This window comes from Streptomyces sp. SID14478, from assembly GCF_010548525.1.
Classification (GTDB): Bacteria; Actinomycetota; Actinomycetes; order Streptomycetales; family Streptomycetaceae; genus Streptomyces.
On sequence record NZ_JAAGMG010000100.1, the window covers coordinates 1 to 57,671 of the forward strand.

The window sequence follows — 57,671 nt, forward strand, 5'->3', positions numbered from 1 at the left end:
CCTTGACCTCGTCGATCGACTTCGCACCGAAGTTGCGTACGTCGAGCAGGTCCGCCTCGGAGCGGGCGATGAGCTCACCCACGGAGTGGATGCCCTCGCGCTTGAGGCAGTTGTACGACCGAACGGTGAGCTCGAGCTCCTCGATCGGCAGGGCGAGATCAGCGGCAAGAGCGGCGTCCGTCGGGGACGGGCCCATGTCGATGCCCTCGGCGTCGATGTTCAGCTCGCGGGCGAGACCGAACAGCTCGACCAGGGTCTTGCCGGCCGACGCCATGGCGTCACGCGGACGCATGGCCTGCTTCGTCTCGACGTCGACGATCAGCTTGTCGAAGTCGGTGCGCTGCTCGACACGCGTCGCCTCGACCTTGTACGTCACCTTGAGGACCGGCGAGTAGATCGAGTCGACCGGGATGCGCCCGATCTCCTGACCGACCTGCTTGTTCTGCACGGCGGAGACGTAGCCGCGACCGCGCTCGACGGTCAGCTCCATCTCCAGCTTGCCCTTGCCGTTGAGCGTGGCGAGGACGAGGTCGGGGTTGTGCACCTCGACACCGGCCGGGGGCGCGATGTCGGCGGCGGTGACCAGACCCGGGCCCTGCTTGCGCAGGTACATCACGACCGGCTCGTCCTGCTCCGAGGAGACGACCAGCTGCTTGATGTTGAGGATCAGATCGGTGACGTCTTCCTTGACGCCCGGCACGGTGGTGAACTCGTGCAGGACACCGTCGACACGGATCGACGTGACCGCCGCACCCGGGATCGACGACAGAAGCGTGCGACGCAGGGAGTTGCCGAGGGTGTAACCGAAGCCCGGCTCCAGCGGCTCGATCACGAACCGGGAGCGGAACTCGTCGACGACCTCTTCGGTCAACGAGGGACGCTGAGCAATCAGCATGTTGTATTGCCTCCAGTGTTCGGCGCCCGCTATGTGACGCCGTAGACCCTGCAAAGGGTACGGGCGAAAGCGTTGGATCTTGACCACCTTGGTCACCAAACGCTCTTTCGGATGCCGCTCAGGGCTCTGGGGCGGGCCGGTAACCAGGGCGCACCTGTCAGTGCCGTCGGCTTCATGCCGAAGCGGTGGGCTGAGAACTTGCGTCAGCACCGTGGCGATGGCGAAGAAGTCGCGCTGTGGAGCGCAGCGTCGATCCCCGTCATCGCAAGCGCGGCCGGTGACACAACCGCGGCCCTGACTGCACACGGTGAGGGAGTTCACGACGGTGTCCTTCCTCTGCGTCCGGCAGGAGAAGCGGCATCTCACGGTCGAAGGGTCGACACGCGGCCCAGCTGCCTGGCCGTGCTCCGGGACTGAAAGCGGGCTCGAATGCGATCAGCCAGGCCAGGATTTCACCGTAAGTGACCGGTGGCCCGGGAAGCCGAATTCGATCTGTCCCGTGCGCCGGGTTCGCGCGCCTTCGTGTGCCGACTGCGAGCTTCGGGTTGGTCCATGTGGGCGGTTTACCGCATCAGGTGGGACGGGCGGGAGAGGCGCAATGTCACAAGAGCAGGGGATTGCTGCTGGTAGGGCTACGTCTTTCCGGCGGCCGCTGCCCCCAAGTGCGCAGATGAAGGGAAGTGGCATCGTGGAGAAGGGCTGGTGCAGGGGACAGTCGTCCATTTCAACCGGTACCAGGGTTATGGGTTCGTGGTTCAGCACGGGCACCGGGATCAGATTCTTCTGCGGCGCGAGAGCGTCGAGTGGCCGACGGACGTGCTGTCGGTGGAACAAGGCGGGTCCTTCACGCTGGCTCTGCAGGCTGACCGGTGGGAGGCAGCTCATGGGCGGGTGTGACAGGCCGCGCGCCAAGGCGCGATGGGCGTGGCACGGGGTGGTGTCGTATGAACGATGCAGCTGATCCTGCCATTCTGATTGCTGATGTCCTCAGGCCACGCGAGAAGTACGTCAACGGGGACGAAGTGACCCTGGTGGTGCCGGTGGTCCTGGGGGACGGCTGTCTCGCGGATCTCGTTATGTCGGAACTGGTCGCTGCTCGCCTGTGGGGTGCGATCGACGGACGCGACCCCACTGTTCTCGATCCGCCTCCCGGCAGCTCCACGGCCGGACCCTGAGCACATTTGGTGCATTCCATTCCACAGCTGTGGGATCGCCACATGCATAACCCGGCGCAGCTCGACGTTGCGCGCGGTGGCAACCTGCAGTTTTCAGATCTGCCCAGCAGCTACGGAACCCCCGCGGACCCGACGCATTCCGTAGACGAGGGAATCTCGCCGACGCAGGCGCCGGACGGCCCGTGGGCGGCCACGTCGACGGGCGAGACCGCTTCCAGCGACGCCAGTGGTCGCCATGCTCCGGTCGGACGGCACCGTCGGTCGCATTCTCGCCGCGTACGGAGGCGTCCTCGTCGCAGGGTCGATCGCGGCAGTTGACGGACCTGTGTTTCGCACTGCGCGTCGTGACCGTGGCGACAACGGCCGCCGAGGCGGATGTCTCGCATTCGTCGAGCTGTCGGGCGAGTTCCAGGGCGGTCGTGATCAGGCCGGGGCGATCGTCGGGATGCCGAGCGCCTCGATCTCCGCATGGGTGGACCCGTCGGCCATGACGTCCTCCTCAACGTGGTTGTGAGGTAGGTCACGCCAATTGCCCTGGGAAACCCGCGTCATAGTTCGCGGTGACCCGTCTCTCTTCCCATAGCCACACGGCACATGACGGAGAGGTGTAGGGGATGGACATGCGGGCGGCTTTGTTACTCCTGGCCGGAGCTGGAGCTACGTACGTTGCGTTTCTGCACCCGGCGTTCGGTACCGCCCTGTTGGTCGGGATCGCCGTGGTGACGGTGCTCCACTTGTTGCTGCGGGACCGTTGAGCGGAGGGGCTCATCGACGCGAGTGTCGCCCCTGTCGAGGGTGTTCTCGGAGGCGCCGAGGCGGCCCCCCGGGGCGCTGATCGCCGGGCTGCGCGAGGGCCGCCCGCCCTGGTCGGCCGAGCCCGGGAGATGAGGGCCGACGGGCGATCTCCCAACCTCCGCTGCCCGTCCGAAGAGTGCGCCTGGCCTGCCCGGCTGAGCCGCAGTGGGCGCTCAGCAACTGCGCCCGCCCGGGCGCCCTGCGCATTCCGAGGCCGGGCGGTGACCAGCCGGAGCACAGCGGACCTGCCACGTGCACCGCACGTCGGAGCCCACTGTTCTCGCCGGGTCTGGTCATCCTGACCATCGTGCAACGCCGAGCCAGTCTCGGGCCCGGGCGCAGCGGTTGGTCATCCGCCTTGGCCGGCGCTGCCGATCGGGCCGACGCGTACGGCGCTGGAGGTGTCGGAGGCGGGCAGTGAGGCGGCGCCGGGCCAGTTGACATGGGCCGGCTTCGTTTCGCCGGGCGGGGTGACGAGCATCCCCGTGATGCGGACGCCTGAGCCGCCAGTCTTGTTGAGGGGGTAGGTGAGGCCGAAGTCGATCTCCTTACCGACCCGCAGGGTGACCGGTGTTGCGGGTTGCCCCTCGCGCGCGGCAGAGATGGGACCCCCGTTGGTCGTCAGGTCCACGCCTGCGAATCCGGAGAGTATGCAGGGTGTGCTGCCGTGGTTCGTCAGCCCGAGGGCGACGAAGCCGTTGTCCTCGTCGCCGCCGCCGGCGCTGTCGACGGCCGTGAACGTCAAGTTGTCGGTACGGCACTTGCCTGTACCGCCGCTCTGGGCCGGAGGCTTACCCGCGCTGGCCTCCTGCCCGCCGGATCCTGTCCCGTCATCCTGGGGCGAACCGCTCGTGGGGTCAGAGGCGTTCGATGACGCGGAGGAATCGGAGGGGGCGGAGCTCGCGGGCGGCTGGCTGTCCTGGGCGCTGTCGCTGTCGTTGTTCTGGCAGGCGGAGAGCGAGATGCCCGCTGCGAGGGCCAGTGCGGCGAAGGTCAGCTGCTGGACGCGCATCGTTGTTTCCTCGGTGTCGGTCGGATGACTCGCTCAGTCCGTGCGGGTCTGTGCGGGCCTTGCTGACGATGAGGACCCGCTCGGGCCGCCGAACCGTTCCGGTCAACTCCCCTCTAATACCTGCCTGTTACAGGAAGCTAAAGGGAATCTCGGACAAACAGCCTGCACATGCGGCCGCTCCCGACCCATGCACCTTTCACGGTCAGGCCCCGCCCCAGCCGTGGCCCGTGGGGGATTCCCGGGCTCGTACGTGCCGTAAGCGGGGCTCTGGACCGCACCGCGGCGCCGGTTTGCGAGACCGCCCGCCCCTGGAACGAACCCGTGACCTAGAGGATCTTGACCGACGCGGACTGGGCAACGCCGGACCGGCCCCAACTGCCGCCGCTGTATGAGCGAAACGCTCCGATCTCGCGGCGCGAGGGCGGCGCGGAGGCGTGCTGCTGACGGGATTCATTCGTGCCTTGTCAGCACTATCGCTCACAGGACCGGGCTGCATGTGGTGAACCCTGCCGCAGCCGACCCCGCAATCCGCGCGGGCCACCTACTTGTCGATGCCGGTATCCGACAGGCCTGGCCTTACGTCACTTTCGCCAGAACGCGGGAAGCACTGGGAACTGCCTCGGTGCGAAGTCGACAGCGCAGCCCGGTTCTTCGCCCGGCACCTTGGCGGCGCGGTGACCGCGTCGTCCTGGCCGGAGGGGTAGCGGCGCCTGGCTCGCCTGCCTGGTGCCGCTACCCCTCATCGCGCCTGTCTGCCCCTCAGCCGTCCCCTTCGCTGCGGATGACTTCCTTCATCTTGGCCACCGCGAAGCCCCAGCCCTGTTCGACGGTGGGCTTCGCGGGGACGGAGATCTCGTCCGGGTTGGTGAGGACGTCGAGCAGGACCGGGCCGGGTGTGTCGAAGGCGCGGCGTACGGAGTCCTCCAGGTCGTCCGGGTCCGTCACGCGGATGCCGGTGAGGCCCAGAGCTGTGGCGACGGCGGCGAAGTCGGGGTTGTCCAGTACCGTGCCGAACTCCGGGAGGCCGCCCTGCTCCTGTTCCAGCTTCACCATGCCGAGGCGGCGGTTGTCGAAGACGACGAGCTTGACGGGGAGCCGGTTGGTCTTCAGCGTCATGAGGTCGCCGAGGAGCATGCTCAGGCCGCCGTCCCCGCAGAACGCCACGACCTGGCGATCCCGGTCCAGACTCTGGGCGCCGAGCGCCTGCGGCATCGCGTTCGCCATCGAACCGAGGTTGTACGAGCCGAGCAGCTGCCGGCCGCCCCGCATCTCGACGAACCGTGACAGCCACACCGTGGCCATCCCCGTGTCGGAGGTGAACACGGCGTTCTCATCGGCGATGCGGTCCACCGCGGCGGCCAGGGCCTCGGGGCGGATCTCGTGCGAGCGGTTGTCCAGCTTGGAGCGGATCCGGCCGATCAGGCCCTTGTCGTGCGCCGGGTCGGCCAGCCGGGCCTGCCCCTCCTGCCATTGCGTGAACTTCTTGCGCGCGTGCTCCAGGTGCGAGCGGTCGCGCGCACCGTCAGCGCCAGGAGGCGCGACGTCCAGGTGCCGGAGCAGGTCCCGTACGGTGGCGCCCGTGTCGCCCACGAGGCCGACCTCCACCGGGACACGGCGGCCGATGTGGGCGCCTTCTGTGTCCACCTGGATGACTGTCTTGCCGCTCGGATACCAGTCCCGGTACGGGAAGTCGGTGCCGAGGAGCAGCAGCGTGTCCGCCTCCTGAAGGGCCGAGGCCGCCGCGGGGTTGCCGATCAGGCCGGTCTGACCGATCTGGAAGGGGTTGGTCTTGCCCTCGAAGCCTTCCTTGGCCTTCAGGGTGAGCACCATCGGAGCGGCCAGGCGGTCGGCGAGGGCAAGCACGTCCTCGCGGGCCGCGCGGGCGCCCCGGCCCACGAGCAGCGTCACGCGCTCGGCCTGGTCGAGCAGTTCCGCGGCGTGGCGCACGGCGGACTCTTCCGGTCGGCTCACCGGTGTACTGAGCGGGAACCGGGCCGGCCGGTCCGTCGTGAGCTGCTGGCCGCCGAGGTCACCGGGAACGCTGAGTACGGCGACTCCCTTGCGGCCGACGGCGTTGCGTACGGCCGTCTCCAGCATCTGCGGCAGCTGGTCGGGAGAGGTGACCGTGGCCCGGTAGACCGCGACGTCGCTGAAGAGGGCGTCGTTGTCGACCTCCTGGAAATAGTCGCTGCCGAGTTCCGCGAGCGGCACCTGTCCGGCGATCGCGAGGACCGGGGTGCGGCTCTTGGCCGCGTCGTAGAGGCCGTTGAGCAGGTGGACGGAGCCCGGGCCGACGGTGCCCATGCACACGCCGAGGACGCCGGTGAGCTGTGACTGGGCGCTCGCGGCGAACGCCGCCGCCTCCTCGTGCCGGCACCCCACCCACTCGACGTCGTCGGTGGTGCGAATTGCGTCGGTCAGGGGGTTCAGGGCGTCGCCGACGACGCCGAAGACCTGGCGCACGCCAAGCTCGCTCAGCGCGTCCACGATGACGCGGGCCACGGTTCGTGCCACAAGATCCTCCAGGTCGGACGGTGAAGAACAGATACAGATAGGGAAGAGCAGACGGGACGGTGTGTGAGTGATGGGTGATGAGGTGGTGAGACGGGGGGAGCGGACGAGGGGGATCAGACCGTGAAGTTGTCAGGGTCTGCCGCGTGCCAGTCGGCCGCCCAGGACAGGGGAGGCCGGTCGACCAGCTCTCCTGGTTCCAGCCATTCGTAGAGCTCCGCGAAGGAGCGTTCGGTGTTCGGGTCGATGCGCCGGTGGAGCATGTGCGGCCGCAGCTGGGTGGGATCGGTGACGCCCATGGAGGCCATGATCTGCATCGCGCTGGAGATGGTTGCCTTCTGCAGCCGTTCGACGCGCAGCGTCTTGTCACCGACGTCGAGGGCGCGGGCCCGGCGAGGGTCTTGGGTGGTGACGCCGGTGGGGCAGGTGTTCGTGTGGCAGCGCTGCGCCTGGATGCACCCGACGGCGAACATCATCGCCCGGGCGGCGTTGCCGTAGTCGGCGCCCTGGAGCAGGCGTTTGACCAGATCGCTCCCGGTGGCGATCTTGCCGCTCGCCCCGACCTTGACGCGGTCGCGCAGACCCGCACCGACGAGGGCGTTGTGCACGGTGAGCAGCCCTTCGGTGAGGGGGGTCCCGACATGGTCGGCGAACTCCAGGGGCGCCGCGCCGGTGCCGCCCTCGGCGCCGTCCACGATGATGAAGTCCGGCGCCGTGCCCTCCTCCAGCATCGCCTTGCACACGGCGAGGAACTGCCGGCGCGAGCCCAGGCAGAGTTTGAAGCCGGTCGGCTTGCCGCCGGACAGCTCTCGCATCCGGGCGATGAAGCGAATGAGTTCGCGCGGGGTCGAGAAGACCCGGTGATACGGCGGCGAGATCACCGTCTGGCCCTGGGGCACGCCCCGTACCTGTGCGATCTCGGCGTTGACCTTCGCGCCGGGCAGCACACCGCCGATGCCGGGCTTCGCTCCCTGCGAGAGCTTGAGCGACACGCACTTCACCTGCTCGTGGGAGGCCTTGTCCTTGAACTGGGCGGGGTCGAAATCGCCGTCCTCGGTCCGGCAGCCGAAGTAGCCGGTGCCGATCTCCCACACCAGATCGCCGCCGGGCCGCAGGTGGTACTCGGACAGGCCGCCCTCACCGGTGTCATGGGCGAAACCCCCGGCTGCGGCACCGCCGTTGAGGGCGAGGATCGCGTTGGTCGACAGGGAGCCGAAGCTCATGGCCGAGACGTTCAGCAGAGCCATGTCGTACGGACGGCTGCAGTCGGGCCCGCCGATCCGCACCCGCGGCGGCGTCTCGGGCACCGGGCGGGGCGCCATCGAGGGGATCAGGAACTCGTACCCCGGCTGGTAGACGTCCTGCTCGGTGCCGTACGGCTCCTCCGCGTCGGTGCCCTTGGCCCGCTCGTAGACGATGCTGCGCACGTCCCGGTCGAAGGGGCGGCCGTCGAAGTTCCGCTCGATGAAGTACTGCTGGAGTTCCGGACGGATCTTCTCCAGCAGGAACCGGGCGTGCCCGAGGACGGGGTAGTTGCGCAGCACTGAGTGGCGGCGCTGCAGCAGGTCCCACGCGCCGAGCAGACCGATCGCAACGAGCGGGGCAGCGGCCAGCCACCACCACGGCGAGATCCACAGCGCGGCGACGCACGAGGCGACCGCGGCGATGAGGGCGAGGACGACCAATCCGATACGTATCACTCCGCGCTCATAACCCGGGAGCCTCTTTCCATGTCCACCGACGTCCCGCTATTTCGTCAAGACACTGCCAAGGCCCGGCCCGGACCTGCGTAAATGCTAGGGCGGGCCCGTACCGACGGCCACAGGAACTGAGGCCGCGGACCTGCGGTCTCGGCCGGCTGAGCGGCGCTTCACCCGGCGGCGCACTCACGCCGGGGAACCTCACTGGAGCCACAGCCGCCGCCCGGGACCCAGCGGCTGGCAGCCGGCGCCGTCCGGAGTTGATCGGCCCATCCACCCACAGGGGTGCCGCGGCGACGTCCGCCCGCGGTTCTCGTTGGGCAGCACCTCACCCCCGGCGACATGACCCGGCGCTCCATTGCCCGCCCGCCTACCGCAGCCCCTCCGCAGTCCGCGTCGCCTTCCAGCACGTCCTGACAGGACCGCCGCCGGTCAGCACGTACGCCACCGGGTGGCAGTCGCTCCCGCTCTGCGAGGCGGGCATCGTCGGATCCCTTGGTGGAGCGGCTCTCGGCGGGCTGGGACGCGACCCGCGCGCCCCGCGGTGGGGGTTTGTATCCGCCGCGTATCAGCCCGCGCTCGACCCGCCATCGGACACGGGCGAGGGAGCGGCACGAACTCCGCGGCGGCCAAGCCGTGCCATATCGTTCCTTTCAGGTCGCCGTCCGGGCGTCACCACCGTACGAACAGGAGTGAGCCGCCCGTGTCCTCGTCCTCCCCGCCGGCCCCGCAGCCCGTTCAGGTACTGCTGGTGGAGGACGACGAGCTGATGCGCCGGTCCTTCGCCGTGGCCCTGGAGCGCTACGGCTACCGGGTACGGACCGCCGCCGACGGTCTCGCGGGGCTCGAGCTCTTCCGCGAGGAGAGCTTCGATCTGCTGATCCTGGACGTCATGCTGCCCGGCCTGGACGGGATCGGCCTGTGCCGCAGGGTCCGCGAGACCAGCCTGGTGCCCGTGCTGATGATGTCGGCCCGCGGCGACGGACTCGACGTCGTCGCCGGTCTGGAGGCCGGCGCTGACGACTACGTGGTCAAGCCCGTGGACACGTACGTCCTCGTGGCACGCATCCGTTCGCTGCTGCGCCGGGCGACCTACGCGCCCGCCCCCGCGGCCGGGCAGGCCGCAGCCGAAGAGCAGCCGCCCGGGGAGGAACTGCTGGTCTTCGGCGACCTGACCGTCGACACCGGCGGTCTGGAGGTGTCCGTGGCCGGCAACCCGGTGGCGTTGACCCCGACGGAACTCAAACTGCTGCTGGAATTCGCCGCTCACCCCGGCATCGTGCTGGAGCGGCACACCCTCCTGCGCAACGTCTGGGACTACGGCTGGGACGGTGACAGCCGGGTCGTGGACCTGTGCGTGCAGCGGCTGCGCGGCAAGGTGGGACGGGACCGGATCGAGACGGTCCGCGGCTTCGGCTACAAGCTCAGGCGATGACGGCGATGCGTCGGATCCGCCGGCCGCGCAAGGGGCGGGTGCCCCTGCGCTGGAAGATCGCCGCGCTGGCCGCGAGCACCGCGTGCCTGGTCGTGGCCGCGGTCGGCGTTCTGGTGCACTTCTGGACGGCGCAGGACATCCGGCAGCGGGCGGAGGCGGACGCCCGGAACACCCTGTACGCGGCCATGGACGTCTACCGGCGCACCGGCACTCTCACCGACGGCGCGGAACTCGATCCGTCCGAACTGCCCGACCGGCTGAGGCAGTTGCCCGACGGGGACCGGCACTCGGCCTATGACGGGCGCGTCGACGCGAACGTGGGGCCGAGCGTCTGGGCCGCCCAGCGGGTCGGCGGCCCCGGCAGCCCGGTGCTGGCCTACCAGGTCAACATGAGCACGCGACTCCACGATCTGGACCAGCTCGACGTGACCATGGCGGTGGCTTCGCTGATCGCGCTCGCGGCGGCCACGCCCCTGACGGTCTACGGAGCCGGACTGCTCGGACGGCGGCTGGACCGGGTCTCCGAGACCGCGGGACGGATCTCCGCAGGGGACCTGGACGCCCGGACCGGGCCCACCAAGGGCCGCGACGAAGTGGCCGAGATCGCCGCCACCGTCGACCTGATGGCCGACAGTCTCGGTCAACGGCTGCGCACCGAGCGCCAGTTCACCGCGGACGTGGCCCACGAGCTGCGCACCCCCGTCGGTGGTCTGCTGGCCGCCGCCGACCTGCTGCCCGCAGGTGAGACGGAGGACCTGCTCCGGGCGCGCGTGCGCGACCTGCGCGGTCTGGTCGAGGACCTCCTGGAGATCTCCCGACTCGACGCGGGCGCCGAACAACCGGTCAGCGCCCGCGTGCCGCTCGGCGCGGTCGTCTCCGAGGCCGTCGTCCGCACCGGTTTCGACACCGAGGTCACCGTCGCCGAGGCGCCGGGCGGTGCGGCGGACGGGACCGTGGAGACCGACCCGCGCCGCCTCGAACGGATCGTCGCGAACCTCGTCGTCAACGCCCACCGGCACGGGAGCGGCCCGGTGCAGGTCACTGTCGAGGGCCGTACGGTCGTCGTGCGCGACCACGGCCCCGGCTTCCCCCGGGAGCTGATGCTCCACGGCCCCCGCCGCTTCCACACGGGCGCGAAGGAGCGCGGCTCGGGCCACGGTCTGGGCCTGACCATCGCCTTCGGCCAGGCCCGGCTCCTCGGCGCCGAACTAAGCCTGGACAACGCCCCCGGCGGCGGCGCCGTCGCCACCCTGCGGCTGCCTGGTCCGCCGTCCGCGCCTGCGCCGCACAACTGATACGCACCGGCGCAAACGCCGATACACGGCGGCCGGGGCCCCGATACGTCTCCCCGACACCCTTCGAGTGCACGTTTCCGCACGCGAAGAGGAGTCCTTGTGACCGCCGAGCCCCTTGCCCCGCACACGCTGTACCCGACGGCCGGGGGCATCGCGGCCGCCACCAGTGACCTGTCGAAGGCGTACGGCAGCGGAGACACCCGCGTCGTCGCCCTGGACGGCGTCGGCATCACGTTCCGCGAGGGCGAGTTCACCGCGATCATGGGGCCCTCCGGCTCCGGCAAGTCGACCCTGATGCACTGCGCCGCCGGGCTGGACTCGTTCGACTCCGGGTCCGTACGCATCGGCACGACCGAGCTGAGCACGCTCAACGACCGGCAGCTCACCCAGCTGCGCCGCGACCGGATCGGCTTCGTGTTCCAGGCGTTCAACCTGCTGCCGACCCTCAGCGCCCTGGAGAACATCACCCTGCCGATGACCCTCGCGGGCCGCCGTCCCGACCAGCAGTGGCTGGACCGGGTCGTCGCCATGGTCGGCCTTGGCGACCGCCTCGGCCACCGCCCCGCCCAGCTGTCCGGCGGGCAGCAGCAGCGGGTCGCGGTGGCCCGCGCGCTGGCCTCCCGGCCGGCGATCGTCTTCGCCGACGAGCCGACCGGCAACCTCGACTCCCGGGCCGGGGCCGAAGTCCTCGGCTTCCTGCGGGACTCGGCGCGCGAACTCGGTCAGAGCGTCGTCATGGTCACCCACGATCCGGTCGCCGCGGGCTATGCCGACCGCGCGGTCTTCCTCGCCGACGGGCGCCTGGTCGACGAGATGGCACGGCCGACCCCGGAGCGGGTCCTGGACCTGATGAAGGGCTTCGACGCCCGTCCGCGCACCAGCTGACACCCCGCCCCTGCGCTGCCCCTCCCGTACCGCACCAGCCGTCCGCTCGCGCCCGTCGAGCCCGCCTCCCAGGAATCGCCTCCCCATGTTCCGTACCGCCCTGCGCAACGTCCTCGCGCACAAGGCCCGTCTGGTCATGACCGTCCTCGCGGTCTGCCTGGGTGTCTCCTTCATCAGCGGCACCCTCGTCTTCGCCGACTCGTCCGCCGCGGCCTACCGCGCCGCCGCCTCACAGAACTTCTCGGACGTCGCGGTCAGCGTGACCCCGAAGGACCCGCCTGCGGGGACCGCCGCAGGCTCGGCCCCGCCCGCCCTCGACGACGCTCTCGTCAGGAAACTGGCCGGGGTAGCGGGCGTCGCCTCCGTACATCCGTCGGCCGACGGCGCTGCCGTCCTGAACGCGTCCGACGGAACGCCGCTTCGAGCCGACAGAACGTGGGCGAACCTGGGCGGCGCCTACGTACCGGGCCACGACGGCAAGGACAGCCGCCACCCGCTGACCGAAGGCCGTGCACCGCACAACAGCCGGGAGATCGCCGTGGACAGCGGCACCGCGGACGCCGGCGGACTCCGTGTCGGCGACACGGTCACGGTGGCCACCGACGGCCCGGTCATGACCGAGCGGCTCGTGGGCATCGTCTCCACCAAGGACAGCAGAGTGAATGCCGGAGGTACGCTCACGCTGTTCGACAAGGCAACCGCCCAGCGGCTGTACGCGTCCCCCGGCCACTACACCGGCATCGACCTGTCCGCCGCGCCCGGCACCGATCAGTACGAGCTCTCCGAGCGTGTCACCGGCCTGCTCCCGGCCGATAGGGCCGAGGCGACCACCGGAACCGCCCAGGCCGACCAGCAGGCCATCAACGTCGACGCCAGTAACAGCGGCTACGAGAAGATGCCGATGATCTTCGCCGGGGTCGCCCTGTTCATCGGCTCTTTCCTCGTCGTGAACACCTTCACCATGCTCGTCACCCGGCGCACCCGCGAGATCGCTCTGCTGCGCGCGATCGGCGCCGATCGCCGGCAGGTGGTCCGCTCCGTCCTCCTGGAGGCGCTGCTCATCGGGCTCGTCGCCTCGGCGGCCGGCTTCCTGCTGGGACTCGGCATCGCCTCCGTACTGCCGGACATCCTGGGCACCACCGGGGACGCACTGCCCAAGGGTCCTCTGGTGATCGGCGCACGGCCGGTCGTGGCGGCGCTCGGCGTGGGTGTGGGAGTCACGGTGCTCGCCGCATGGCTGCCGTCGCGCAGGGCGGCGAGGATCGCGCCCGTCGAGGCGATGCGCTCCGCGCAACAGCCGGCGTCCGCCGTCGCCTCCCGTCGGCGCGGCGTGGTGGGGCTCGTGCTGCTGGTCCTCGGCGTACCGCGGCCACAGCCGCGACCCTCATGATCAGCACCGCGCTGGTGGCCGGGCTCGCCGTCATCGGCAATTCGACCGGTCACGCTCTCGACCGCCAGACCGCGGACGGTCTCGGCGCCGACTACGTGCTCAGTACCCGGACCAACATGAGCGGGGTCGACCCGGCCGCCGTGCAGCGTGTCGCCGATGTGTCCGGGATCAGGACCGCGGCCGCCGTCAGTGACTCCACTTTGTTCGTCGGTGGCGGTGTCCGGGAAATCTCCGGCGTCGACCCCGCCGCCGTGGACGCCGCCATGAAGCTCGACTTCGTCAGCGGCTCCCTCAACGACCTCGGCCCCGGCCGGATCGCCCTCTCGCGCACCCTCGCGGAGCAACAGGGCGTGAGCGCGGGCGGCAAGGTCGTCGCGAGCATGGGCCGCAACCAGGACACCCAGCCGTACACGGTCGTGGGTGTCTACAAGGACAACCCCACTGCCAAGGACGCGCTGGGCGCCCGCAGCGAGGTGCAGAAGAACAGCTTCAACCCCGGCTCCGTGCAGCGGATCCTGGTCCGTACCGACGGCGGTGCGACCTCGCACACCACCGAGCAGCGGCTGCGCGCCGCGGTGGGCAACAGCCCGCTGCTGAAGGTGCAGGACCGCAAGGAACTCGTCCACGAAGGGGCCGGCGCCCTGGGCGAGCTGCTGACTCTGATGTACGGGCTGCTGGCGATCGGCGTCGTGATCTCCGGACTCGGCATCGTGAACACCATGGCCATGTCGGTCGCGGACCGCACCCGCGAGATCGGTGTCCTGCGCGCCCTCGGCATGGACCGCGCCGGAATCCGGCGGATGATCCGGCTGGAGGCGGTGACCGTCGCCGCGTTCGGCACGCTTCTCGGGCTGACGGGTGGCCTGTTCGGGGCCTGGGCGGTCGGCGCGTTGGCCAACGGCGCGATGGAGCAGTACCGGCTGATCCTGCCCTGGGGCACGCTGGCTCTCGTCTGTCTCGCGTCCCTTGTCATCGGCGCGCTCGCGGCTGCGCTGCCGGCCCGCCGGGCGGCCGCACTGGGCCCGCTGGAGGCCGTCGCGCAGGCGTGACGGCCTGAGTACCTGAGTGCGGGAGCGGGTGGGACTCGGTCCCGCACTCAGCGCAGTTCGGTGTGGGGATCGAACGGTCATGGTCAGGATGTCGCCCGACCTGCCGAGCCGTTCAGGCCCGTCCGACGCGGCGGCGACAGCAGGGGTGCGAGCGGTACGACGACGACGGTGGCGGCCGCGGTGGCGAACAGGCGCGTGGGGGGCCGTCCTGGAGAATCCGAGGGCCGGGCGCTTTTCGTGTCGGGCATGACGACCCCTCATCGGACGACACACAATCCGCGTCCCTTCAAAAGGGACCGTTGCGCCATGCCCGTCCCCGTCGGCGAGTTGCGCGCGTACCGTGGCGGTAAGCCCCGCCCTGGAGGACACGATGAGCGCGCAGCCCGACCACGCACCCGCCACCGTCCACGCACCTGCGCCCGGGGCGCCGGCCGAGCTTCTTGCCCAGCTGCGCGCCGACAAGCGCGCCGACTCCTGGGTGCCGGCATTTGAACGCGAGTACGCGGCTGCCCTCGAGGAATCGCTGCGCACCTTCTCTCTCACCTCCTTGTACGAGGTCGTTCAGGACTGGCAGGGCCGCATTGCGCACGCTCCGGCCGTCGACGCGTTCATCGCTTCCGGTTACGACGACAGCGACGCTATCGATCTCACGGAGCTCCGCCGGCGGCGCAGGTGAGTCTGTCGCCGTACGCGGTCCGCGTGTCCGCCCCGGCCGCGAAGGTCCTCGATGCACTGCCCGAACACGCTGAAGACATCGTGTGGGACATCCTCGCCGCGGCCGCGGCCGATCCCTGGGGCTTTCGGCGGTTCGACACCGATGACGAGGAGGGAGAGGACGTGCGCTACGCGGCTGTCGGCCAGCTCTCCCTCACCTATTGGATCAACCGGCCTCTGCAGAGCATGACGGTCCTGAACATCGTCTGGCTCGGGTAGCCCCCCCCCGTGATGACGGCTGACCCGTTCCTGAACGGGGCCACTGCTCATCCGTGAAGCCGGTTAACGCGGGCGTGCCGATGCCGCGCTGCGTACGAGACCGCGGGGGATGGCATGCGAACAGTGCGAGTTATCCACCCCACGTGTCGCATCCGTAAAGCCCCTCTACGCTCGGTGGTCGGCACGGCGGCCGCCGTGACCGGACGAGGGGGAGTCGTGGTGGGTGCGCGCTGGCGCAGGCTGTGGCAGACGGTGGCCGTGGGCGGGCTGGGGCTGAGCCTGTACGCGGGCTGGCTGACGATCGACGACGTCCGTGACCGGGCTGCCAGCGAGCGCGACATCGCTGCGGCCTGCGACCACCTGATTTCCGGGGCGCAGGTGATGAACCTGCAGGGCGGTATGGTCCGCGCGCAGTCCGACGGCTATGACGAATACCGGCTCGATGCACGGCATCTCCCGAGCGCCTGCACCCTCTACAAGGTGACCGGAGCACACCGGACGAGCGACTTGTTGCGGCTGATCGTCGAGAGCAGCGACGGCGATCAGCCGGTGAACATGACCGGACGCCAGGGCTCCCCGTTCCTCACGACGACGGACGGCCATGAGTACAAGCGTGACGTCACCGCGATAGCCGACCGCATGCCTGAACCGTGGCCGCTGGGCGACGGAACGCTGGGCTCGTACACGAACACCAGCACCACCATCCGGGCCGAGTGCGGGCCAGGCAGCGGCGCCGCCGCGCCGAAACTGCTGAACGTCACCGCCGTGGCGCGCTATCAGAACGTATCCGCAGGGGACCGGGAGCGATTGGCCCGTATCGCCCGGGCGGCTACACAGAAGCTGACCCGGCGGATCGACTGCAAGGCCCAATTGCCGGCCCTGCCTGCGCAGTTGGCTGAGCTTCCCGTGAAGCTTCGTCCGGTCGCCTCGGCCACCGGCTCCTGCCGGTGGGCCGGCCGGCTGGTCAAGGAGCAAGGCCAGGGCCGGCTGCCCGACCGTGCCTTGGCGGTGCCGGTCCGTGATGTGGCCCCCGTCGAAGGCTGCCTGCTGGCGGTCGGACCCCACCAGGTCCGGGACATTTCCGACGGCCTCGACTTCGACCAGCGCGACTACGCCGAGTCCGCACTCACCTCCTCACCCTGGTGGCTGCGCACCGTGTCCTACGTCGGTGCCGAGGCACAGTCGGTGGCTAATGAGGAGGTCGGTGCCGGCGAGGACGTGCGGCTCAGGCCCGGGACGGCCGGCGGCAGGAACGGCACCTGGTGGGCGTCTTCGACCTGCGACGGGAAACCGGCCCTGCACACCCTCACCGTCGACCACCTCTACGACGACATCCTCGGCCCCCGGGCACTCGACTCCCTGTTCCGCGCCTACGTCGACGACATCACCACCCGACGCGGCTGCACCCACGTGACCTTCCCGGACGCCAAGGACTTCCACACCCTCTGACCTGTGCCGCCACGACGGGCACCGGCACCTCGCTCCCGGGAACGCGGTGCGGGGAGCGCCCGAATCCCGCCCCGATCACGCCCGTCGCTGTTCCCGTACCCGGGCGGGCGACCGTCATCCGGTGCAGCCTCACCTCGGTACCCCCCCTTGAACCCTGGCGTGCGGGCCCACAGATGGACGTCCCCGTGGCTGCCTGTGGCGGGCAGGACCGGCACCGCGTCGACGTCCAGGCGAGGCTCGCACCGCTCACCGCTGCGGGCAGGCGAGTCCCGCGACCCGGCGGACATTCCCTGGCCCACGCCGGCAGCTATCCGAGATCGGTTCCTTCGCTCATCTCGGCCTCAGAGCTGTGGAGCCATTTGGATGGTGGCCGCATGTTTTCCTCGTGTGTCACCGGAGTTGACGCGTGGGCGCGTGCGTACGGTGGCGGCCCTCGCAGGGCACGGGGAATTGACGCAGGGAGTGTGCAGATGGGTTGCAAGGCTGTGTTGCTGGCTGGTGTGACGGCCGTTTCCGTGGCCGTGGGGCCGGCTGTGGGTGTGGCCGTGGCGGCGCCGCAGCAGAGTCAGGATGCCGCGTCTGCCGCTGTGAGGCCGACGTTGACGGCCAGGGCCACGGCCAGCAGTGTCAAGCTGTGGCAGGAGTTTCGGATCTACGGGCAGTCCGCGCACATGAGGGTCGGCACGCGGGTCACGTTGCAGCAGAAGCAGGGCAACGTGTGGAAGTACTTGCCGGTGTCGATGAACACCACCCGTACTGGCGCTTACAACCTGCGGGTCAAGCTCGGGCTCAGGGGCGTGAACCAGCTGCGTATGGTGGGCGGTTCGGCGATCTCGCCTATCGTGAAAGTCAACGTGCAAGCGCCGCCGACTCCGAAGGCGACGTTGACGGCCAGGGCCACGGCCAGCAGTGTCAAGCTGTGGCAGGAGTTTCGGATCTACGGGCAGTCCGCGCACATGAGGGTCGGCACGCGGGTCACGTTGCAGCAGAAGCAGGGCAACGTGTGGAAGTACTTGCCGGTGTCGATGAACACCACCCGTACCGGCGCTTACAACCTGCGGGTCAAGCTCGGGCTCAGGGGCGTGAACCAGCTGCGCATGGTGGGCGGTACGGCGATCTCGCCCATTGTGAAGGTCACCGTGCGCTGAAGTAGCACGCGTCTTTGGTCCGACGGTTACCGGGGCACCGGCAGATGGCTCCGTGTCCTGCGCACGGGTCAGCGCTCGCTCCCTTGGATGGCTGAGCACGGGTGACTCGGTGGGAGATCAAGGGTTGGATTCGCGATGAACATCTTGAAACGGCCCGTGGAGGCCCCAGCGCGTCCGGCTGTTCCTGAGATTCGGCGCCCTGCAGCTTTGCCCGCCCGGTGCGGTCGGTGGGCCGTGCCTTCGGGGTCTGTCGCGTGGGCGAACGGGGCGCTGGCTTGCGCAGTCGCTGCCGCCATGGTCGTCCTGGCCTGGCTGCACCGCTGGTCCGGAGACGACTCGTTGATCTACACCCGTGCCGTGCGCCAGATCCTGGCGGGCAACGGCCCGGTACTCACCGCGGGCGAGCGGGTGGAGACCTCGACGGGAACCCTGTGGCAGTGGCTGGTAGCAGGGCTGACCCTGCTCAGCGGGGCCGATCCGCTCACTGTGGCCGTGTACCTGGGGTTGCCCTGCACGGCGGCGGCCATGGTGTTCGCGCTGCGTGGCGCCGCCAGGCTGCACCCGGGCGGAGGCTGGCTGTTGCCCTTCGGGGCGATGGTCCCGCTGTGCGTGGAGGCGTTCTGGGACTACGGGACCTCGGGCTTGGAGACCTCGCTCGTGTTCGCCTGGATCGCCGCCTCCTGGTGGTTGCTGGTCACCTGCGCCCGCATGCAGTCAGCACGTCGCCATCTGACGGCGTGTGTGGTGATCGGGCTCGGGCCGCTTGTCCGACCGGACATGGCGCTCGTCTCGGCCGTTCTGGGCGCCGCGCTGTGGTGGGTGATCAGGCCAGGTGCGCGTGCCGTCGCGAGCGGCGCCGCGGCAGGACTGGCTCTGCCGGTGGCCTTCGAGGTGTTCCGGGCCGGCTACTACGGTCTGCTGGTGCCGATGCCCGCCGTGGCGAAGGAAGCCGGGCAGCCGATGTGGGAGCGCGGCTGGGCGTATCTGCTCGACTTCGTCGGCCCGTACTGGCTCTGGGTCCCCCTCTTCCTCGTCATCGTCACTGCCGTCACGCTGTGGCGCCCCGGCCGGCCGGTCGACCAGGGCATGGTCGTCGTGGTGGCGGCTCCGGTGGTCGCGGGGCTGGCCTCCTGGACGTATGTGGTGCGCGTCGGCGGCGACTTCATGCACGCCAGGATGCTGCTGCCCGGCCTGTTCCTGATGCTGCTGCCCGTCTTCGTCCTGCCGGCCCGGCGCACCACCACAGTGGCGACGCTCGCCCTGCTGTGCTGGGGAGTGCCGTGTGCCGCCACGCTGCAGGCCCCCGTCCGAGGTGCAAACACCGACTACATCGTCTACAACCAGCGCCTCAGCTACATGCACCACACCGGCCAGGCACATCCCGTGGACCAGGCCGCGCATGCCGGACGCATCCGGGTGCTCACCCGACATCTGCGCGCCGCCCAGGCATCCGGGCAGCGCTCCTTGGTCCTCGAGTACGTGTACGGAAAGAAGTACGCCACGCTGCCGCTGCGCAAGGACCTGCCGGGCAGTGTCGCGCTGAGCGCGGTGAGTCTGGGTCATGCGGGTGTGGTCGCCCCGCTGGACGGCCGTCTCGTCGACATCATGGGGATCGGCCATCCCTTCGGCGGCCACATCCGCCCCTACTGGTTCGGCAAGGCAGGACACGAAAAGGCACTCGACCCGGCCTGGGCCGTCGCAGACTTGACACCACCAGGCACCGCGGTACCTCCCGCAATCGGCGCGCAGAAGGTGACAGCAGCCAGGCATGCACTCACCTGCCCCGCGATGGCCGACCTTGTGGCGTCAACCCGGGCGCCACTCACGGCCGCACGCTTCTGGCACAACCTCACCGGCGCCTGGGCCCGCGGTTCCGTACGCTTCGACAACGACCCGCGCCGGGCCGAACGGGAACTGTGCGTCTGATCTCACCGGGGCGGCACGGGCCCTCGACGGCCGCCTCGCCCTCGGCGAGCTCGGGCACGGCGTGCTCGGCGAGGGCCTCCATGGTGACGGCCGTTCCGGCTACGCCTCTCGTCATCATCGAAGCGAACCACGCAGTCAACCGCGGGGTGGCGTCCGGGGGCCCAGCGACTGTCGTCGGCTGGAAAATCGGTGGCAGACCCGGCCGGTCAGTAGTGAAGATCGCACCATGCTCAATCTTCTGGAGACCGAGCGTCTTGTGCTGCGTGCGTTCACGACGGCCGACACCGATGACTTGCTCGCCCTGGACAATGACTCCGAGGTCATGCGCTTCCTCAACGGAGGTCGCCCCACCACCCGTGAGGAGATCGAGACGCGGATTCTGCCGCGGCTCCTGCACGACTACCCGTGTTGGGGAAGCCGCGGTTACTGGGCCGCGCAGGAGAAGAACACCGGCGCCTTCCTGGGCTGGTTCGAGTTTCGGCCGCTGGAGGATCACAGCCCGGCCGTGGTCGAACTCGGCTACCGGTTGAACCAGGCGGCATGGGGACTCGGCTACGCCACCGAAGGCGCCCGAGCTCTGATCCACAAGGGGTTCACGGATCTGGAGGTCGAGCGGGTCACAGCGAACACGATGGCCGTCAACACACGGTCCCGCCGGGTCATGGAGAAGTCGGGCCTGTCCTTCCTCAGGCACTTCACCGGGGACTGGCCGGAGGCGATCGAGGGCTCCGAGCACGGCGAGGTCGAGTACGAACTCACCCGGACCGAGTGGGAACAGCGGTAGACGGGGGCGCCCCAGGCCACCACCCTTGACGATTGTTCCCTCAGCAGTAGGTCTTGCGGAGCCGTGTGCCGGTGGTCGGTGCCACGTTCGCCTGGGAATTATAAGACCGTCATATTGTCGGCGGTAGGGGCCGCTAGTCAAGCGTGTGGGGGCCGGCTGCAGTGTGCTCGGCGACGAGAGCAACGGCTCCAGGACTGAGGTATACTCAACAGCCAGCTCCAACCGGGGCTGACTGTGGGGATCGGCCTGCCGATCGGCGAGTGTTGCCAACCTCTTGAGACTCCCTCCTCCTCGCTGCCGGGGACGGAGGACAGGTGTCCGAGAACGTATCCACGCTCTGAGCCGGACGGATGACTCGCTGGCATGCGGGGCCGGGCGTCGAGGTAGCCGCGCGTGACGCGGGATGGCCCCTTGCGGCGCTCGCGCTGGTTTTACGTCCCGACAGCCCGAACTCGCCATAGCCCCCGCTCCACCGCCCAACACCCCATCTGTATGGCATGGTTGAGTTACTCTCCTTTCTCGTGGAGGAGTCCATCGCCGAAGACCCGCCCCACATAGGTCCCTACCGCCTCATCGTCCGCCTGGGTGCCGGCGGTATGGGCCGGGTCTACCTCGCCCGCTCCGAAGGTGGCCGTACGGTGGCGGTCAAGGTCGTGCAGGCCGAGTTCGCCCAACACGCCGAATTACGCTCGCGGTTCGCACGCGAGGTGACCGCGGCGCGGCGGGTAGGTGGGGCCTGGACCGCGGCCGTGCTCGACGCGGACACGGACGCGGAGACGCCCTGGGTCGCGACGCAATACGTTCCCGGGCCTGATCTGCATGCCGTCGTGGCCGAGCAGTACGGGCCGTTGCCCGAGCATTCGGTCCAGGTCCTGGCCAACCGGCTTGCGCTCGGCTGCAGGCCGTCCACGGGGCGGGCCACCGTGACCTCAAACCGTCCAACGTCCTGGCCACTGTGGACGGGCCACGTCTCATCGACTTCGGCATCGCCCAGGCGCTGGACAGTATCAGCCGGGACAGTCTGCAGACCCGCACGGGCATGGTGATCGGGTCGTCCGGCTTCATGTCGCCGGAGCAGGTGCGGGGCTGGCACGTCACCGCCGCCTCCGACGTGTTCTGCCTGGGCTCGGTCCTCGCCTACGCCGCCACAGGGCGCCAGCCCTTCGGCTCGGCCGGCAACGGGCTGCATGCCCAGTTGTTCCGGGTCGCCGAGGAAGAGCCGGACCTGGACGGGGTGCCGCAGGCCCTCCTCGGACTCGTACGGGAATGCCTGCAGAAGGACCCGGCACAACGCCCCTCCCCGGAAAGGGTCGCCGCTCGCACCTCGACAGAAGGGGAGCGGCACGAGGCGGGGGCTGCCGGGCCCGCCGGTGATCTCGATCTCGCCCTGGCCCGGATGCGGGAACTGCTCGCACGGCGGGCCACTCTCCTCGGGCGCCCCGACCAACTGACAGCGCCCGTGACGGAGTCCGCGCTCCTCGAAGCCGAACGCCGCATCGGGCGGCCGCTGCCCGCCGACCTGCGTGCGCTGTACAGGCAGGTCGCCGACAGGGGCGGGGACGCCGGTGTGTTCCAGCACGGCGCCCGGCTGCCGATCGAGGGGCTCGTCGCCGAGTTCATGGAGGGCGTGTGGGAGGGAGAACGCCCATGGTTCGGCTGGGACATGGGGTGGAACGCGATCGTTCTCGACGCCGTGCCCCGGACACCGTGCGCCGCTGCGGGCAGCATCGCGGCTGGCTGCCCTTCCTGACCCGCTACGACGGCAACTTCGTCTCCGCCCGTCCCCGCCCGCGACGGCCGCCCCGGCCAGCTCATCGGCACCGGCCGGGACCACGTCGGAGGGGCCGCCTATATCGCCGACTCGGTCACCTCGCTGCTCGGGCACTATCTGGACACCCTCGACCAGGGCGCGTACGAGCACGGGGGCCGGTGCGGGCGGCACTGGCGGGGGGTTGATGATGGCCCTCGGAGGCGTCCTCGCACGGCCGGCCGCACCGTAAGGCGCATCGAGTCGTTGATGGCTGACGTCGGTGCAGTCGTTGACTCGTTACGCATTCCGGTAAAGAAGCGTCACTACTTGGCGTTTGGCGACAAGCGTCGTGTGCGAGGGCCCGTTGATGCTGAGATGTGTCATGGAACCGGGTGAACGCAGGGCACAACCTCCCACCATCTCCGTTTCGGAGGAGCCGTTTCGCGCGTTGTTGGAGGCGGCCCCCGACGCGATGGTGATCGTCGACGACGCTGGAGTGATCCGTCTGGTCAATGCCCAGACAGAGACGCTGTTCGGCTACCCCCGCAGCGAGTTGCTCGGCCGTCCCATCGAGATCCTGGTCCCGGAGCGGTTCCGGGGTCAGCACCCGGGGCACCGTATGGGGTACTCCGCGAACCAGCAGATCCGCCCGATGGGCGCCGACCTCGAGCTGCACGGACTGCGCCGGGACGGAGCCGAGTTCCCCGTCGAGATCAGCCTCAGCCCGTTGCAGACTCCGGACGGGCTGCTGATCTCCGCCGCTGTACGCGATGTCAGCGAACGCAAGGCCGCCGAGGCTCGCTTCCGTGCCCTGCTGGAGGCCGCCCCGGACGCCATTGTGATCGTGGATGGCGCAGGCATCATTCAGCTCGTCAACGCCCAGACACAAGCCCTCTTCGGGTACGGGCGCGAAGAGCTCCTGGGACACCGGGTGGAGATCTTGGTGCCTGAGCGGTTCCACGGCCATCACCCCACGCACCGCCACGGCTACGTCGACAACCATCGTGTACGCCCCATGGGAGCCGGCCTGGACCTGTACGGGCTGCGCAAGGACGGCGTCGAGTTTCCCGTCGAGATCAGTCTCAGCCCCCTGCAGACTCCGGAAGGCACCCTGGTCTCCGCAGCCATCCGTGATGTCAGCGCGCGCAAGGCTGCCGAGGCGCAACTCGCCGAACTCTACGAACAGCAGCGCCACGTGGCCCTGACACTGCAGCGCAGCCTGATGGGCTCACCAGCTCCGCTGCCGGGTATGGACACGTCCAGCCGCTATTTTCCCGCCCGTCAGGGGCCGGGTGTGGGAGGAGACTGGTTCGATCTGATCGCACTCGGCGGCGGGCGGGTGGGAGTGCTGATCGGTGATGTCATGGGGAGGGGGTTGGAGGCCGCAGCCGTCATGGGGCAGCTCCGCTCGGCCTCGCACGCCCTGGCCAAGACCGGAATGCCGCCCTGGCAGCTGATGCGGGCCCTGGACGCGGTCGTCAGTGAACTGCCCGATCAGCTGGTCACTTGCTGCTACCTGATCCTGGACCCCGATGACAGCGCTGTGACCGTGTGCTCCGCAGGACATCTGCCGGTCCTGCTGGTGGACTCCACCGGACAGGTCCGCCGCCTGCCAGTACCCGTCAGCGTCCCTCTGGGCGTTGGCGACATTCCCCACCAGGAGACCCGGCTCAGCGTGCCGCCGGCCTCGGTGCTCGCCCTGTACACCGATGGCCTGGTGGAGACTCCCACCAGCGACATCGAGGAGCAGATCGATGCCCTCGCCATAGCCCTGGAAAAGGCGACCGCAGGAACTCCCTGCCTCGAAGCGGCCGCCGACTCCGTACTCGCCACTCTGCTGCCAGGTCCCCAGGACTACGCCGATGATGTGACGCTCCTGCTCGCCCGCATCCCGCCCACCCCGGTGACCGCCGTCACCGCGGAGCTCCCGGCTCAGCCCGTCAGCGTGGGCGAGGGGCGCCGCTTCCTGCGCCGCACCCTCCAGGACTGGGACTGCGACGAACTGACCGACACCGCCTGCCTCCTGGCCTCGGAGCTCCTGTCGAACGCCGTGCGTCACGCATGCGACCCGCTTCGCCTCCGGTTGCGGCGTACCAGGGACGAACTCCACATCGAAGTTAGCGACGGCAGCCCTGTTCTGCCTCGCGCCAGGACTGCGGGCCTCGTGGAGGAGTCGGGCCGCGGACTGGCCCTGCTCAACCACCTGGCCGCCACGTGGGGGACCCTACTCACCCGGGAAGGCAAGGCCGTATGGTTCGCGCTGCCCCTCCCGGACACTGCGGACGGAGAGTGACTCGCTGTCTGACCGGCGTCCGCACGCACGATGAACAACGGCTTCCAGAGCCGGACCGGGCATCTCTTCCCCCAGGTGAGCCAAGGAGGCGCGTGGGAAAGGACGGCGCTGACCACGCCCGGTCGACCCGCTGTCGCCTCAGCTCGACCAGAGAGACCTCGGGCCGCGGACGTCGGAGTCGACGGAGGTGTTGACGGCGGCGCCGGCCAGGCCGGGGATCAGGAACAGCACGACGAGAGCCTTCGTCGTGAGGTCGAGATTAGGCGACGTGTGCCGGACGGGAGGGTCTCCTTGGTGGAGGCCTCGCCGAACAGCGGCTTGGGGGAGGCCGGGGGAGGAGGCAGGCGTAGGCGTTCAGGCGCAGTGCGTATTGGGGTGACTGCGGCCGTCGCCGCGTAGGGCAGGGTGAGGGCAGTCGCCCCAGGGCGAGGATGATGAGCCAGAACCTCCAGCTGACCGCTGCCCAGCCGCTCTGCAGGAGGCTGCTGATGATCGCCGTGGGGTCACCAGGACCAGTCGGAAGAACACTGCGAGACGGTTCAGCTAAGTGTGCGCACCACGATCTGCACCGGGTGGTCGGGAGCCGCCGACGAGAACGGTGGATAGGCGCTGACCAGCAGCGCGGCCCAGGCGTGGACCCCGGGTCGTGTAGGCGTGTGCGGAACGGCGCGGCCTCCTCATCGGCTGGCGCTTCCGCCGCTTGCCGCGCCGAGCGCTGCCCGCCCTGCCGCCAGCCGCACTGCCGGAACTCGGAACGGTGAGCAGGACACGTAGTCGAGGCCCGCACGGTGGAAGAAGTGCACGGAGGCCGGGTCGCCACCGTGCTCCCCACAGATGCCGGCGGCAAGACGGGGGTTGGCCTTGTGGCCGCCTGCCAGAGCATGTGTGATCAGTCGGCCGACGCCCTCCTCGTCGATGCTGTCGAAGGGGGAGACGGGGAAGACGGCGCGGTCCAGGTAGACAGGGAAGAAGGAGGCTTCCGCGTCGTCCCGGGACATCCCCCACACGGTCTGGGTGAGGTCGTTGGTGCCGAAGGAGAAGAAGTCGGCGTGGCGAGCGAGACGGTCTGCCGTCAGAGCGGCTCGGGGGAGTTCGACCATGGTACCGATCGGGCAGTCGATGCGGCGGCCCGCCGTGCCGGACACGTCCGCGAGTACCTGTTGCACCTCGGCACGGGCCAAGCGCAGCTCCTCGGCCGTAGCGACGAGCGGGATCATGATTTCGGCGTGCGGATCTCCGCCCTCGCGCAGCCGCTGCTCGACCGCCTCGGCGATCGCCCGGGTCTGCATGGCGAACAGACCGGGCACGACCAGGCCCAGGCGCACTCCGCGCAGCCCGAGCATGGGGTTCTGTTCGTGCAACCGCTGCACTGCGTCCAGGAGTTCGCGATCTCGGCGAGCGGGGTTCTCCATTGTGGCCAGGCGTACGGACAGTTCTGTGAGGTCGGGCAGGAACTCGTGCAGGGGCGGGTCGAGGAGCCGGATGGTGACCGGCAGGCCGTCCATGGCTTTGAGGATCCCGACGAAGTCGAGGCGTTGCAGCGGCAGGAGAGCATCCAGCGCGCTGCGCCGGGCGTCGTCGTCGGTGGCGAGGATCATGTCCTCGATCAGCGAGCGGCGATCTCCCAGGAACATGTGCTCGGTGCGGCACAGGCCGATCCCCCGGGCGCCGAGCCGTCGGGCGAGGGCGGCGTCGGCTGGCGTGTCGGCGTTGGCCCGTACTTCGAGGCGGGCCACGGAGTCGGCGTGTGCCACGGAACGCAGAACCGCGTTACTGAGGGCGCCGGTGCTCGTCCCTGACTCGACGGCGGTGCGTACGTCGGAGTCGATCAGGGGCAGCGCTCCCAGGTGCACGGTTCCGGTGGTTCCGTCGACGGAGACGGTGTCACCCTCGTGCACGACCACACCCGAGCGGGTGGTAAGGCGTCGTGCGGTCTCGTCGACGGTGAGCGTCTCGGCACCGCACACGCAGACCTTGCCCATACCGCGTGCTACGACGGCGGCATGGCTGGTCTTGCCGCCGCGGCTGGTGAGCACGGCCTCCGCCGCGATCATGCCCGGCAGGTCCTCCGGAGTCGTCTCGCGCCGCACCAGGACGGTCCGTCGGCCCGCGCGGGCCTCGCGCACCGCGGCGCGCGAGTCGAAGACGACGACCCCCACCGCGGCGCCGGGCGATGCCGCCACGCCGCCGGCGAGGGGTACGTCGCAGGGCCGTTGTGCGAAGCGCGGGAACATGAGTCGGTTCAGCTGCTCTCCCTCGACGCGCCGCAGCGCCTCGTCCCGTGAGATCCGGTGCTCGGCCGCGAGATCGTCGGCTATGCGGAACGCCGCCTCGGCGGTGCGCTTGCCGACGCGGGTCTGCAGGATCCACAGCGTGCCACGTTCCACGGTGAACTCGACGTCGCACAGGTCGCGATAGTGGTGCTCCAGCGTCCGCAGGTGACCGGCGAGTTCGTCGTGGACGTCAGGGCTGGCTGTTCGGAGGCTGTCCAGGGACGCGGCGTCACGAGCACCGGAGACGACGTCTTCGCCCTGGGCGCCGGGCAGGTAGTCGCCGTACAGCCCGGGTTCGCCGGTGACTGGGTCGCGGGTGAAGGCCACCCCCGAACCGGAGTCGGCTCCGAGGTTGCCGAAGACCATGGTCTGGATGGTGACGGCGGTGCCGAGATCGTCGGGGATGGCTTCCCGTGCGCGGTAGAGGCGGGCGCGCTCGCTGTTCCAGGACGAGAAGACCGAGCGGATGGCCTGGTGGAGCTGTGTGACGGGGTCCTGCGGAAACTCCTCGCCGCCCTCCCGCCGGATGAGCGACTTGAACTCCTGGACGATGGACTTGAGGTGGCCGGTGTCCAGTTCGGTGTCGTTCTTCAGACCGTACTTTTGCTTGCGAGCCGCCAGGACCTCCTCGAACAGGGCGCTGTCGATATCCATGACGGTGTGCCCGAACATCTGCAGGAGGCGGCGGTAGGAGTCCCAGGCGAATCGCTCCTTGCCAGTGACGCGCGCGAGGCCGCGCACGCACGCGTCGTTGAGGCCGATGTCGAGGATCGTCTCCATCATCCCCGGCATCGAGAACTTGCCTCCGGAGCGGACGGATACGAGAAGGGGCCGATCCGCCGCTCCCAGGGAGCGGCCCACCGCTTGCTCCAGCGCGGCGAGTTGCTGGGCGACCTCGACACCGAGGTCCGCCGGTTCCTCACCGGTGGCCAGGTAGCTGCGGCAGGCCTGGGTGGTGATGGTGAAGCCCGGCGGTACGGGCAGGCCCAGGCGGCTCATCTCCGCGAGTCCCGCGCCCTTGCCGCCCAGGAGGTCGGTCAGTTCACGGCTGCCGTCGGCAAACGCGTACACGTACGAGGTGGGTGCGCTCATGACGCGACTTCCTCACAGGGCGGGTGGGGTCGCACGGACGGCAGGCTCAGGGGTGCGGCACGATCGCGACGGGGCACGGTGCCTGGTGAACGACCGCATGGGTGACGGGACCGTTGCCACGGTTCACGTGGAACGTGGCGTGCGCGTGGCGGCCGACCACGACGAGGCTCGCCTGCTTCGCCGCGGCCAGCAGCGGTGTCCCGGCCCGCCCCTCGACGACCGTGCCCGCGACCGTCACCGTGGGGAACTTGGTGCGCCAGGACTGCAGTACGGCCTCCTGGAAGCGGTACCACTCTTCTTGGCGGCGCAGACCGGGCACAAGGCCGATCTCACCTGGCCCCAGGGCGTACATGCTGGGGTTGCGCCAGGCGGAGAGGACGTGCAACCGGGCGCCGCGCTGTTCGGCGGCTGCGAACGCGAACTCGATGACCTCGTCGCACGGGTCGGTGAGATCCAGGCCCAGTACCACCTCAGGAGAGGATTCGTCCTTGACGGAGCGGTACGGCAGGGGCGACCCACCGGAGCGGACGAGGACGATCGGCACGGGACTGGCGCCTGCTACATGGTTGGCAACCGACCCCACGACGACTCCCGTGACCGAGGACAATCCGCGTGAACCCAGCACCAGAAGGTCGGCTTGTGCGGCGATGTGCAAAAGGGCGGCTGCGGCTGGGCCCTCGAGCGGATCGGCCGTCAGTGGCAGGGCTGGGGCGTAGGTGCGGACCGCTGCTTCTGCCGTGTCCAGAACGCTGCGGGCCCTGACCCGTTGAGCCGCGCCGACGGCCGTTGCACCCGCGGGGACGTCCGAGGCAGGATGCGGGCTCCAGTTCCAGGCGTGCACGAGCCGCAGAGGTACGTCGCGTCGGAGCGCTTCGCGGGTGGCCCACTCGGTGGCGGCGAGACTCTCCGGGGACTCGTCGACTCCGACGATCACTGGTCGCAGCATGGTGCTGTCCCTTTCCGTGACTTCCCCCGTGCGTCTGAGCTCATCTTTCCGCCACAGGTGTGCTGCGAGGAGGGGCCGCCGGACCCGTTCCCAGGACCGTCCGGCCCCTTTCCCGGGGCCGTCCCCAGCGGATCATGGAGCCGGTGGGTGGGATCTGCCGAAAGGAGGGGAACGCTCTTGAGCAGTTGGGCCGACAGGGCTGCATGCCCTCGGCTTCAACACCGGATTTGCAGGCGTCGCAACGAGTGCCGAGATCCAGTTCGCCCACCCGGAGGTGAATAGGCAAGCACGTCATTGGGCGTGTTCCGGTTCGGCCAGCAGCTGGGCGGCGACGCGTGCTGCCCACGCCTCGATCACAGGGAAGTCGCGGAAGTCGCCGGGCCTGCCCGAGCGCAGCAGCATGCGGGCCCCGCGGCTGGAGGCGTCCTGCCGCAGGCATCCGCCGAAGGTGACGTGCTCGCGTGCGCCCAGCCCCTGGACGAGACGCAACACCGCGGGTGTGGGGGGTATGTCCCCTTGCGACGCCGTGGTGTCCAGCGGGCCGCTGCTGAACAGCCACAAGGGCCGATCCGCCAGTTGGTGACGGTGCCGGCGTACGAACCGGCGGGCGTCCCGCTGCCAATGGCCGGCGTACAGTCCGCTGCCGAGCACCACCGCGTCGTAGGGCGCCACACTGGCCACGAAGCGCGCAAGCCGCGGCTCGGCCTCCAGGCCTGCCGTGCGCAGCACATCGGCGATGGCACCCGCGATCTGCGCCGTCGATCCGTTCCCGGTCGCGTAGACGACCAGCACCCGTCCTCGCATGATGATCAACCTTCCTGTCTGGTCGTGAGCGGTGTGTGGGGTGGTCGGCGCCATGAGGCAGCGACCGTGCCGGGACGCGTGCGCGATGTGTTGCCGTCAGCCGGCGGTGACCAGTGCGGTGAGGTCGAGCAGCCGTTGGGTGTAGCCCCATTCGTTGTCGTACCAGCCGAAGACCTTGGCCAGCGTGCCGTGGGCCTGGGTCAGGAGCGGGTCGAAGACACAGGAGGCCGGGTTGCCGATGACGTCGCGGGAGACGATCGGTGCCGTGGCTACCTCGAGAACACTTCCGAGCTGCCCGTCGGCCGCGGTCCGGAACGCCGTGTTGATCTCCTCAGCGGTGACATCACCGCTCAGCATCACAGTCAGATCGGTGAGCGAACCGTCCTCGACCGGCACGCGCACCGCGATCCCGTCCAAAACGCCGTCAAGCTGCGGCAGCACCAGGCCGACAGCACGTGCGGCTCCGGTGCTGGTGGGAATGATGCTGAGTGCCGCGGAGCGGGCGCGGCGCAGGTCCTTGTGCGGGCCGTCCAGCAGGGCCTGGTCGTTGGTGTAGCCGTGGATCGTGGTCATCATGCCGCGCTGGATGCCGAAGTTCTCGTGCAGCACCTTGACCATCGGGGCGACGCAGTTGGTCGTGCAGCTCGCGGCCGAGATGATGCGGTCGTGCCCTCGGTCGTAGCTGTCGTCGTTGACGCCCATGACGATGGTGGCGTCGACGTCCTTGCCGGGCGCGGAGAGCAGCACGGTGCCGGCGCCGGCCTTCAGGTGCTGGGCGGCGGCGTCTCGGGTGCGGAAGCGTCCGGTGGACTCGATGACGACGTCCGCTGCGACGTCGGACCAGCGCAGGTCCGCCGGGTCGCGCTCGGCGCTGACGGCGATCGTGCGGCCGTCCACGCTGATCGAGGCGGCGTCGTGGTGAATCTGGCGGGCCAGTGGTCCGAACGTGGAGTCGTAGGCGAGGAGATGGGCCAGGGTGGCGGGGGAGGCGATGTCGTTGATGGCGACCACTTCGATGTCGAGGGTTTTCGCCTCGACGCGTTCCAGGGCTGCGCGCAGGTAGGTCCGGCCGATGCGGCCGAAGCCGTTGATGCCGACGCGGATGGTCATCGCGGTACTCCTTCGTCGTCGATCGGTTCAGGAGGCCCAGGTCCAGTTGGCGACCTCGGGTAGATCGGTTCCGTGTTGGCGGATCCAGGAGTGGTGGCGGGCGCGGACGTCGGCCATGGCCTGGCGCACGCCGGCGGCGCTGACCGCGAGTCCCGGCACGCGGTCGATGACGTCCATGACCAGGCGGTAGCGGTCGAGGTCGTTGCGGACGACCATGTCGAAGGGCGTGGTCGTGGTGCCGGACTCCTTGTAGCCGCGCACATGCAGGTGGCGGTGGCCGGTGCGGCGGTAAGCCAGGCGGTGGATGAGCCAGGGATAGCCGTGGTAGGCGAAGATGACCGGCTTGTCCGCCGTGAACAGGCCGTCGTACTCGAAGTCGCTCATGCCGTGCGGGTGTTCCTCGCGCGGCATCAGCCGGGCCATGTCGACGACATTGACGACCCGGACCGACAACTCGGGCAGGTGCCGCCGCAGGATCTGTGCCGCGGCCAGGACTTCCTGAGTGGGCACGTCGCCCGCACAGGCCAGGACGACTTCGGGTTCGCCGCCGTTCGCCGTTCCCGCCCACTCCCAGATGCCCGCGCCTCGGGCGCAGTGGGCGCGGGCCTGCTCCATGGACAGCCAGTCGAAGCAGGGCTGCTTGCCGGCGACGACGACGTTCACGTAGTCGCGGCTGCGCAGGACGTGATCCGCGACCGACAGGAGGGTGTTGGCGTCCGGCGGCAGGTAGACCCGTACGACCTCGGGGCTCTTGTTCAGGATGTGGTCGACGAAGCCGGGGTCCTGGTGCGAGAAGCCGTTCTGGTCCTGCCGCCACACATGCGAGGTCAACAGGTAGTTGAGCGAGGCGATCGGGGCCCGCCACGTGATCTGCCGCGATGTCCTGAGCCATTTGATGTGCTGGTTGGCCATCGAGTCGACGATGTGGACGAACGCCTCGTAGCAGGAGAACAGTCCGTGGCGGCCGGTGAGGAGGTAGCCCTCCAGCCAGCCCTGGCAGAGGTGTTCGGACAGGACCTCCATGACGCGGCCGTGCGGGTCCAGGTGTTCGTCCGTGTCCAGGGTCTGTGCCTGCCACGCTTTGCCACTGGCGGCGAACACCGCGCCGAGCCGGTTGGAGGCGGTTTCGTCGGGTCCGAACAGCCGGAAGTCGCGACGGCCCGCGCTGTCCTTCATGACCTGTTCGAGGAAGTCACCGAGGACCCGTGTCGGTTCGTGCAGGCTCTGGCCCGGCTTGTCGACCGGCACCGCGTACCGCTCGACGGGCGGAAGCGGCAGGTCGCGGACCAGGTGGCCGCCGTTGGCGTGGGGCGTGGCACCCAGCCGGCGTTTTCCCTCGGGGACGCAGGCGAGCACCTCGGCGGTGGGACGGCCCTGGGCGTCGAAGAGTTCCCGCGGACGGTACGAGCGCAGCCAGGCCTCCAACTGCGCCAGGTGCTCGGGGTTCTCCCTCACCTGGGAGAGCGGCACCTGATGGGCGCGCCAGGTGCCCTCGACGGGCGCGCCGTCGACCTCTCGGGGTCCCGTCCAGCCCTTCGGCGTGCGCAACACGATCATCGGCCAGGGCTCGCGGGTGGTGGTGTCGTTGTCGCGGGCGCCGCTCTGTATCGAGGTGATGCGGTCGAGCGACAGGTCGAGAGCGGCCGCCATGGCCCGGTGCACCTCATGCGGGTCGTCGCCGGTGACGTGCAGGGGCTCGTGCCCGTAGCCGCGCAGCAGGTGGTCGAGCTCGGCCTCGGTGATGCGGGACAGCACGGTGGGGTTCGCGATCTTGTAGCCGTTGAGGTGCAGGATCGGCAGCACGGCGCCGTCGTGCACGGGGTCGAGGAACTTGTTGGCGTGCCACGAGGCGGCGAGCGGTCCGGTCTCCGCCTCACCGTCACCGATCACGCAGGCCACCAGGAGGTTCGGGTTGTCCAGGGCGGCACCGTAGGCGTGGGCCAGGGCGTAGCCCAGTTCTCCGCCTTCGTGGATCGAGCCGGGTGTCTCCGGCGCGACGTGGCTGGGGACACCGCCGGGGAAGGAGAACTGGCGAAAGAGTTCGGCCATGCCGTCCGCGTCCCGGCCCACGTCCGGATAGGTCTCGCTGTAGGTGCCCTCCAGCCAGGAGTTGGCCAGCACGGCAGGCCCGCCGTGCCCCGGCCCCCATACACACAGGGCGTCGAGGTCACGTCCTGTGATGACGCGGTTCAGATGGGTGTGGATGAGGTTGAGGCCCGGCGAGGTGCCCCAGTGCCCCAGGAGGCGCGGCTTGATGTGATGCGGCCGTAGCGGCTCGGTCAGCAGTGGGTTGGACATGAGGTAGATCTGGCCTGCAGCGAGGTAGTTGGCGGCCCGCCAGTGGGCATCCAGCGCGTGCAGTTCCTCGTCGGGAAGGACGTGCGCAGAGGGGCGGTTGCTCTCGGACATCTATGGCTCCGCAGGTCGGGGTGGGCAGTTCGGGGGCGGCGCGCTGTTCGAGACATGGGCGCGGTCGGCGTCACACCTGCTCGGGAACGATCACGACTGGACAGGCGGCGTGATGCAGGAGGGCGTGCCCCACGCGCCCGAGTTGCAGGCCGACTTGCCCGTGCCGTCGCCGGGCCCCCACGACCAGCAGGCCGCCACCGTAGGAGGCGTCCAGCAGGACCCGACGCGCGGTCCCTTCCACGGTGACGCGGCGGATGTCGACGCCGTCCGGGACGTGTCGGGTAGCGGACCCCAGCATGGCTGCGGCCCGCCGCTCGTACAGCCGGGCGGGCTCTACGCTCAGCAAGGGATGGTCGATGGTCTCGTGCGGCGGGCAGTGCCAGGCCCGGATCGCCGTCAGCGGAGCCTTGCGCAGGAGGGCCTCGGTCTGTGCGAACTGGACGGCCGTCGACGTCTCGGGGCTGTGGGCCACCCCCACGAGGACCGGATTACGGCCGGGTGCCGGTACGCGGTTGTCCTGTCTTCCTCTCAGGACGACGACGGGACAGTTGGCTCGGGCGGCCACACCGAGGCTGACGGAGCCGAGCAGCAGCTCGGGGATGCTGCCGCGTCCCCGGCTCCCGAGGACCAGCAGGCGGGCGCTTCGGGCTTCCCGGAGCAGTGCGGCCCGGGGCTCCTCGGGAAGCACCTCGTAGAGGACCTTCACACCGGGATGCTGTGCACGGGCCCAGGACAGTGCTTCGTCGATGAGCCGCCTGTCACCGAAGGGATCGGGATCTTCGGTCTCGACCCCGGTTTCGTAGCGCTGCCACAAAGACGCGTGCACGACGCGCAATGGGACTTCGTGCAGCTCTGCCTCGTCCGCGGCCCAGTTGATGGCTCGCAGGCTGGACCGGGAGCCGTCCACTCCGACAACGACGGGATGCTGGCTCTTCATGGTGCTCACGGCTTTCTGGAGGGGCCACCGGGCTGGCGCGGCAAGCCGCACCAGCCCGGTCAAGCACGTCGATGGACAGCTGGTGGGGAGAAGTTCGCTCAGGTCCCCGTGGCGGTGCCGTGCGCGACGATGGCCACGGGGGTGGTTGCGTGGTGCAGAACGGCGTGGGCGACGGGCCCGATGTGGGCGCCGAGCCGGAGGCGGCGTATCCGGCGTCCCACGACCAGGAGGGAGCCCTCGCGTGCGATGTTCACCAGGTGCAGTGCGGGACTGTCGTAGCGGGAGTCCTCGATGACCTCGACGTCGGAGAACTTCTGCCGCCACGGCTTCAGCAGGTCTGAGAGGGCGGCTTCCTCGCGCACGACGATCTCCTGGCGCAGCACCGGGTCCACGGGTAGCCCGTAGACGTAGTACGGCGAGACATTCCAGCAATGGACCGCACGCAGCGGCGCCCCGCGGCGTGCCGCTTCCTCGAAGGCGAACGAGATCACCGCGTCGTCGGGGCTGTCGGCATCGAGGCCGAGGATCACCGGGCGGTACGCCGCCGCGGCGGACGCGATCCCGGCGGGGTGGTGCTCGTCGGCCGCCTGTTCACCGGCGCGGACCAGGACGACCGGGACGCGGGCGTGGGAGATGACGGACATGCTCACCGAGCCCACGGTGTAGCCGGCGATCCTGCCCAGGCCCCGCGTGCCGAGGACCAGCATGTCGCAGTTGTCCGACGCGCTCGCGAGAACCTCTGCCGGTACCCCGCTCGCCTGTTCGTGGGTGACCGTGACTCCGGGATGGCGCAGGCGCAGGCCCTCCGCCGTTTCCCGGGGAATGCGCTCGCTCCAGTGCGCGAAGGTCTCGGCTCCGACCAGCGGGGCCTGCGGGATGGGAGCGGGTACGGGCCGCCACACGTGGAGGAGTTTCAGCGGCAGTTCGCGCAGCTTCGCCTCGCGCGCGGCCCATTCGGCTGCGGCGCGGCTCTCGGCCGAGCCGTCGAGCCCGACGGTGATGGTGCCGGCCATGGTTCTCGCCTCCTGAAGTGGACTCACTGCCAGCGTGCGGGAGTTGTGCCGTGGTCAGCAGGGGCCGCTTGTCCCCGGCCGGTGCCGGTCGGCCCCTGGTTGGTGGGGCTGACCGGCGGGCACGGTGTCGTGTCGAGCCATGGGGGGTCAGCGCAGCCACGCGTGGTCGCGCACTATGGGCAACTTCGCCCACAGCTTTCCCAGGCCGACGGTTCCGCCGGCCGCGGCGGCTGCCAGCGCGATCAGCACGACGGCGTAGATCGCGTGGTAGTCGGCGAACGGGTTCGTCGACATGCTGGGGGTTCCGTCGGCCAGGTGCTTGGCGGGCGGCCACTCGGCCAGCCACATGAGCGCCATCATCGCGGTGCCGGCCACGGCGGCAAGGCGCAGCGCGATGCCACTTATCAGGGCGACGCCGACGCCCAGCAGCCCGAGCATGAACAGCCAGTCGGCCCAGGTGTCACCGGCCCAGGAGTGGAAGGTGGTCTGCATCGGACCGGCGGCCACGCCGCTCAGGAATCCCTGGGTGGGCGAACCGCCGTCGATCCAGCCCTTGCCCGAGGGGGTCGCGTAGCCGAGGCCGAAGGTCTTGTCGAGGAAGGCCCACAGGAAGACGAAGCCGGTCAGGAGACGCAGGGTCGCGAATACGTAGGCCCTCGCGGTGTGCGCGTCGGTGCGTGCCGCCGCGGTGTCCCTGGCGGGGACGGTCTGCCTGCGGAATGCCGGCAGGTGAAGGCCCCCATTGCGGTGGGTGTGGTCGTGCACGGCCATGACGGTGATCCTTTCGGGAACGGTCGGTACGGTGTCCTGACGCCTTTGACTCTGGCGGTGTGCCGGTGGCGGCACGTGGTGCCGAAAGGCCATCGGTGATCGGCGAACAGCCCTGCCTGTAGGGCCTGTTGGGCCCGCCGTCCCATGCCCGCGCACCGGCGGGACGGGGAGCCGCGGTGGCGGATCGCACGAGGGCGCACGAACGCTCTTCGGCGGCCGCATGCCGAGGATTCAGGCCATGTGGCCCATGGCCTGCACGGCCGCACCGGCACAGGCTGAAAGCAGTAATTCAGGCGCTCGTCAGTGGAGGCCCGTCGTGAGTACCGCATCCACCCTCAGTACTCTGCGCACCCTGCCTGCAGAACACCGTGAAAAGATCCTTGAGCTGGCACGCGAGGTGACCGTTGCGCAGGGCACGCGCCTGTTCAACGAGGGCGGCAGGGCGGACCACTTCTGGATCGTGCGCACCGGCACCATCGAACTCGACATGCGTGTTCCCGGCCGCCGGGCCGCCGTCATCGAAAGGCTCAGCCACAACGAACTCGTCGGGTGGTCCTGGCTGTTCGGTCCGCACGTCTGGCACATGGGCGCCGAGGCTGTGACGCCGGTCAGGGCGTACGAGTTCGATGCCGCGGCCGTGCGGAAGCTGTGCCGCAGCGATCCGGCCTTCGGGGACGCGATGTCCCAGTGGGTCGGCACGATCGTCGCCCGCCGGCTGCGCGCGGCGCGCGCCCGTCTGCTGGACCTTTACGGGCCGAACGGGTCCGGCAGCAACCTGTAGCCGTCGCATCACGGTCGGCGTACAGCGCACCTTTGCGGCCCTCGGGCGCGGCCGGAGCCCCTGTGCACATGGGGCCCAGTAGGCCCTAGTGTCGAGCGGGCGAGCCGGGCGATGATCGACGAAGGGCCGACCTCGGCCGGAAACGAGGCACCGCGATGAACCAGGCACCTGCTTTCGACGCCGTACATCCGATCCGGGTGTTCCTGCTCGACGACCACGAGGTGGTCCGGCGCGGGATCTCCGACCTCCTCGACGCGGAACCGGACATCACTGTGGTCGGCGGAGCGGACACGGCGCAGCACGCGCTGACTCGTGGACCGGCGCTCCGGCCGGACGTCGCCGTGCTCGACGTCCGGCTGCCCGACGGCGACGGCATCACGGTCTGCAGGGAACTGCGCAGCCGGATGCCGGAGCTCGCCTGCCTGATGCTGACCTCGTTCGACGACGAGGAGGCCCTGCTGGACGCGATCATGGCGGGCGCCTCCGGCTATGTCCTCAAGCAGATCAAGGGTTCGGATCTCATCTCGGCCGTCCGCACGGTGGCGTCCGGGCAGTCGATGCTGGATCCCGAGACCACGGCCCGCTTGATGCGATCCCTGCGCACGGGCCCCGCCGAGACCCCGGCCGAACCGCCGGAGGTGGCCGCCCTGTCGCCACGGGAGCGGGAGATCCTCACCCTGATCGGTGACGGGCTCACCAACCGTGAGATCGGCAAGAAACTCTATCTGTCGGAGAAGACCGTCAAGAACCACATCTCCCGGCTGCTGGCCAAGCTGGGTGTGCACCGTCGGGTGCAGGCCGCAGTGCTGGCCGCGCACCTGGAGCAGCCCGACACCGGCTCCCACCAGGCGTGAGCGTCACGGCGTCGCCTTGGGGCCGACTGGCCCGGCCGGGACCTGCCACTGCAAGCGCGTACCGACACCGTGCGGTCCCGTCCCGATCGTGAGTGTGCCGTACAGGGATCTGGCCCGGTCCTGCATGTTCTTCAAGCCACTGCGGGCGGCCCCCTCGGGAATGCCGCACCCGTCATCCGCCACCACGACCGTCAGCTCCCCGTGGGCACAGCGCACCTGTACGTCCACGGAACGCGCTCCGGAATGCCGGGCCGCATTGCTGAGCGCCTCGCCGATGACGGCGGCCGCGTGGTCCGCGACCTCCACGGATACGTCCGTGTCCACCAGCCCCTCGATCCGCAGGGCGGGCCGGAACCCGAAGGATGCCGCGGCGGCCTGCACCGCCTCCGCGGCACGGGCGCGCAGGCCCGAACCTTCTCTGCTCGTTCCCTGGCGCGTGCGCAGACCGAAGATGGTCGAACGGATGATCTTGATGGTCTCGTCCAGATCGTCCACGGTCCGGGAGAGTCTTTCCTGGGCTTCTGGGTGATCCACGAACCGCTGGGTGCTCTGCAGGGTCATCCCCGCCGCGAACAGTCGTTGAATGGCCAGGTCGTGCAGGTCGCGCGCGATCCGGTCGCGGTCCTTCAACAGGGCAACGTGCTCCGCGTCGCGTCGGCCCTCGGCGAGTTCAAGAGCAAGGGCCGCCTGCGCGGCGAACCCGAGCAGGGTTTCCGCCTCGCTCTCACCGAAGGGTCGGCGGCCCGCTTCGCGCCCGAGGATCAAAACGCCGCGTGTCTTGCCGCCCGCGCCGAGCGGGACCAGCAACAGCGGGCCCAGGCCGGACCGCCATCCCGCGGAATCTCCGCGTGCGTCGTGCCCCGCGTCGGCGGTCAGGACCGGTTCGGACGTGGACAGGGCAGCTTCGACCAAGCCGTCACGCGCCGAGATGACCAGTCCGGCCCGCCCCTCGGCATCGCTGCCTACAGCGACGGCAGGCTGCAGCGACTCCGTACCGGTCATGTACTCGGCGATCAGACCCATGTCGGCCGCGGCGATCTGCCGCGCCTGCTCGGCGATCAGCAACAGAACCTCGGCACTGGGGGCTCCTGACAACAGGGTTCTGGTCACCTCGGAACTTGCCCGCAGCCACTGTTCGCGCAACCGGGTGGCTTCGTAGAGCCGCGCGTTCTCGATGGCCACGCCGGCGGCCACTGCGAGCGTGGCCAGGACGGCCTCGTCGTCGGTGTCGAACTGCTCACCTCCTCGTTTCTCGGTGAGGTAAAGGTTGCCGAACACCTTGTCCCGGACCCTGACGGGAACGCCGACGAACGAGTGCATGGGCGGATGGTTCGGCGGGAAACCGCGCGAGGCGGGGTGCTGCGACAGCTCCGCCAGCCGCAGTGGCACGGGATGCCGGATCAGCTCGCCGAGAATGCCGTGCCCGCTGGGCAGCGCACCGATCAAGGCCCGCTGCTCCTTCCCGATTCCCGTGGTGAGGAACTCCGAGAGCGTCTGGTCGTCGCCAACGACACCGAGCGCACCGTACTCGGCATCCACCAGAACGACGGCGGCCTCGACGATGCGGCGCAACACCTGTGCGAGATCCAGTTCGCGCCCCACCGACAGCACGGCCTCCAGGAGCGTGTGCACCCGGTTCTGCGTGCCGCGTGCGGCGTCGATCCGCGACTGCAACTCGTCCAGCAACTCGTCCAGCTGCAGCTTCGGCACATGCTGCTCGGCGTCGTGGTGCCCTGCCCCGCTCATCGTTTCCTCCGCTGACCGCAGACACGTCACGTGCGCAGTTCTTCCTCCCACCGTAATGCGCGGCGGCGCCGGGGGACCGGTGTTCCGGCTGGCCGCAGCGGATACGTACGCAAGGCCACTCGGCCCCAGGAGGGTGCCCATGCAGCCTCTGGGGTGGCGGGCCCGGCAGCCGGAGGGTGAAGGAGAACCCGGACGGAGGGAATCCGAGATGGCTGAGAGCCGCGAAGCATCCGTGTATGCGCTCCTCGCCGACGGCACGACCGTGCGTATTCGCGGTGCGGGGGCCGACGACACCGACGCCGTGCGCAGCTTCTTCGAAAGGATGTCGCCCGCGAACCGGCGCCTGCGCTTCTTCTCGGCCGGCAGCACCAGTGCCCAGCAGGCCGCAGACCGGGTGGGCAGGTCTCATCCCCCCGGTTACCGGGCGCTGGTCGCCGAACACGAGGGTGCGCTCATCGGCCTGGCCGAGTACGAGACCGTCCGTGACCCGCGCAGCGCCGAGATCTCGCTGGCCGTGGGCGACGACTGGCACCACCGGGGCGTCGGCACGCTGCTGCTGGAACACCTGGCCCACGAGGCACGCACCGCCGGATTCACCGCCTTCTTTGCGGACGCTCTCGCCGACAACCACGAAGTCCTCAAGGTCTTCGCCGACCTCGGCTTGCGCGTCGTGCGTCACACCGAAGGCCCCGAGGCCCGCCTCACGGTCGAACTTCGGCCACGGGAAGCCTATTTGTCCGCCGTGGACGCGCGCGGCAGCTCTGCCGACGTGGCGAGTCTGCTACCCCTGCTGCGCCCTCGATCCGTGGTCGTCATCGGCGCGGGACGCACGCCCGGATCCGTGGGGCGGGCGATCCTGCGCAACATCCGCACCGGTTGCTTCACCGGCCGTGTTCTCGCCGTGCACCCCAAAGCGCCAGCACTCCTGGGTATCCGGGCCTGCCCCACCGTCGCGGACCTGCCAGTGGTTCCCGACCTCGCCGTCATCGCCGTCCCCGCATCGGCCGTCGTAGAAATCGCGCAGGAGTGCGGCCAGTTCGGAGTGCGCGCTTTGTGCGTCGTGACCGCAGGCCTGGATTCCGCGACGGGAAGCACGCTGATGGACATCTGCCGACGCCACGGCATGCGAATGGTCGGCCCCAACTGTCTGGGCCTGGCCAACACCGAGACCGCGGTCTGCCTCGACGCGACCTTCGCAGCCCGCCACCCGGGCCCCGGCAGCGCCGGAGTGGCCGTCCAGTCCGGGGGGGTGGGCATCGCTTTGCTCGACGGACTGCACCGGCTGGGTATCGGTGTCTCCAGTTTCGTGTCACTCGGAGACAAGTACGACGTCAGCGGCAACGACCTCCTCCAGTGGTGGGAGAGCGACGACCGAACGGACCTGGCGCTGCTGCACCTGGAATCGTTCGGCAACCCGCGCGCCTTCTCCCGCACCGCCCGTCGCGTCTCGCGCACCATGCCGGTGCTGACCGTCGACGCCGGGCGTTCCGAGGCAGGCCACCGCGCGGCGGCCTCCCACACCGCGGCCGCCGCCACTCGCACCACGACCAGGGCTGCCCTGTTCGCCCAGGCAGGAGTCACAGCCACCCGCTCGATCAGTGAACTGCTCGACGCCGCCGCGCTGATGCATTCCCAGCCGCTGCCTGTCGGCGCACGGGTCGCGATCGTCAGCAACGCGGGCGGCGCCGCAGTGCTGGCCGCCGACGCCTGCGAGGAGGCGGGCCTCACCGTGCCGCCCCTCGGCCCGGACCTCGTCGGTGAACTGCTCGCCCGGCTTCCCGCAGGAGCGAGTGCCGCCAATCCCGTGGACACCACCCCCACGGTCGATGAGGAGCAACTGCGTGCCTGCATCGACCGGTTGGCCCAGCACGGTGCTGTCGACGCCGTGCTCGTCCTCCTCGTACCCACCGCCGTGGCCACGGCCACCGGGGACGACCTGGTCCAGGCCCTGGCGCACGGCGAAAAGCAACCGCGGCCGGTCGTGGGGGTCCTCCCAGCCCAGTCCACGCGCGTCGAGTTGCTTGACGGTGCAGTGCCCGTATACGGCGACGCGCAGGACGCCGCCCGCGCCCTGGCCCACGCAGTCGCCCGCGCCCGATGGCTGAACAGGCAGCCCGAGAGCACAGAGCAGCCCGCGCCGGACGAACCGCAGGAGAGCCGCGCCCTCGTGACGGAATTCCTGGCCGCCAACCCCGAGGGAGGCTGGCTCGACCCGGGCAGGACGGCGGCGCTCCTCGACCAGTACGACATTCCGCAGATTCGCTGGGCCTGGGCACGGGACGAAAGCGAGGCGGTCGCCGCGGCCGAGCGACTGGTCGGCGCCGGCGGACAGGTCGTGATGAAGGCTCACTGGCCCGGCCTCCTGCACAAGAGTCAGGAGCACGCTCTCCACCTGGACCTGCGCGGATCTCAGCAAGTCCGCGCAGCACACCGCGACTTGACCACCCGCTTCGGCGAGCTGATGACCGGAGTCGTGATACAGCCCCTCGCGGATCGTGGCACGGAGCTGTTCGCCGGCATCGTCCAGGACGGGGTCTTCGGCCCCCTCGTCGTCTTCGGACAGGGCGGCACCGCGACAGACCTGCTTGCCGACCACGCGGCGCGCCTCGCGCCGCTGGACGAAGCCGATGTGCTCGACCTGATCACCGCACCCCGCTGCGAACCGCTCCTGTTCGGCTACGCCGGGGCGCCCAAAGCCGATCTCGACGCACTGGAAGACCTGCTGCGCGGGCTGTCCCGGATGGCCTGCGACCTGCCCCAGCTTGCGGAGGCCGACCTCAACCCGGTCCTCGCCGGACCGCACGGCATCCATGCTCTGGACGCCCGCATCCGACTCGTACCCCGGGAGCCGCGCGACCCGTACCTGCGGCGACTGCGCTGACCGGGCCGATCATCGTCAAGGAGGCTGTCATGAAACACGCGAAAATCGGCGAGGTGATGATCGACGACGTCATCGCCGTGCGCTACGCAACGCCCTTCAAGGAAGTCACCCGCTTGCTGGCCGAACACCGCATCAGTGGGCTGCCCGTGATCGATGAGGACGACAAGGTCATCGGCGTGATCTCGGAGACCGACCTGATGCTCCACCAGGTCACTCAGGGACAGCCTGGCACGCCCCCTTCCTTGCGGGCACGCCTGAGTCCCGCTCGCCGCCGCAACGCCGCGAAGGCCGCCGCTCGCACGGCGGGTGCCCTGATGTCCGCCCCCGCCGTGACGGTGAACGCCCAGTCGACGGTCTCCGCGGCGGCGCGCACGATGGTGCAGCACCGAGTAGAGCGGCTGCCCGTTGTCGACGAGGAGGAACGGCTGGTCGGCATCGTCACCCGCCACGACGTTCTCCAGGTCTTCCTGCGACCGGACGACGAGATCCGCCGCACTGTCGTCGACGAGGTCTTGAAGCGTGCGCTGTGGCTGACGCCCCGGGTGGTTTCGGTCGACGTCCGTGAGGGTGTGGTCACCCTCACCGGATGCTTGGAACGCCAGAGCGAGACCGTCATCGCGGTCGCCATGACGAGCCGCCTGGACGGCGTGGTCGGAGTGGTCGACAAACTGACGTACCGCCTCGACGACTCGCACCTCAGGCCCGACGAGCCGAAACTGCACGGCGTCACGGACGACTGGCTGCGCAAACTCTGAGCCCGCGCGTCCGTCCACGGGCGGGTGCCCCCCAGGACGTCCGCTACGACGAGGGAGGAAAACGATGATTCCCCTGTTGCTGCTCGGAGCCTTCGTTCTCGGAGGCTGCATGGTCTTCGGCTACAGCTCATTCATGGTCGGCTTCCTGCTCGTGGTCGGTGGCCTGCTCGGACTCCTGGTGTTCATGGCGACCCCGGGGGCGATCCGCAGGCCTGGCGAGACCCGGACCGTCCTCGAGGAACGCCACTACATCGGCGGCCGAGATGACGAGCACGAGTATCACCACCGGCGCTGAAGCCGCCGACGTCGCGGGGGGAGCGCAGACCCCCAAGGCTCACCTGCCCCGCGCTCAAGTCGCCACCCCGTAACTCGCACAGCAGTGCAACCCAGGAGGTCCGCCATGGAAGACAGCGCGCGAACGGTCAGCGACGTCATGACCAACACGGTCGTCGGAGTCGGCCGCAAGGCCGCATTCAAGGAGATCGTCGAGCTGATGCAACAGTGGAAGGTCAGCGCACTTCCCGTCCTGGAGGGCGAGGGGCGCGTCGTCGGAGTCGTCTCCGAAGCCGACCTGCTGCCCAAGGAGGAGTTCCGGGACAGCGATCCCGACCGGTACACCCAGCTGCGCCGCCTCCGCGACATGGCCAAGGCCGGTGCGCTCACCGCCGATGAGCTGATGAGCGCGCCTGCCGTCACCGTGCACGCGGACGCCACTCTCGCGCAGGCCGCGCGCGCAATGGCCCACCGTCGGGTCAAGCGGCTCCCCGTCGTCGACGCGCAGGGCATGCTGGAAGGCGTGGTCAGCCGGAGCGATCTGCTCAAGGTGTTCCTGCGACCGGACGACGAAATCGCCGAAGAGATCCGGCGCGAGGTCGTCAGCGTGCTCTTTCCCAAGCCCGTCAGTTCGATCCAGGTCACCGTGTCCGACGGAGTCGTGATCCTGACGGGGCGCATCCGGGACACCCAACTCGTCCCGACAGCAGCTCGGTTGACGCGTGCCGTTGAGGGAGTCGTAGACGTTGACGTCCAGTTGTCGGGCGCTCATGGCCCCGCCTGAACGACGGCCGTGCATACAGTGGCCGCGCAGCCCCGGGCTGCGCGGCCACTGTATGCACGGCTCCAGCAGGCGGCTCAACCGTGTCGCACGGTAACAGTGCGGGTGCCCGATTCCTCCTTTGAGATTGGGGCCCTGATGACCAGCACACCGTCCGCGTACTCTGCGGTCGCGTCCTCGTGGCGGGCACCGGCCGGCAACCTGATGTTCCTCAAGAACGACCCGTAGTGGAACTCTGTGCGGCAGTCCATCGTCGGCGCACTGCGTTCCGCACGAAGGGTCAGCACGCCGCCCGTGATACTGATTTCGACATTCTTGGACGCGTCGATCCCGGGGAGCTCCGCGCTCAGGACATAGGTATCGTCCTCTACGCGCTCCTCGATGCGGATGCCGTGCAGACCCGGCACCGAATGCACCCCGGGCAGCCCGAGGCTGACCCAGCCGAACAGGTCCGAGATGCCCGGCCAGCTGGGCAGTCGCTCCATCACGCCATGCATGTCAGCCTCCTCCTGCGCTGCTCTCCTGTTCCCCTACCAGGGTCTCGCCGGCGAGGTGCGCAGGCATGAGCCGTCCTTCCCTCCAGTCGGCACCGTTCAGCTGGTCCTGCGGCCCCACTGGGGCCCGACCTGCGCCCACTCCGTCTCCCAGTCGTCGAGATGCCGGCGCAGCAGACTCCGCCGCAGGGGCCAGCTGCCCGAGACAGTGAGCAACCCGGCGCCGAGACCGGCGAGGGAGCCGAGCATCGCGGCCTCCCAGCGTGCCTGTGCCGCATCCGGAGGCTTGGCCGCCGGGGTCCCCGTGGACGACAGCCAGATTGTGACCCGGGATCCCCGCACTCTGCCGGGATCCACCAGGGCGAAGCCCGTGCGCGCCGTTCCGTTCTCCAAGACCCAGCGCACCTTTCCCTTGACCTGGCCGGCGAGGCCCCGGCTCACCGGGAAAGGCGGATCCGGCGCGTCCTGCAGCAACTGTGCGGCGACGGGGTGTCGTTCCTCTCTATCACGTGCCATCTGTGCGCTGGTGGCGTCAGCGGTCGCCGTCCCGGCAAGCACACCGGCGAGCACAGTGCACAACCACGTGCCGAGGACGATCCACGACTCGACGACATCACTGTGGCGCCGCAGAGGGTTCGAGCGCCAGCGCCACAGCATCCGCCCTTTTCCCATACCTTCCAGACGATGTGCCCTCACCTGTCGCCTCCCACCTCGGCCGCTCGGTCGCGGAGTTCACGCTTCAGAACGTGACACCTGGCATCCGGGATGCAGGAGCGGCCGACCAGGCACCTCGCCCGGGACGAATGGCCCGACTTCCATGGCGATCGGGACCCTGACGACCGGCCCGGGGACACCCGTACGCGGTGCCCGGCATCGAGAAGGCGGCGGACCGGTCCGCGACCCCTAACAAATGATCACCGGCCTTTGTGCACTGTGCCCGGACGGCACGGACCGTGGGCTCAACAGCCCCTGGGAGCAGCCACCCGGCCCGGCGCAGGCTGAACACGTAGAGCATTCCGGCGGTTGCGCAGCGACGCTCTCGCGTACGCCGCCGGCCTCCCCATCAGGAGAAGGCGATCATCATGGTCTCTGCGCCCATGGACGCGACAACCCTCGAGACACTGGTCTCAGCTGCCGTCGCAGCGCCATCCATGCACAACACGCAGCCGTGGCGGTTCCGTCTTGTGCCAGCCACGCTGACGTTGGAGATCCACGCGGCCCCGGAGCACTCCCTGCCCGCCGAGGACCCCCACGGTCGTGCCGTGCATGTCGCCGCAGGAGCCGCGCTGTTCAACCTGCGGCTGGCAGTGGCTCATTTCGGATGGACGCCGGTGCACCGCGTACTCCCGGACCCCGATCGCCCGGGCCTGCTGGCGACCGTGCGCGTCACCTCCCTTCACGCGCGACGCATCCAACCCCAGGCCCACCTGTACGAGAGGATCTGGCGCCGACACAGCAGCCGTTTCCCCTTCTCCGCGAAGACTCCCCCCACCGCGGTACTACGCGAACTCGTCGAAGCCGCCCACGGCGAAGGTGCGGCACTGGACCTGCCGAGCACACCTCGGATCAACAGGCTCCTGCGGATCACCGCCGAAGCCGAGCAACGCACTCGCCTGGACGCGGCACGCGCCACGGAGAGCCGCCGTCTTGTCATCCAGCCCGGCGCCCGTGCAACAGGGATCGGCGTGCCCGCGTCGGCGATGGGGCCTCAGGACGCTTTCGAACACCTCCCCATGCGGGACTTCGCCGCCCGCCGATATGTGGCGCAACTGCCGTCACGGCCGTTCGAGTCCGTTCCCACCATTGCGGTGCTGCGCACCGCCCACGACCGTCGCACCGACTGGATCCGCAGCGGCCAAGCCCTCCAACACGTCCTGCTGCTGGCCACGGCACACGGGCTCAGCAGCTCACTGCTGCACCAGGCGATGGAGTGGCCCGATCTGCGCACTGAGCTGTGCCCGGCCGAGCACGCACGCAGCTACCCCCAGATGCTCATTCGTCTGGGCTACGGTCCCGAAGGCGCCGCCGCCCCGCGGATGCCCGCCATGCGCTTCCTGCGATGATCGTGCGCCTCCGATCGGGTTCGGCCCATTGCCTGCCGCGAAACGGTGCAGTCGCGCCGTGCGTCAAGGAAATGGCCATCGGGCCGTACGAACCGATGACTCGCCTTCACCTCGCTGAGGTCTCGATTACCCGGCCGGAACTCCGGCGCCACGCTTTCGTCTCGACCGCATCACCGTCCGCGAAGGAGAACGTGCGGGCCGGTGCCCAGCAGTCGTGGAGGGACTTCCCGCGCCACAGCCCGACCGGCACCCGGTTCGGGCCGATCGGCCCAAGCGGATCCGAGCGTCACGGGCGCAGTCTGACGGTGTCCTCGTAGTGCACCAGCGCCCAGAGAGGCCGTGTCATGAAGGCTCTCGTGTTCCAAGGACCCGGACAGACCGCCTGGCAGGACGTCCCCGACCCCGCGATCAAGGATGCCGCCGACGCGATCGTCCGCGTCGATGCTGTCACCATCTGCGGCACCGACCTGCACATCGTCAAGGGCGATGTCCGCGAGGTGACTCCGGGCCGGATCTTGGGGCATGAAGCGGTCGGCACGGTCGTGGAGACCGGATCCGACGTTCGCTCCGTACACCCCGGGGACCGCGTCCTGATCTCGTGCATCTCCGCCTGCGGCCGCTGCCGCTTCTGCCGCGAAGCCAGCTACGGTCAGTGCCGAGGAGGCGGCGGATGGGTGCTCGGGCACACCATCGACGGCACGCAGGCCGAGTACGTGAGCGTCCCGTTCGCCGACCTCTCCCTGCACCCGCTGCCCGACACCGTGGAGAGCCACGACGCAGTCCTGCTCGCGGACATCTACCCGACCTCCTACGAAGTCGGGGTCCTCAACGGCCAGGTCGGTCCGGCCGACACCGTCGTGGTCGTCGGAGCAGGCCCTGTGGGCCTGGCCGCCATCGCGACCGCTCAGCTCTACAGTCCGGGACGCCTCATCGCCGTCGACCTCGCGGACTCCCGGCTGGCGGCGGCCCGGGACTTCGGCGCGGACACCATCGCCCGCTCGCAGGAAGAACCGGAGCGGCTGGTCGAAGAGCTGACCGACGGGCTGGGCGCCGACGTGGTCATCGAGGCGGTCGGCGTGCCCGAGACGTTCGAGATGTGTGCCCGCATGGTGCGACCGGGAGGCCGGATCGCCAACATCGGCGTGCACGGCAGGCCCGCCGTGCTCCACCTCGAGGATCTGTGGATCAAGAACGTCACCATCACCACCGGCCTCGTCGACACCCGCACCACCCCCATGCTGTTGCGGATGATGGCCGCCGGGCGATTGCCCGGGGCCACGATGGTCACCCACCGCTTCGAGCTGGACCAGATGGAAGAGGCCTACGACGTCTTCTCCCGCGCCGGCGAAACCGGCGCCCTCAAGATCGTTCTAGGCGCTGCAAAACCCACAGCCCTCAGCCCGGTGGGACGGTGAGGACAATGCAGCGCATGACGCGCGAGGCACCGCAGCGTTCCGGCCACACCGATCTGGGCCGCCGAGTGGCGGCCCGCCGGACTAGTGTCGGGATGAGCCGCGAGGAATTGGGTCACCGGTGCGGAGCCAACGCAAGCTACATCGTCTACCTCGAGGAGCACGCCGCCTCCGCACCTGTCGGCACCCTGGTCCGGGTCGCCGACGCCCTCGGTGTCACCGTCGACGACCTCACCGGTGCAAGCGTGGACCGGGTACCGGGCCGGGTCACGGCGCGGTCGGACACCGCACTCGTCGGTTTGGACGAGGCCGAGTGCCGACGCCTGATCGGAACCCACGGAGTGGGCCGCATCGCTGTGCTGACCAAGGACGGTCCGGGCGTGTTCCCCGTCAACTACCTTGTGGCCGGGGCAGACATCGCCTTCCGCACCGCCGCCGCGACACCCGCGGCCAAGGCGGTTGACACCGAGGCAGCCTTCGAGATCGACAGCATCGACGACGTGACAGCCAGCGGCTGGAGCGTGCTCGCCGTCGGTTGCCTGACGGCCGTCACCGACGACCGAGTCCTCCACCGCCTGGATGCCACGGCCCATTCGCATCCCTGGGCCGGAGGCCCCCGTACTCGTTGGATGACGCTCACACCGGTCAGGCTGACGGGTCGCAGTGTGGGGCCCGGTCATGAATGACATATGTGCGGTCGTGTTCGACACCGACGGGGTGCTCCTCGATTCCGCATACCGACACGCGGCCGCGTGGAAGCAGGCCTTCGACGCCTGCCTGCCACAGTGGGAGCCGCACGCCGAACCCCGGCCGCAACCCTTCGACGCGGTCCGCGAGTACCGGGACCTCGTGGACGGACGGTCCCGCCTCGACGGCGCACGGGCCTTCCTCGGATCCCGGCACATCAGCCTCCCGGAGGGAACGCCGAACGATCCGCCAGGATGCAGCACGGTCCAGGCCGTCGCCGCCCGCAAGGAGGACCTCTTCCAGCGGATGCTGCAGACCGAGACGGTACAGGCATACGCCGAGGTCCGACCGATGCTTGTGCACCTGCGCAAGCTCGAGATCCGCTGCGCGGCCGTCTCTGCGTCCAGACATGCCCGCCCCCTCCTCCAATCCGCCGGACTCATCGACTTCTTCGAGGCCCTGGTGGACGGGCAGGACGCCGCCGCACTGGCTCTGCCGGGCAAACCCGATCCCGCGCTGTTCCTCGAAGCTGCGAACCGACTGGGTGCCGAACCCTCGCGCGCAGCGGTGGTGGAGGACGCGCTCGCCGGCGTTGAGGCAGGTCGCCGCGGAGGCTTCCGCCTGGTGGTCGGCCTCGACCGCGATCACGATCCGACAACCGCCGACGGGCTGACCACCCATGGTGCGCACCTCGTCCTGCCCGATATGAGCGGACTGCCCGCTGCACTGCAAAGCCGGCAGCCGTGACCACGGCCTGGAACTGGGAGTACCAGACCTACGACCCCAAGACCGAGCGCCTGGTGGAGTCCCTGTGCACAGTGGGTAACGGACGCTTTGCCACTCGTGGATCCGCCCCCGAGAGCGTCGCGGACGACCACCACTACCCGGCCACCTACCTGGCCGGCTGCTACGACCGGCTCACCTCCGAAGTCGCGGGCCGCACGGTCAGCAACGAGGACATGGTCCGGCTGCCCGACTGGACCGCCCTGCGTTACCGCTGTCTGCCCGACGACGACGCGCCCGGCAACTGGCTCACCCCAGACCATCCGAGCCTGCTCCTCAGCCGTGTCCGCCTGGACCTGCGCGCCGGAACACTCACCCGGCAGATGCTCTTCCACAGCACCGACGGACACCGCCTGGGCGTCACCCATACCCGCCTCGTGCACATGGGCGACCCGCACCTGGCCGCTCAGCGCACGGTTTTCCGCGCTTATGGCTGGCGGGGGAACATCGAGGTGCGGGCCGTGCTCGATGGAGACATCGTCAATGCGGGCGTGGACCGCTACCGCGCTCTGGCCGGACGACACCTTGCCGAACACCGCACCGGGACGGAACGAGGGGAAACAGCGTGGCTGTCGTGTGTCACGGCCACCTCCCGCATACGCATCGGGCTTGCAGTGCGCATGTCGGCTCGGCCGCCAACCGACATCGACAGTGACTGCACCGCAACCACCGCCCGCCAGACGCTCGTGCTGCCGCTCAGGGGGAAGACGGCCGAGATCGTGAAGACCGCCGCCCTGTTCACCTCACTGGACCGTCCCGCCACAGACCCTGCTCAACAGAGCATCGTGTACGCCCAGCAAGCCCCCGGCTTCCCGGCCCTGCTGACTGCTCACCGCGCATCCTGGCAGCGTCTCTGGAACGACGGAGGGCTGAAGACTCCCGGTGAGACGGGTCGCATCCTGCGCCTGCACGCCTTCCATCTCTTGCAGACCCTCTCGCCGCACACAGCGGAACTGGACGTAGGCGTCCCGGCCCGCGGACTGCATGGCGAGGCGTACCGGGGCCACGTGTTCTGGGACGAACTATTCGTCCTGCCTTATCTCGCCCTCCACTTCCCCACGACGGCCCGCGCCGCCTTGATGTACCGCCACCGCCGACTTCCCGCTGCCCGCGAAGCGGCCGTCGGCAGTGCTGCCAAGGGCGCCATGTTCCCCTGGCAGAGCGGTAGTTCCGGGTCCGAGGAGACCCAGCGCCTGCACCTCAATCCGCGTTCCGGACGATGGCTGCCCGACCACTCCCACCTGCAGCACCACGTGGGCTCGGCCATCGCCTGGAACGTTTGGAAGTACGGACAGTCCACTGGCGACACCGACTTCATGCACGGCCCCGGCGCCGACCTTCTCCTGAATGTCGCCCACTTCTGGGCCGGCTCTGCGACCTGGGACCCCGACCTGAGCCGCTACCGCATCCGCGGTGTCGTCGGACCGGACGAATATCACGACGCCTATCCCGACGCGACAGCTGCCGGCATCGACGACAACTCCTACACGAACGTCACCGCCGCCTGGACGCTCGGTCGCGCCCTGGACCTGTACGCGGAACTGGCACCGGCTCGCCGAGCCGAACTGTTGGTGCACCTCGGCATCGGCGCAGACGAACTCCACATGTGGGACGACGTATCCCGACGCCTGTACGTACCGTTCCACCACGGAGTGATCAGTCAGTTCCACGGATACGGCGACCTGGCCGAACTCGACTGGGGCGCCTACCGCGATCGCTACCATGACATCCGGCGCCTGGATCGCATCCTGGAAGCCGAAGGTGACACCCCCAACCGCTACCAGGTCTCCAAGCAGGCCGACACACTCATGCTCGGATACCTGTTCCGCCCCGACGAACTCGCAGCGACCTTCCACCGCCTCGGCCATGGCGTCGACGACGTGCTCTGGCGCATGACCGTGGAGTACTACCTCCGGCGCACCTGCAACGGATCGACCCTCAGCAGTCTCGTGCACGGCTGGGTACTCGCCCGTATGCAAGGCCAGGACGCATGGCGCCACTGCCAGGAAGCCCTGCGCAGCGACGTCACCGACATCCAGGGCGGCACCACCGGAGAGGGCATCCACCTCGGGGCCATGGGCGGCACCATCGACCTTGTGGAGCGCGGCGTCGTCGGCCTCGAACCCGGCCCTGACGGCTTGCACATCGACCCGGCACCCCTGCGCGATCTGCCCCGCTCGACCTTCACCCTCTGCTACCGCGGACACCAGAGCATCCGGGTCCGCTTCTTGCCCGGACGACTTGGTATCAGCGTGCCTCGCGCGTCGCTGGAGCCGCTTTCCGTGATCCTCACTGGCGGCCGGCCTGTCAGGATCAGTCCAGGAAGCGAACGATGGTTCTATTTGCGCCGGTAGAGCCTGAGGTGGGCCGAGCAGGTCATTGAAGGGCGGCGACTCTGGGAGAGGATCCGAAGGACCCCCTTGGGCGCCTCAGCATTCATGTGCAGGACTGCCGAGGAGACGGGTCTTCAGGAGGGCGGGATTCAGTGCCCTGGCCCTCAGGCGGGTGTCCCGAGGTTTAGGACCGTGGGTCCGGTACGCGAGGAGTTCGATCAGGCAATTGCCGCTGCTTTGCGTGCGCGGAGGCAGTGTCGACGCAGACTATGCGCATTCATCACGTCGCGGGGTTGCCCGGATGTGCTTTTTGAGACTGCGGGAGCCATCGGGCCTGCACGGCGACGGGACGGCGAAATGGGCACTGGCCTGCCTCGTCGGCGCCTTGGTCTCGAAGCCGGATAGAAGGTTCAAGGTGATGCAGGTCACGGCTCACCAACGCGCACGCGTCATACGTTTCGCTCGACGCACCGCCTAGCACACGGAGAACACCGGAATGAGCACGACCGCACCGAGCGACAGCGCCCTCACGGCCGCCGACCTGGCCGAGGGGTGGCACAAACTAGGTATCGACGACGGCATGACCGTGATCGTGCACGCTTCCTTGGCCAGCCTCGGACGCGTCGACGGCGGCGCCGCCACCGTGGTCGACAGCCTGCGCGCCGCGCTCGGGCCGGCAGGCACACTCGTCGTTCCCACGTTCACCTGGCAGGTCGCCGACCCGGACCCCGACCATCCCGGGGTCCCCACCGCCGACATCATCGCGCGCCGCGCCGCAGTGCCCACGTTCCATCGCGACTTGGAAACCACCAGCATGGGCGCCATCCCTGAGGCGGTGCGGAAACTGCCGGAGAGTGTGCGCAGCGCCCACCCGCAGGCGTCCGTCGCTGCAGTGGGAGCCCGGGCCGAAGACATCACCAGGCGACAGACGCTCGGGTTCGCGCTGGGCCGCACCTCGCCGTTCGGGCGCATACATGACCTCGGTGGCCACATCCTCCTGGTGGGCGTCGGTCACGACCGGAACTCCTTCCTGCACCACGCGGAGTCCCTGATCCCGAACCCTCGCTTGAAGGTCCGCCGCTTCCCTCGAGAACTGGACGGCGAGCGCGTATGGGTCGAGGCGCTCGACGTCGGCAACGACAACGGCGTCTACTTCCCCGCCATCGGCCGCGAATTCGAGCAACAGGCCGGCATCACCGCGGTCATGGTCGGCGAAGCCTCCTGCCGACTGATCCCAGTGGCGCCTCTGATCTCGTTCGCCGCGCAGCGTCTCACCGAGCTGCTCGCGGCAGAGCCGGCGGAGTGACCAGAAGCCAACTGGCCCACAGGTATTGACGATTTTGACGATCGCTCATGAGTGATCGGTGACGGGGGTCCTGTGGATGGGCGAGGAGGTCTTAACCGTGGGTCTCTGCGGCCCACGCCTCCACTCCGTCGAGCGGAGTGGTCACGTCGATGTGGATCACCTCAACCTGCGTCCCGTTGCTGCATGGCACGTCGCGGGCGGCGGTGCGCAGTCCGGCCGTGAGTAGTCCGCTGCAATCCGCTTGCAACTCCCAGGTTGCGGGCTCCAGCAAGATGACGATCCGGGCACGGCCGCCGTACTCCTCTTCGACTGTGCGGGCCCAGAGTTCGGTGACGTCGACCGGAGGCGTCACGGCGGAGGCGCGACGATAGAGCGTGACCTCGTTCGCGACGCGGTGCGCTGAGGTCGCGAGGGGGATCGTGCCGACTTCATCGGCTGTGTCTGTCCACAGGACGATCACGGGGACCGGGCCGGTTCGTTCTTCGCCGGCGTCAAGCACCGTGGTGGCGCAGTGCATCGTCATGAGGGCACCTTAGGACCCCAACGAAGTGATCTTCGAGAAGGTCGGAACTTTCCAGAACTGATGATCAGGGGGTGCGGGCTGGCGCGGCCGAAGCCGAAGTTGACGACGCGCGGTGGGCGGTGATCGAGCCGCTGCGGCCACGGCCGGGCGGCGGCACCAGAATGCTGGCGCGAGTGTCTGAATGCGTGGGCCCAAGAGCTGACCCAGGCTGGCGAGATAAGCCTTGGCGGCCGAGGAGTTGGCCATGCAGGGAACCGGCGGAAAGCTGACACCGCAGCAGACAAGAGTGATGGTTCCGCGCCGACCCCCGGCTTTGCGCGCCTGGTCGGGCTCAGTACGGACACGCAGGGCATACGCCGGTCTGCCGGTACGTGGTCGGCCGGCAGAACTGCCACCCCGTCGCGCGAGAGCGCTGGTAGTTCGCGAATGCGGTGATGACGGCGCTGACGGATCTGGTCAGCCGTTTACCGGCTGGTCATCGCCGCGGTGGCCCTCGAAGGCGTGCGTGGTCGGGTGGCCGAAGGGTGAGAATCCGGCCAGCTCTCGTCCTCGTGCGGCGGAGGTGACGCTGCCCCAGTCCAGAGCCGCTTTGGCGCGCGCATGCGTGCTTTTGGCTGCGTCGCGGCTCTCTTTCAAGACATCTCCGCGCTCCCGTACCAGCACGTCATAGATGGGGCAGGTGGTCTGGGAGATCTGCGGAGTCGTCACAGACATCCTGGTGCCCGCCCGTCGGCTGCCTAACGTTTCGAAAGGGCAACGACCTCGACGCTCGCGCTCGAGCCAGAAGTGCGAGGGCCGCTGCCATGGGGCGCGGCGCGCCACAGCGGGCTGTGTCAGTGATTGAGATGCCGTCGGCGGCGGGACAGGAGGCGTGCCATTCAGGACCGCCGCACCCACATTGCCCGTACCGGCTCACTGGCGGCTGAGGGCTCGGGACACTCCTGCGGTCACCGTGGTGGCGAGGATCCATCCGGTGGCGGTGAGGGTATAGGCGAGCCATTGCCCGGCGCCGTGCGGTGCGAAGGCGGCTTTCTGGCCGAAGCCGATGACCGGCAGGAGAAGGTCGAGGGCGTAGAACACCGCGCTGAATGGTGGGGCCTTGTCCTTCTCCAGCGGGGTGGGTGGGTGCGTGGAGAAGAAGAGGGCACCGATGGCAAGGAGTACGGTGATCCACAGGGCGGCGCGTGCCGGACGGTAGCCGTACCCGACCGTGGCGTCCTGCACGAAGCCCCAGATGCGTGCGGCCGGGGGGAGTTGGGCGCGGTGGTGGCGCTGCTTGGCCAGCAGGACGGTGCGGGCCTCGTCTTCGTGTCCCAGGCGCCGGTAGGCGGCCGCGAGCTGCTCGTAGGGCTGCGGGGTGTAGCCCTCACCGCCGCGCTGGATCCAGGCCAGCCGCTCGGTGGCTGTCAAAGGGTCTGCGAGCGCGTCGTAGGTGGTGTCCGTCAGCCGCAGTCGGGCGGGCCAGGTGGCCGCGGTGTCGTACAGGCTGCCCAGCTGGGCGTTGCCGGCGTCGACCAGACCCTCGACCGGTGTCCGGGTACGGAGGTCGCTCTCGCGTGCCTGTATCAGGCGCATTGACAGGGCTGTGCCGCCGGGGCGGGCGATGGTGGCGTCGTGAAAGCTCAGGCGGGTGCCGATCCGGGTGCCGTCGAGCTTGATGCCGCCCTGCACGCTCAGACCCACGCCCAGATCGAAGTTGCGGCTGACGGTGACGTCCACCGCTTCCAGAGCAAGGCCTCCGGGGTTGCGCAGGCGGGCGCCGCAGAAACCAATGGCCGCGCCCACGGTGGCACCGGAGAGGACGACTTCTCCTTCGGCACTGAAGCCGGGGTGGAAGGTGAAGTCCTCGGTGACCTGAACATGGTAGGCGTCGAGGACGGTGCGCCCGGGGTTGCTCAGGTGGGCGCCTTCCAGATCGAACTCGCCGGATATGCGCGCGCCGGACAGTCGCGTGCGGCCGTGCACCGTGAGGTGGGTGCACAGCAGGTCCCCGCCCGTGGTCAGGCGCACGGCGGAGACCGCTTCATCGCCAGGGCAGCTGATCACGCTGTGGGTGAGATCCAAGTCGCTGCCGACCTCGGCGCAGGTGAGAGCGACCGGGCCTGACAGCCGGCAGCCAGAGAGCGCCAGCCGGCCCTGGACCTGAAGCATGTCGGCATTCAGTCCCGGTAACACGCAGCCATCGAGGACCAGTTCACGAAACAGGGCTCCCTGCAGAAGCGGAACGTCGGTGAAACGGCAGCCCGTGAGAGCAACGGGGGCGGTGATGTCGGCGAACTGGAGATCCAGGGTGCCGGTGATGGTCGCGCCGCTCAAACGCAGCGCGGGACGTCCCCCGGCAACCGGCTCTGGGCCGGCGCCCAGCAATAGCGCCGCGATGTATTCGGCGCGCAGAGCGGGCGGTTGCTCATGCGGCGCGTCGAGGCTGAGGACCAAGGGCAGGCCTTGGGTGTAGGAGTGCCACAACTGGCGCTCATTCGGGTTCAGTTCGTCCGGGCGCATGATGCACGATCATTCCAGGGCGGGCTTCCGTCACACAAGATCGTCAGCGGTGAGACCGCGACGGCAGGACACCTGTGCGCCGCGGGGCGAGGGCGGGGATGGCTTCGCCGTCACGTCCCGACGCTGACTGCTGAGGCTTGCGTTCGAGAGCAGGCACTTTTCTCTCGCTGGGTGGGCACGGGGGACTGGCCGCCGGGCGGCCAGGACGGCCCGCATGCCGTGGTGGGCGAGGTGGCGGCGCCCAAGAGCTTGATGGCGTCGTACGCGACGGTAAACGTGCGGAGATCACCGAGAGTCAGATGGCGGCGGCGAGCATGTGCGCGCACAGTCCGGCCTGTGCGCCGAGTGCCGCCGCTCGTCCTTTCTGCGGGTGCTCGGCGGCCGAGCGCAAGGCAGCGTTCGCCCCTTTCTGATGGGTGAGCCGAAGCGCGATAGGTGTCACAGAGCAGGTGAGCGCCAAGGTTGGTAATGGGAGCCCAGCGAAGTACCAGGCAGGGGTAGCGTTCTGGCGTGACGTCATTGTCGGCCCGGTTCCCGCCATGCCCGATCCGTGGTGTACGCGTACTGCATCAGAAGCAGAACTGCGCGCCGCATTTCGCGGAGATAGAGGTGGATTTCGAGCTTGCGGCCGAGGGCTTCGTCTTCGAGGTGGCTCAAGGGCTCACGGTGGACTACGAGCCGGCCGAGGCTCTGCCGCGCTTCTTCGCGGCAGTCGCCGCGGGGATCGAGGAGCAGCTGAACTTGCCCGCGCACGGAGTCGTGATCGCCACCCGGGTGGTGCTGCGGCGCGCACGCGCCGATACGTTCGGCTCCCATGTACTGGCGTTCAAGATCGCGGGCTACCTAGCCGCCTGCAAAGCGTTGGAACGTTCGGGGCTCTCCTGCCTCTGAGTTATTCCTCGCAACGAGGTAAACGGAATCCCACACCCAGCCAGACCTCTGCGGGAATGGTGACGGTGAGAGCCTCGGGTCGGGCCACGTCATCGGTGAACGGGAGCAGCGGAAGTTCCTGCCCTCCCCGCGTCACGGCGATCGCGTCATCGTTGAAGCGCCCCTCGTGCCAGGTGATCTGAACGGCGACTCCGCCTTCAGCGTCGGCCGGGTATAGAACGGCGTCCGGCACTCGGGGAGGGGGGCGACGGCTGGGGGAGCGCCCTCAACGCGACCAGCAGGATCAGGTCCTCCAGCGGGAGCCTCCGGGGCCGCCCGGGTGTGAGTTCGACAGCCGTCTCACGCCGCGCAGCACACCAACGTGCCCGAGCAGCGCGGGCTCAGCCCGGTGAACGGCCCTACCTGGGACGGCTCCGACGCCGTGCGCACCAGCCACATCATGATCATCTCGCTCTTGGTCAGTGGCTCTGGGGCGCCCTTGGTCGCCCTGGAGGTGGAGTTCCAGGCTCGTGGCTTCCGCGCAACACTCGGCCAGCTCGCGAATCTTCTGGAGGATGTCCCGCTCCCGCTACTGGTTGAGAAGCATCACTTCCTTGGCGAGTGTGTGCACCATCTGGGCGGTCAGCTCCTCCCCGTGCAGGTTCCGGATGCGGTCTTCGCCGGGCTGTCTGCGGACGCGGCCTGACGGCCCAGGACTGCATAGAGTTCGCAAAGAAGCGGCTCAGTGAGGAGATTCGGCCCCTGACCAGCGGATCTCGTCCAGTAGCGTCACCTCCGCATTCGACCATGCATGCGAACAACGGGGGAGACAGTCATGGGTAATCTG

Annotated in this window: 47 protein-coding genes and 1 pseudogene (1 of these 48 running past the window's edge); 29 read left to right on the forward strand and 19 right to left on the reverse strand. The window is 69.2% G+C overall.

Annotation, left to right across the window (positions count from 1 at the left end):
* Nucleotides 1-895: DNA-directed RNA polymerase subunit alpha (locus G3I40_RS03070; protein ID WP_164300587.1), on the reverse strand; the 895-nt coding region annotated here is incomplete at its 3' end.
* A 944-nt stretch (nt 896-1,839) separates the two neighbouring features.
* Between G3I40_RS03070 and G3I40_RS03075 the strand changes: the two genes are divergently transcribed.
* On the forward strand, nt 1,840-2,070 hold the full coding sequence (locus tag G3I40_RS03075; RefSeq protein WP_164300588.1) for a hypothetical protein: 231 nt from the start codon (nt 1,840-1,842) through the stop codon (nt 2,068-2,070).
* Between the two features lie 423 nt (nt 2,071-2,493).
* Here the strand turns inward: G3I40_RS03075 and G3I40_RS47860 are convergent, their stop codons facing one another.
* The 4 genes from G3I40_RS47860 to G3I40_RS03090 form a co-directional block, all read right to left on the reverse strand.
* The gene (locus G3I40_RS47860) at nt 2,494-2,622 is read right to left on the reverse strand and encodes a hypothetical protein (RefSeq protein WP_275410127.1); all 129 of its coding nucleotides are present in this window, start codon (nt 2,620-2,622) and stop codon (nt 2,494-2,496) included.
* A gap of 592 nt (nt 2,623-3,214) precedes the next feature.
* Entirely contained in the window at nt 3,215-3,877 is a 663-nt protein-coding gene (locus G3I40_RS03080; RefSeq protein WP_164300589.1) for a DUF4232 domain-containing protein, read from the reverse strand.
* Nucleotides 3,878-4,636: 759 nt separating this feature from the next.
* Complete coding sequence (locus tag G3I40_RS03085; protein ID WP_164300590.1) at nt 4,637-6,391, reverse strand: thiamine pyrophosphate-dependent enzyme; 1,755 nt, start codon at nt 6,389-6,391, stop codon at nt 4,637-4,639.
* A 113-nt stretch (nt 6,392-6,504) separates the two neighbouring features.
* Nucleotides 6,505-8,088 (reverse strand): glutamate synthase-related protein, encoded by a 1,584-nt coding sequence (locus tag G3I40_RS03090; protein WP_164300591.1) that lies wholly within the window; start codon nt 8,086-8,088, stop codon nt 6,505-6,507.
* Nucleotides 8,089-8,791: 703 nt separating this feature from the next.
* Between G3I40_RS03090 and cseB the strand changes: the two genes are divergently transcribed.
* From cseB to G3I40_RS03150, 13 genes and pseudogenes are all read left to right on the forward strand, one after another.
* Entirely contained in the window at nt 8,792-9,523 is a 732-nt protein-coding gene (gene cseB / locus G3I40_RS03095; protein WP_164300592.1) for a two-component system response regulator CseB, read from the forward strand.
* Nucleotides 9,520-10,818, forward strand: a complete 1,299-nt coding sequence (locus G3I40_RS03100; RefSeq protein ID WP_239091485.1) for a HAMP domain-containing sensor histidine kinase — start codon at nt 9,520-9,522, stop codon at nt 10,816-10,818. The genes cseB and G3I40_RS03100 overlap by 4 nt, the downstream gene beginning before the upstream one ends.
* Before the next feature lie 129 nt (nt 10,819-10,947).
* Entirely contained in the window at nt 10,948-11,703 is a 756-nt protein-coding gene (locus G3I40_RS03105; RefSeq protein WP_164300674.1) for an ABC transporter ATP-binding protein, read from the forward strand.
* 85 nt (nt 11,704-11,788) lie between these two features.
* Nucleotides 11,789-13,093: an ABC transporter permease gene (locus tag G3I40_RS48075; RefSeq protein WP_343244804.1), complete on the forward strand. Its 1,305-nt coding sequence runs from the start codon at nt 11,789-11,791 to the stop codon at nt 13,091-13,093.
* Nucleotides 13,090-14,142 carry an FtsX-like permease family protein gene (locus tag G3I40_RS48080; RefSeq protein ID WP_343244805.1) on the forward strand — a complete coding sequence of 351 codons (1,053 nt, stop codon included), beginning with the start codon at nt 13,090-13,092 and terminating at the stop codon, nt 14,140-14,142. The genes G3I40_RS48075 and G3I40_RS48080 overlap by 4 nt, the downstream gene beginning before the upstream one ends.
* A gap of 370 nt (nt 14,143-14,512) precedes the next feature.
* The gene (locus G3I40_RS03115) at nt 14,513-14,818 is read left to right on the forward strand and encodes a DUF6247 family protein (RefSeq protein WP_164300593.1); all 306 of its coding nucleotides are present in this window, start codon (nt 14,513-14,515) and stop codon (nt 14,816-14,818) included.
* Nucleotides 14,815-15,075, forward strand: coding sequence for a hypothetical protein (locus G3I40_RS03120; RefSeq protein ID WP_164300594.1), 261 nt, complete (start codon nt 14,815-14,817; stop codon nt 15,073-15,075). Before G3I40_RS03115 ends, G3I40_RS03120 begins: the two co-directional genes overlap by 4 nt.
* A 195-nt stretch (nt 15,076-15,270) precedes the next feature.
* Nucleotides 15,271-16,524 carry a hypothetical protein gene (locus tag G3I40_RS03125; protein WP_343244806.1) on the forward strand — a complete coding sequence of 418 codons (1,254 nt, stop codon included), beginning with the start codon at nt 15,271-15,273 and terminating at the stop codon, nt 16,522-16,524.
* Between the two features lie 470 nt (nt 16,525-16,994).
* A complete protein-coding gene (locus G3I40_RS03130; RefSeq protein ID WP_164300595.1) occupies nt 16,995-17,672 on the forward strand; it encodes a hypothetical protein in 678 nt (225 codons plus the stop codon).
* A 294-nt stretch (nt 17,673-17,966) separates the two neighbouring features.
* Nucleotides 17,967-19,598 (forward strand): hypothetical protein, encoded by a 1,632-nt coding sequence (locus tag G3I40_RS03135; RefSeq protein ID WP_164300596.1) that lies wholly within the window; start codon nt 17,967-17,969, stop codon nt 19,596-19,598.
* A 226-nt stretch (nt 19,599-19,824) separates the two neighbouring features.
* On the forward strand, nt 19,825-20,382 hold the full coding sequence (locus G3I40_RS03140) for a GNAT family N-acetyltransferase (protein WP_164300597.1): 558 nt from the start codon (nt 19,825-19,827) through the stop codon (nt 20,380-20,382).
* 497 nt (nt 20,383-20,879) lie between these two features.
* A pseudogene (locus G3I40_RS46875) lies at nt 20,880-21,706 on the forward strand (serine/threonine-protein kinase); the annotation flags it as partial.
* Between the two features lie 775 nt (nt 21,707-22,481).
* On the forward strand, nt 22,482-24,425 hold the full coding sequence (locus G3I40_RS03150; RefSeq protein ID WP_343244807.1) for a PAS domain S-box protein: 1,944 nt from the start codon (nt 22,482-22,484) through the stop codon (nt 24,423-24,425).
* 677 nt (nt 24,426-25,102) lie between these two features.
* On the opposite strand, the gene ppdK is transcribed toward G3I40_RS03150, so the two are convergent.
* The 8 genes from ppdK to G3I40_RS03190 form a co-directional block, all read right to left on the reverse strand.
* Entirely contained in the window at nt 25,103-27,790 is a 2,688-nt protein-coding gene (gene ppdK, locus G3I40_RS03155) for a pyruvate, phosphate dikinase (RefSeq protein ID WP_164300598.1), read from the reverse strand.
* A 46-nt stretch (nt 27,791-27,836) separates the two neighbouring features.
* On the reverse strand, nt 27,837-28,736 hold the full coding sequence (locus G3I40_RS03160) for a universal stress protein (RefSeq protein WP_164300599.1): 900 nt from the start codon (nt 28,734-28,736) through the stop codon (nt 27,837-27,839).
* Nucleotides 28,737-29,027: 291 nt separating this feature from the next.
* Entirely contained in the window at nt 29,028-29,540 is a 513-nt protein-coding gene (locus tag G3I40_RS03165) for a flavodoxin domain-containing protein (RefSeq protein ID WP_164300600.1), read from the reverse strand.
* Between the two features lie 96 nt (nt 29,541-29,636).
* The gene (gene gap / locus G3I40_RS03170; RefSeq protein WP_164300601.1) at nt 29,637-30,650 is read right to left on the reverse strand and encodes a type I glyceraldehyde-3-phosphate dehydrogenase; all 1,014 of its coding nucleotides are present in this window, start codon (nt 30,648-30,650) and stop codon (nt 29,637-29,639) included.
* Between the two features lie 27 nt (nt 30,651-30,677).
* On the reverse strand, nt 30,678-33,059 hold the full coding sequence (locus G3I40_RS03175; protein ID WP_164300602.1) for a phosphoketolase family protein: 2,382 nt from the start codon (nt 33,057-33,059) through the stop codon (nt 30,678-30,680).
* Nucleotides 33,060-33,129: 70 nt separating this feature from the next.
* Complete coding sequence (locus G3I40_RS03180; protein ID WP_164300677.1) at nt 33,130-33,996, reverse strand: universal stress protein; 867 nt, start codon at nt 33,994-33,996, stop codon at nt 33,130-33,132.
* A gap of 98 nt (nt 33,997-34,094) precedes the next feature.
* Complete coding sequence (locus G3I40_RS03185; protein ID WP_164300603.1) at nt 34,095-35,009, reverse strand: universal stress protein; 915 nt, start codon at nt 35,007-35,009, stop codon at nt 34,095-34,097.
* A gap of 147 nt (nt 35,010-35,156) precedes the next feature.
* On the reverse strand, nt 35,157-35,780 hold the full coding sequence (locus tag G3I40_RS03190; RefSeq protein WP_164300604.1) for a DoxX family membrane protein: 624 nt from the start codon (nt 35,778-35,780) through the stop codon (nt 35,157-35,159).
* Nucleotides 35,781-36,096: 316 nt separating this feature from the next.
* Between G3I40_RS03190 and G3I40_RS03195 the strand changes: the two genes are divergently transcribed.
* Together G3I40_RS03195 and G3I40_RS03200 are read left to right on the forward strand one after the other, a co-directional pair.
* Complete coding sequence (locus tag G3I40_RS03195; protein ID WP_343244808.1) at nt 36,097-36,561, forward strand: cyclic nucleotide-binding domain-containing protein; 465 nt, start codon at nt 36,097-36,099, stop codon at nt 36,559-36,561.
* A 155-nt stretch (nt 36,562-36,716) separates the two neighbouring features.
* Complete coding sequence (locus G3I40_RS03200; RefSeq protein WP_164300606.1) at nt 36,717-37,415, forward strand: response regulator transcription factor; 699 nt, start codon at nt 36,717-36,719, stop codon at nt 37,413-37,415.
* Between the two features lie 3 nt (nt 37,416-37,418).
* On the opposite strand, the gene G3I40_RS03205 is transcribed toward G3I40_RS03200, so the two are convergent.
* Complete coding sequence (locus tag G3I40_RS03205) at nt 37,419-39,161, reverse strand: GAF domain-containing sensor histidine kinase (protein WP_164300678.1); 1,743 nt, start codon at nt 39,159-39,161, stop codon at nt 37,419-37,421.
* A gap of 208 nt (nt 39,162-39,369) precedes the next feature.
* On the opposite strand from G3I40_RS03205, the gene G3I40_RS03210 reads away from it, so the two are divergent.
* From G3I40_RS03210 to G3I40_RS03225, 4 genes are all read left to right on the forward strand, one after another.
* Nucleotides 39,370-42,042 (forward strand): bifunctional GNAT family N-acetyltransferase/acetate--CoA ligase family protein, encoded by a 2,673-nt coding sequence (locus G3I40_RS03210; protein WP_164300607.1) that lies wholly within the window; start codon nt 39,370-39,372, stop codon nt 42,040-42,042.
* Between the two features lie 29 nt (nt 42,043-42,071).
* Nucleotides 42,072-42,797, forward strand: coding sequence for a CBS domain-containing protein (locus tag G3I40_RS03215; protein ID WP_164300608.1), 726 nt, complete (start codon nt 42,072-42,074; stop codon nt 42,795-42,797).
* Nucleotides 42,798-42,861: 64 nt separating this feature from the next.
* Nucleotides 42,862-43,092, forward strand: a complete 231-nt coding sequence (locus tag G3I40_RS03220; RefSeq protein WP_164300609.1) for a hypothetical protein — start codon at nt 42,862-42,864, stop codon at nt 43,090-43,092.
* A 105-nt stretch (nt 43,093-43,197) separates the two neighbouring features.
* Nucleotides 43,198-43,854, forward strand: a complete 657-nt coding sequence (locus G3I40_RS03225) for a CBS domain-containing protein (RefSeq protein WP_164300610.1) — start codon at nt 43,198-43,200, stop codon at nt 43,852-43,854.
* A gap of 74 nt (nt 43,855-43,928) precedes the next feature.
* On the opposite strand, the gene G3I40_RS03230 is transcribed toward G3I40_RS03225, so the two are convergent.
* Both G3I40_RS03230 and G3I40_RS03235 read right to left on the reverse strand, forming a co-directional pair.
* Nucleotides 43,929-44,348, reverse strand: a complete 420-nt coding sequence (locus tag G3I40_RS03230; RefSeq protein ID WP_164300611.1) for an Hsp20/alpha crystallin family protein — start codon at nt 44,346-44,348, stop codon at nt 43,929-43,931.
* A gap of 96 nt (nt 44,349-44,444) precedes the next feature.
* Nucleotides 44,445-45,017, reverse strand: coding sequence for a hypothetical protein (locus G3I40_RS03235; RefSeq protein ID WP_164300612.1), 573 nt, complete (start codon nt 45,015-45,017; stop codon nt 44,445-44,447).
* Nucleotides 45,018-45,442: 425 nt separating this feature from the next.
* Here G3I40_RS03235 and G3I40_RS03240 point away from each other — a divergent pair, with 425 nt between their 5' ends.
* From G3I40_RS03240 to G3I40_RS03265, 6 genes are all read left to right on the forward strand, one after another.
* Complete coding sequence (locus G3I40_RS03240) at nt 45,443-46,408, forward strand: nitroreductase family protein (RefSeq protein ID WP_343244809.1); 966 nt, start codon at nt 45,443-45,445, stop codon at nt 46,406-46,408.
* 344 nt (nt 46,409-46,752) lie between these two features.
* Entirely contained in the window at nt 46,753-47,823 is a 1,071-nt protein-coding gene (locus tag G3I40_RS03245) for an alcohol dehydrogenase catalytic domain-containing protein (RefSeq protein ID WP_164300614.1), read from the forward strand.
* 14 nt (nt 47,824-47,837) lie between these two features.
* Complete coding sequence (locus tag G3I40_RS03250; RefSeq protein ID WP_239091486.1) at nt 47,838-48,506, forward strand: pyridoxamine 5'-phosphate oxidase family protein; 669 nt, start codon at nt 47,838-47,840, stop codon at nt 48,504-48,506.
* 13 nt (nt 48,507-48,519) lie between these two features.
* Nucleotides 48,520-49,254, forward strand: coding sequence for an HAD-IA family hydrolase (locus G3I40_RS03255; RefSeq protein ID WP_343244810.1), 735 nt, complete (start codon nt 48,520-48,522; stop codon nt 49,252-49,254).
* Complete coding sequence (locus G3I40_RS03260; RefSeq protein WP_164300616.1) at nt 49,251-51,644, forward strand: glycoside hydrolase family 65 protein; 2,394 nt, start codon at nt 49,251-49,253, stop codon at nt 51,642-51,644. The genes G3I40_RS03255 and G3I40_RS03260 overlap by 4 nt, the downstream gene beginning before the upstream one ends.
* Nucleotides 51,645-52,119: 475 nt before the next feature.
* On the forward strand, nt 52,120-52,929 hold the full coding sequence (locus tag G3I40_RS03265) for an AAC(3) family N-acetyltransferase (protein ID WP_164300617.1): 810 nt from the start codon (nt 52,120-52,122) through the stop codon (nt 52,927-52,929).
* A 91-nt stretch (nt 52,930-53,020) separates the two neighbouring features.
* Here the strand turns inward: G3I40_RS03265 and G3I40_RS03270 are convergent, their stop codons facing one another.
* From G3I40_RS03270 to G3I40_RS03280, 3 genes are all read right to left on the reverse strand, one after another.
* Nucleotides 53,021-53,452 (reverse strand): hypothetical protein, encoded by a 432-nt coding sequence (locus G3I40_RS03270; protein WP_164300618.1) that lies wholly within the window; start codon nt 53,450-53,452, stop codon nt 53,021-53,023.
* 456 nt (nt 53,453-53,908) lie between these two features.
* The gene (locus tag G3I40_RS03275) at nt 53,909-54,160 is read right to left on the reverse strand and encodes a hypothetical protein (RefSeq protein ID WP_164300619.1); all 252 of its coding nucleotides are present in this window, start codon (nt 54,158-54,160) and stop codon (nt 53,909-53,911) included.
* Between the two features lie 204 nt (nt 54,161-54,364).
* Entirely contained in the window at nt 54,365-55,954 is a 1,590-nt protein-coding gene (locus tag G3I40_RS03280) for an oxidoreductase (protein ID WP_164300620.1), read from the reverse strand.
* A 510-nt stretch (nt 55,955-56,464) separates the two neighbouring features.
* Here G3I40_RS03280 and G3I40_RS03285 point away from each other — a divergent pair.
* The 3 genes from G3I40_RS03285 to G3I40_RS03295 form a co-directional block, all read left to right on the forward strand.
* Nucleotides 56,465-56,845, forward strand: coding sequence for a hypothetical protein (locus tag G3I40_RS03285; RefSeq protein ID WP_164300621.1), 381 nt, complete (start codon nt 56,465-56,467; stop codon nt 56,843-56,845).
* A 361-nt stretch (nt 56,846-57,206) separates the two neighbouring features.
* Entirely contained in the window at nt 57,207-57,530 is a 324-nt protein-coding gene (locus G3I40_RS03290) for a hypothetical protein (protein ID WP_164300622.1), read from the forward strand.
* A gap of 129 nt (nt 57,531-57,659) precedes the next feature.
* Nucleotides 57,660-57,671: the 5' end (the start) of a hypothetical protein gene (locus tag G3I40_RS03295; RefSeq protein ID WP_164300623.1), read on the forward strand. Its footprint extends 699 nt past the window's final position; the window shows 12 of its 711 coding nt (coding positions 1-12); it begins with the start codon at nt 57,660-57,662; its stop codon lies beyond the right edge, outside the window.

Bases quoted from the DNA above. Each gene is read 5' to 3' on its own strand.
- G3I40_RS03075 (WP_164300588.1), top strand. From the start codon at position 1,840: ATGAACGATGCAGCTGATCCTGCCATTCTGATTGCTGATGTCCTCAGG.
- G3I40_RS03160 (WP_164300599.1), bottom strand. From the start codon at position 28,736: ATGCTGCGACCAGTGATCGTCGGAGTCGACGAGTCCCCGGAGAGTCTC.
- G3I40_RS48080 (WP_343244805.1), top strand. From the start codon at position 13,090: ATGATCAGCACCGCGCTGGTGGCCGGGCTCGCCGTCATCGGCAATTCG.
- G3I40_RS03225 (WP_164300610.1), top strand. From the start codon at position 43,198: ATGGAAGACAGCGCGCGAACGGTCAGCGACGTCATGACCAACACGGTC.
- G3I40_RS03135 (WP_164300596.1), top strand. From the start codon at position 17,967: ATGGTCGTCCTGGCCTGGCTGCACCGCTGGTCCGGAGACGACTCGTTG.
- G3I40_RS03215 (WP_164300608.1), top strand. From the start codon at position 42,072: ATGAAACACGCGAAAATCGGCGAGGTGATGATCGACGACGTCATCGCC.
- G3I40_RS03140 (WP_164300597.1), top strand. From the start codon at position 19,825: ATGCTCAATCTTCTGGAGACCGAGCGTCTTGTGCTGCGTGCGTTCACG.
- gap (WP_164300601.1), bottom strand. From the start codon at position 30,650: ATGACCATCCGCGTCGGCATCAACGGCTTCGGCCGCATCGGCCGGACC.
- G3I40_RS03250 (WP_239091486.1), top strand. From the start codon at position 47,838: ATGACGCGCGAGGCACCGCAGCGTTCCGGCCACACCGATCTGGGCCGC.
- G3I40_RS03185 (WP_164300603.1), bottom strand. From the start codon at position 35,009: ATGGCCGGCACCATCACCGTCGGGCTCGACGGCTCGGCCGAGAGCCGC.
- G3I40_RS03280 (WP_164300620.1), bottom strand. From the start codon at position 55,954: ATGCGCCCGGACGAACTGAACCCGAATGAGCGCCAGTTGTGGCACTCC.
- G3I40_RS03115 (WP_164300593.1), top strand. From the start codon at position 14,513: ATGAGCGCGCAGCCCGACCACGCACCCGCCACCGTCCACGCACCTGCG.
- G3I40_RS03175 (WP_164300602.1), bottom strand. From the start codon at position 33,059: ATGTCCGAGAGCAACCGCCCCTCTGCGCACGTCCTTCCCGACGAGGAA.
- G3I40_RS03240 (WP_343244809.1), top strand. From the start codon at position 45,443: ATGGACGCGACAACCCTCGAGACACTGGTCTCAGCTGCCGTCGCAGCG.
- G3I40_RS03235 (WP_164300612.1), bottom strand. From the start codon at position 45,017: ATGGGAAAAGGGCGGATGCTGTGGCGCTGGCGCTCGAACCCTCTGCGG.
- G3I40_RS03210 (WP_164300607.1), top strand. From the start codon at position 39,370: ATGGCTGAGAGCCGCGAAGCATCCGTGTATGCGCTCCTCGCCGACGGC.
- G3I40_RS03265 (WP_164300617.1), top strand. From the start codon at position 52,120: ATGAGCACGACCGCACCGAGCGACAGCGCCCTCACGGCCGCCGACCTG.
- G3I40_RS03245 (WP_164300614.1), top strand. From the start codon at position 46,753: ATGAAGGCTCTCGTGTTCCAAGGACCCGGACAGACCGCCTGGCAGGAC.
- G3I40_RS03200 (WP_164300606.1), top strand. From the start codon at position 36,717: ATGAACCAGGCACCTGCTTTCGACGCCGTACATCCGATCCGGGTGTTC.
- G3I40_RS03130 (WP_164300595.1), top strand. From the start codon at position 16,995: ATGGGTTGCAAGGCTGTGTTGCTGGCTGGTGTGACGGCCGTTTCCGTG.
- G3I40_RS03100 (WP_239091485.1), top strand. From the start codon at position 9,520: ATGACGGCGATGCGTCGGATCCGCCGGCCGCGCAAGGGGCGGGTGCCC.
- G3I40_RS03080 (WP_164300589.1), bottom strand. From the start codon at position 3,877: ATGCGCGTCCAGCAGCTGACCTTCGCCGCACTGGCCCTCGCAGCGGGC.
- G3I40_RS03220 (WP_164300609.1), top strand. From the start codon at position 42,862: ATGATTCCCCTGTTGCTGCTCGGAGCCTTCGTTCTCGGAGGCTGCATG.
- G3I40_RS48075 (WP_343244804.1), top strand. From the start codon at position 11,789: ATGTTCCGTACCGCCCTGCGCAACGTCCTCGCGCACAAGGCCCGTCTG.
- G3I40_RS03270 (WP_164300618.1), bottom strand. From the start codon at position 53,452: ATGACGATGCACTGCGCCACCACGGTGCTTGACGCCGGCGAAGAACGA.
- G3I40_RS03165 (WP_164300600.1), bottom strand. From the start codon at position 29,540: ATGCGAGGACGGGTGCTGGTCGTCTACGCGACCGGGAACGGATCGACG.
- G3I40_RS03205 (WP_164300678.1), bottom strand. From the start codon at position 39,161: ATGAGCGGGGCAGGGCACCACGACGCCGAGCAGCATGTGCCGAAGCTG.
- G3I40_RS47860 (WP_275410127.1), bottom strand. From the start codon at position 2,622: ATGACGCGGGTTTCCCAGGGCAATTGGCGTGACCTACCTCACAACCAC.
- G3I40_RS03230 (WP_164300611.1), bottom strand. From the start codon at position 44,348: ATGCATGGCGTGATGGAGCGACTGCCCAGCTGGCCGGGCATCTCGGAC.
- G3I40_RS03180 (WP_164300677.1), bottom strand. From the start codon at position 33,996: ATGAAGAGCCAGCATCCCGTCGTTGTCGGAGTGGACGGCTCCCGGTCC.
- G3I40_RS03190 (WP_164300604.1), bottom strand. From the start codon at position 35,780: ATGGCCGTGCACGACCACACCCACCGCAATGGGGGCCTTCACCTGCCG.
- ppdK (WP_164300598.1), bottom strand. From the start codon at position 27,790: ATGAGCGCACCCACCTCGTACGTGTACGCGTTTGCCGACGGCAGCCGT.